Origin of the sequence: Aequorivita sediminis, from assembly GCF_032080575.2 — a bacterium.
GTDB lineage: Bacteria > Bacteroidota > Bacteroidia > Flavobacteriales > Flavobacteriaceae > Aequorivita > Aequorivita sediminis.
The window spans coordinates 633,675-691,345 of the sequence record NZ_JAVLSO020000001.1; the positions used below are offsets into that span (position 1 = coordinate 633,675).

Annotated in this window: 43 protein-coding genes (1 of these 43 only partly in view); 6 read left to right on the forward strand and 37 right to left on the reverse strand. The window is 35.6% G+C overall.

The genetic code is table 11. The annotated features are described in order from the left end of the window. The 7 genes from RT250_RS02920 to cyoE form a co-directional block, all read right to left on the reverse strand. On the reverse strand, positions 1–36 hold the 5' portion of the coding sequence (locus RT250_RS02920) for a DUF420 domain-containing protein (RefSeq protein ID WP_313111975.1). Its footprint begins 489 nt before the window's first position; the window shows 36 of its 525 coding nt (coding positions 1–36); the start codon lies at positions 34–36; its stop codon lies beyond the left edge, outside the window. Positions 37–39: 3 nt separating this feature from the next. After that, complete coding sequence (locus tag RT250_RS02925) at positions 40–663, reverse strand: SCO family protein (protein WP_313111977.1); 624 nt, start codon at positions 661–663, stop codon at positions 40–42. Between the two features lie 59 nt (positions 664–722). Beyond that, positions 723–1,367: a hypothetical protein gene (locus RT250_RS02930; RefSeq protein ID WP_313111978.1), complete on the reverse strand. Its 645-nt coding sequence runs from the start codon at positions 1,365–1,367 to the stop codon at positions 723–725. 150 nt (positions 1,368–1,517) lie between these two features. Further along, positions 1,518–1,901, reverse strand: a complete 384-nt coding sequence (locus RT250_RS02935; protein ID WP_139855555.1) for a cytochrome C oxidase subunit IV family protein — start codon at positions 1,899–1,901, stop codon at positions 1,518–1,520. Positions 1,902–1,919: 18 nt separating this feature from the next. Continuing rightward, positions 1,920–2,903 carry a cytochrome c oxidase subunit 3 gene (locus RT250_RS02940; protein ID WP_313111979.1) on the reverse strand — a complete coding sequence of 328 codons (984 nt, stop codon included), beginning with the start codon at positions 2,901–2,903 and terminating at the stop codon, positions 1,920–1,922. 46 nt (positions 2,904–2,949) lie between these two features. Further along, a complete protein-coding gene (locus RT250_RS02945; protein ID WP_313112176.1) occupies positions 2,950–3,531 on the reverse strand; it encodes a cytochrome c oxidase subunit 3 in 582 nt (193 codons plus the stop codon). A gap of 70 nt (positions 3,532–3,601) precedes the next feature. Next, positions 3,602–4,501: a heme o synthase gene (cyoE, locus tag RT250_RS02950; RefSeq protein ID WP_313111980.1), complete on the reverse strand. Its 900-nt coding sequence runs from the start codon at positions 4,499–4,501 to the stop codon at positions 3,602–3,604. Between the two features lie 118 nt (positions 4,502–4,619). On the opposite strand from cyoE, the gene RT250_RS02955 reads away from it, so the two are divergent. After that, a complete protein-coding gene (locus RT250_RS02955; RefSeq protein ID WP_313111981.1) occupies positions 4,620–5,603 on the forward strand; it encodes an MBL fold metallo-hydrolase in 984 nt (327 codons plus the stop codon). A 7-nt stretch (positions 5,604–5,610) separates the two neighbouring features. Here RT250_RS02955 and RT250_RS02960 read toward each other — a convergent pair whose 3' ends face one another. The 8 genes from RT250_RS02960 to RT250_RS02995 all read right to left on the reverse strand — a co-directional run bounded on the left by RT250_RS02960 (position 5,611) and on the right by RT250_RS02995 (position 20,648). Further along, positions 5,611–7,701, reverse strand: coding sequence for a gliding motility protein RemB (locus RT250_RS02960; RefSeq protein ID WP_313111983.1), 2,091 nt, complete (start codon positions 7,699–7,701; stop codon positions 5,611–5,613). Positions 7,702–7,806: 105 nt separating this feature from the next. Next, a complete protein-coding gene (locus RT250_RS02965) occupies positions 7,807–8,586 on the reverse strand; it encodes an energy transducer TonB (protein WP_313111984.1) in 780 nt (259 codons plus the stop codon). Positions 8,587–8,697: 111 nt separating this feature from the next. Further along, on the reverse strand, positions 8,698–9,420 hold the full coding sequence (locus RT250_RS02970; RefSeq protein ID WP_313111986.1) for an energy transducer TonB: 723 nt from the start codon (positions 9,418–9,420) through the stop codon (positions 8,698–8,700). Between the two features lie 66 nt (positions 9,421–9,486). Then, entirely contained in the window at positions 9,487–9,879 is a 393-nt protein-coding gene (locus tag RT250_RS02975) for a VanZ family protein (protein WP_313111987.1), read from the reverse strand. After that, the gene (gene gcvH / locus RT250_RS02980) at positions 9,869–10,249 is read right to left on the reverse strand and encodes a glycine cleavage system protein GcvH (protein WP_313111989.1); all 381 of its coding nucleotides are present in this window, start codon (positions 10,247–10,249) and stop codon (positions 9,869–9,871) included. Before gcvH ends, RT250_RS02975 begins: the two co-directional genes overlap by 11 nt. An 18-nt stretch (positions 10,250–10,267) precedes the next feature. After that, entirely contained in the window at positions 10,268–17,530 is a 7,263-nt protein-coding gene (gene sov, locus RT250_RS02985; protein ID WP_313111991.1) for a T9SS outer membrane translocon Sov/SprA, read from the reverse strand. A gap of 3 nt (positions 17,531–17,533) precedes the next feature. Continuing rightward, the gene (gene ruvA / locus RT250_RS02990) at positions 17,534–18,115 is read right to left on the reverse strand and encodes a Holliday junction branch migration protein RuvA (RefSeq protein WP_313111994.1); all 582 of its coding nucleotides are present in this window, start codon (positions 18,113–18,115) and stop codon (positions 17,534–17,536) included. 250 nt (positions 18,116–18,365) lie between these two features. Then, positions 18,366–20,648 (reverse strand): NADP-dependent malic enzyme, encoded by a 2,283-nt coding sequence (locus RT250_RS02995; protein ID WP_313111996.1) that lies wholly within the window; start codon positions 20,646–20,648, stop codon positions 18,366–18,368. A gap of 202 nt (positions 20,649–20,850) precedes the next feature. Between RT250_RS02995 and RT250_RS03000 the strand changes: the two genes are divergently transcribed. After that, complete coding sequence (locus tag RT250_RS03000) at positions 20,851–22,719, forward strand: hypothetical protein (protein WP_435373065.1); 1,869 nt, start codon at positions 20,851–20,853, stop codon at positions 22,717–22,719. Between the two features lie 34 nt (positions 22,720–22,753). On the opposite strand, the gene queG is transcribed toward RT250_RS03000, so the two are convergent. The 11 genes from queG to RT250_RS03055 form a co-directional block, all read right to left on the reverse strand. Further along, positions 22,754–23,677, reverse strand: coding sequence for a tRNA epoxyqueuosine(34) reductase QueG (gene queG / locus RT250_RS03005; RefSeq protein ID WP_313111999.1), 924 nt, complete (start codon positions 23,675–23,677; stop codon positions 22,754–22,756). Positions 23,678–23,683: 6 nt separating this feature from the next. Further along, a complete protein-coding gene (locus tag RT250_RS03010) occupies positions 23,684–25,015 on the reverse strand; it encodes a cytochrome P450 (RefSeq protein WP_313112000.1) in 1,332 nt (443 codons plus the stop codon). 8 nt (positions 25,016–25,023) lie between these two features. Next, the gene (gene ruvB, locus RT250_RS03015; RefSeq protein WP_139855568.1) at positions 25,024–26,046 is read right to left on the reverse strand and encodes a Holliday junction branch migration DNA helicase RuvB; all 1,023 of its coding nucleotides are present in this window, start codon (positions 26,044–26,046) and stop codon (positions 25,024–25,026) included. Positions 26,047–26,266: 220 nt separating this feature from the next. Beyond that, positions 26,267–28,096 carry a cytochrome c oxidase subunit I gene (locus tag RT250_RS03020; protein WP_313112003.1) on the reverse strand — a complete coding sequence of 610 codons (1,830 nt, stop codon included), beginning with the start codon at positions 28,094–28,096 and terminating at the stop codon, positions 26,267–26,269. Between the two features lie 29 nt (positions 28,097–28,125). Next, a complete protein-coding gene (locus RT250_RS03025; protein WP_313112005.1) occupies positions 28,126–29,187 on the reverse strand; it encodes a cytochrome c oxidase subunit II in 1,062 nt (353 codons plus the stop codon). Between the two features lie 29 nt (positions 29,188–29,216). Further along, positions 29,217–30,587 carry a quinol:cytochrome C oxidoreductase gene (locus RT250_RS03030; RefSeq protein ID WP_139855617.1) on the reverse strand — a complete coding sequence of 457 codons (1,371 nt, stop codon included), beginning with the start codon at positions 30,585–30,587 and terminating at the stop codon, positions 29,217–29,219. A 39-nt stretch (positions 30,588–30,626) separates the two neighbouring features. After that, complete coding sequence (locus RT250_RS03035; RefSeq protein WP_241836853.1) at positions 30,627–31,271, reverse strand: c-type cytochrome; 645 nt, start codon at positions 31,269–31,271, stop codon at positions 30,627–30,629. A 1-nt stretch (position 31,272) separates the two neighbouring features. Beyond that, positions 31,273–31,809, reverse strand: a complete 537-nt coding sequence (locus RT250_RS03040; protein ID WP_313112179.1) for a DUF3341 domain-containing protein — start codon at positions 31,807–31,809, stop codon at positions 31,273–31,275. A gap of 2 nt (positions 31,810–31,811) precedes the next feature. Beyond that, entirely contained in the window at positions 31,812–33,548 is a 1,737-nt protein-coding gene (locus tag RT250_RS03045) for a helix-hairpin-helix domain-containing protein (protein ID WP_313112007.1), read from the reverse strand. 36 nt (positions 33,549–33,584) lie between these two features. After that, a complete protein-coding gene (locus tag RT250_RS03050) occupies positions 33,585–36,650 on the reverse strand; it encodes a TAT-variant-translocated molybdopterin oxidoreductase (RefSeq protein WP_313112008.1) in 3,066 nt (1,021 codons plus the stop codon). A gap of 31 nt (positions 36,651–36,681) precedes the next feature. Further along, on the reverse strand, positions 36,682–38,001 hold the full coding sequence (locus RT250_RS03055; protein WP_313112010.1) for a c-type cytochrome: 1,320 nt from the start codon (positions 37,999–38,001) through the stop codon (positions 36,682–36,684). 224 nt (positions 38,002–38,225) lie between these two features. On the opposite strand from RT250_RS03055, the gene RT250_RS03060 reads away from it, so the two are divergent. Next, the gene (locus tag RT250_RS03060) at positions 38,226–38,621 is read left to right on the forward strand and encodes an SPOR domain-containing protein (protein ID WP_313112011.1); all 396 of its coding nucleotides are present in this window, start codon (positions 38,226–38,228) and stop codon (positions 38,619–38,621) included. 126 nt (positions 38,622–38,747) lie between these two features. Here the strand turns inward: RT250_RS03060 and RT250_RS13605 are convergent, their stop codons facing one another. After that, positions 38,748–38,879, reverse strand: a complete 132-nt coding sequence (locus RT250_RS13605) for a DUF5916 domain-containing protein (protein ID WP_353963212.1) — start codon at positions 38,877–38,879, stop codon at positions 38,748–38,750. Between the two features lie 554 nt (positions 38,880–39,433). Here RT250_RS13605 and RT250_RS03065 point away from each other — a divergent pair. Next, positions 39,434–40,210 carry a S8 family serine peptidase gene (locus RT250_RS03065; protein WP_313112012.1) on the forward strand — a complete coding sequence of 259 codons (777 nt, stop codon included), beginning with the start codon at positions 39,434–39,436 and terminating at the stop codon, positions 40,208–40,210. A 9-nt stretch (positions 40,211–40,219) separates the two neighbouring features. After that, positions 40,220–40,933, forward strand: coding sequence for a T9SS type A sorting domain-containing protein (locus RT250_RS03070; RefSeq protein WP_313112013.1), 714 nt, complete (start codon positions 40,220–40,222; stop codon positions 40,931–40,933). Between the two features lie 144 nt (positions 40,934–41,077). Here the strand turns inward: RT250_RS03070 and infB are convergent, their stop codons facing one another. The 3 genes from infB to rimP are packed head-to-tail and all read right to left on the reverse strand — an operon-like array spanning position 41,078 to position 45,700. Continuing rightward, on the reverse strand, positions 41,078–43,936 hold the full coding sequence (infB, locus tag RT250_RS03075; RefSeq protein WP_313112015.1) for a translation initiation factor IF-2: 2,859 nt from the start codon (positions 43,934–43,936) through the stop codon (positions 41,078–41,080). Between the two features lie 59 nt (positions 43,937–43,995). After that, positions 43,996–45,228 (reverse strand): transcription termination factor NusA, encoded by a 1,233-nt coding sequence (gene nusA / locus RT250_RS03080; RefSeq protein WP_313112017.1) that lies wholly within the window; start codon positions 45,226–45,228, stop codon positions 43,996–43,998. 10 nt (positions 45,229–45,238) lie between these two features. Next, positions 45,239–45,700 carry a ribosome assembly cofactor RimP gene (gene rimP / locus RT250_RS03085; protein ID WP_313112018.1) on the reverse strand — a complete coding sequence of 154 codons (462 nt, stop codon included), beginning with the start codon at positions 45,698–45,700 and terminating at the stop codon, positions 45,239–45,241. A 163-nt stretch (positions 45,701–45,863) separates the two neighbouring features. Here rimP and RT250_RS03090 point away from each other — a divergent pair, with 163 nt between their 5' ends. Continuing rightward, on the forward strand, positions 45,864–46,685 hold the full coding sequence (locus RT250_RS03090; protein ID WP_313112019.1) for a universal stress protein: 822 nt from the start codon (positions 45,864–45,866) through the stop codon (positions 46,683–46,685). 8 nt (positions 46,686–46,693) lie between these two features. Here RT250_RS03090 and flxY read toward each other — a convergent pair whose 3' ends face one another. The 7 genes from flxY to RT250_RS03125 form a co-directional block, all read right to left on the reverse strand. After that, positions 46,694–47,995 (reverse strand): flexirubin biosynthesis putative acyl-CoA ligase FlxY, encoded by a 1,302-nt coding sequence (gene flxY / locus RT250_RS03095; protein ID WP_313112021.1) that lies wholly within the window; start codon positions 47,993–47,995, stop codon positions 46,694–46,696. Between the two features lie 62 nt (positions 47,996–48,057). Beyond that, entirely contained in the window at positions 48,058–49,716 is a 1,659-nt protein-coding gene (locus RT250_RS03100) for a C45 family autoproteolytic acyltransferase/hydrolase (protein ID WP_313112023.1), read from the reverse strand. 2 nt (positions 49,717–49,718) lie between these two features. Further along, the gene (locus tag RT250_RS03105; RefSeq protein WP_313112025.1) at positions 49,719–50,606 is read right to left on the reverse strand and encodes a cupin-like domain-containing protein; all 888 of its coding nucleotides are present in this window, start codon (positions 50,604–50,606) and stop codon (positions 49,719–49,721) included. An 11-nt stretch (positions 50,607–50,617) separates the two neighbouring features. Beyond that, a complete protein-coding gene (locus tag RT250_RS03110; RefSeq protein WP_313112181.1) occupies positions 50,618–52,159 on the reverse strand; it encodes a phytoene desaturase family protein in 1,542 nt (513 codons plus the stop codon). Continuing rightward, on the reverse strand, positions 52,156–55,851 hold the full coding sequence (locus tag RT250_RS03115) for a 1-acyl-sn-glycerol-3-phosphate acyltransferase (protein ID WP_313112027.1): 3,696 nt from the start codon (positions 55,849–55,851) through the stop codon (positions 52,156–52,158). The genes RT250_RS03110 and RT250_RS03115 overlap by 4 nt, the downstream gene beginning before the upstream one ends. Next, positions 55,844–57,037 (reverse strand): DUF2062 domain-containing protein, encoded by a 1,194-nt coding sequence (locus RT250_RS03120; RefSeq protein ID WP_313112029.1) that lies wholly within the window; start codon positions 57,035–57,037, stop codon positions 55,844–55,846. Before RT250_RS03120 ends, RT250_RS03115 begins: the two co-directional genes overlap by 8 nt. A gap of 114 nt (positions 57,038–57,151) precedes the next feature. Continuing rightward, complete coding sequence (locus tag RT250_RS03125) at positions 57,152–57,643, reverse strand: hypothetical protein (RefSeq protein ID WP_313112031.1); 492 nt, start codon at positions 57,641–57,643, stop codon at positions 57,152–57,154. Positions 57,644–57,671 lie beyond the last annotated feature (28 nt).

Genomic DNA, 57,671 nt, shown 5'->3' on the forward strand with positions numbered 1-57,671 from the left:
AACGTTGTACTTATTATTCTTCACTGTATTATTCATAATTTACAATAGAGCTTTAATATCTTCTTTCAACATTTGGATTTGTTTATCCTCCAACCCATCGTAATAGATAATAGGATTATCGAACTCATCTATACGTGAACGTATATTTCCATCCTGATCTATTAAAGCAAAATAGCCAGAGTGCTCAAAGCCGCCATCTGCTTCTGAACCTTTACCTACATAAAGGTTAAATCCCTCGTTAGCTAGCTTAAACACCTCTTCTTTCTTACCTGTAAGCAAATGCCATTGTAATTTTGTTATTCCTTTGTTTTTAGCGTATTCTTTTAATACTTCGGGGGTATCATACTCTGGATCTATGGAGAAAGAAGCTATACCAACATTTGGGTTTCCAAAAAATTCATTTTGAATTTTTACCATATTCTCATTCATTATCGGGCAAATGCTTGGACAAGTTGTAAAGAAAAACTCTACAACATATACCTTCCCATCATAGTCTTTATTGGTAATAGTTTTTCCATTCTGATCTGTGAATTCAAAATTTGGAACGGGTCCTATAGTTGCGAGTTCTGGTTTGGATAAGGTCTCTACAATTTTTGGTACAGCCCAAATTCCAAAAATTAAAATTATAAATGAAATACCTATGTATGAATAACTCTTTTTCAAAATGAAGTTTTTATTTATTGAATTTTTTCTAATTTTTATTCCTTATTCTTTATTCAAATCTATATTTCTCTATTTGAATCGTACTTTTTCAAGGCTCTTCTATATTCTGCTAATAACACTTTTACATCATCACTCATCTTGTTATTAATTTCTGCAATAATACTAGAGTCGAATCCATACATAACACCAGCCTCATCATCTTCTTTACGGCCACGTAAGTTTCTTTCCTTATCAACTATAAAAACGAATGGGGTAGACAAATTTGAATCTAATGATAAATTAGACTGTAATGAATTAAACACATTATAAATGTTTTCTTTCGAACCGAAAGCAAAAAACCAGGAATCCAATGGTGCTATTTGTTCCAATTTCTCACTAACATTTTTAGCTTGATCTTCTGTTCCTTCCGGCAATAGAATCACAAATTGAAATTCGTTAAAGCTATGATTTTTGGTGTATATTTTATGGGCTAGGTTATATGCATAAGCTCTATGAACTTCCAAATCACTTCCAAAAAAGCCTAAAACTGTTATCCTGCCATCTAATTGCACAGGCTTACCTTCGAGAGTTTTAAATCCATTTAGTTCCTGAACAGATTCGGTTAAAATTGGCAATGGCTTGAAGTAATTAGTACTCATTGCAAAAAAAATGTAAACCGTAATTGGCAATATAAACAGTATGCCGAGGACCAAATATTTCTTCATTCTGAACAATTTATCACTCCTACAAGTGTCGCTGTAGATGAGACTACAAAAATACAGGGTAAAAGGAGGTAAAACAATGTTTTATTTGTTAATTTTTGAGCACAAAAAAACCCTCGAAACGAGGGCTTTAATTTATCTTAAATGGTTGAATTAAAAATTGAATTTAATAAAACCGTTTTTATATACTTCGTAGATATAATCTCCTTCAATTAAGATTAGGACGATTATATAGGCAATCAAAAATACTCCTGTCCAAACTACTGCTCTACGTAAGCCTACTGTTTCATCACGCATGTGCATGAAATCCCACGTAATGTAATAAGCTTTAACTATTGTAAGAATTATAAAGATCCAGTTAAGCAAATTCATTGCTAAAAACTTATTCCCAACTAAAGCCTCAGGGCGTAAAATACCAAGTGCAACTTCAATTATAGTAACTATAGAAAGTAAGATAAATACTCCCCATATTTTGGATACATTAGACTTGAACTTTAATGCTCCTCTAAATATTTCTAATTTGTGTTCGTGTGCCATTGTTAAACTTTAATAATTTTATACAAGATAAAAGAATGTAAATACAAATACCCATACTAAATCCACAAAGTGCCAGTATAGACCTACTTTTTCAACCATTTCATAATGCCCTCGACGCTCATAAGTACCGATTACAACATTGAAGAAAACAATTAGATTTAATAGTACTCCAATAGAAACGTGGAATCCGTGAAAACCTGTAATAAAGAAAAAGAAATCGGCAAAAAGTGGGTGCCCATATTCGTTGTGACGAAGATTCGCTCCTTCAACCACAAGATTACCATCATTAACTAATTTTGTAATAGATTCTTCTCTAGACAGAACAATATGCTGTCCATTTTCATCTTTATTTGGTAGTCTTATAAGTAGATTTTCATTAGCTAAAAATCCTTCTTTAACTTGTTCAAATGAAACTGAAGTTTTATATTCAGGTTCACTCTTGTACCATATACCGCTTTCATTTGTATGCTCTACTCTCGGATCTTTTTGAGCAGCAGCAAAATCGGCTAGCGCTACACGTTTTCCATCAGTATCCAAGAATTGAAGAATTTGACGTCCGTTAGTTTCAACAGCTCCATAATCACCTTTGATGAATGTTTTCCATTCCCAAGCCTGTGATCCTAAGAACACAAAACCACCAAGTAAGGTTAAGAACATGTACAGAATCACTTTTTTCTGTTGCATTTTCTGACCTGCATCTACAGCTAACACCATAGTTACAGAAGAGAATATCAGAATAAAAGTCATAAACGCCACATAGTACATTGGCGCTTCTACTCCGTGAAGAAAAGGAAAGTGGGTAAATACCTCATCGGCAATTGGCCATGCATCAATAAATTTGAAACGGGACATTCCATAAGAGGCTAAGAAACCTGCAAATGTCAATGAATCTGATAGTATAAAAAACCACATCATCATTTTGCCATAACTGGCCTTTAGCGGGTTATTTCCGCCTCCCCAGGTTTTTCCTTCAGTACCTGTTTTTACAACAGTTGCTTCCATAAAAAGAATTTGGTTTTTAAATAGGGTTCAAAAATACGTTTAATTTTTATTTAACGAAATATAAAAACAAAAAGAGGTAAATCCACACAACATCTATAAAGTGCCAAAACGTTGCAGCTAGCTCAACACCAAGGGTTTTCCCGTTTTGATATTTTAGTTTATAATGATTATAAATTACAATCAAAAGACTTACCAACCCTGCAAAAACGTGAGCTACGTGAAGCAATACCACTAAATAAATAAAAGAGGTGGTAATATTACTTGTTGGTCCTGTAAAATTATATCCACTTTCAATAATCTCAGAAAAGCCTACAAATTGAAAAACAATAAACAAAACCCCTAAAATTAGTGTTGAAACTAAAAGGATCATACCCACACTGTGTTTCTCGCTTTTAATAGCTTTAAGCGCTAAGTGAATAGTAATACTACTTACTAGAATCAACGCAAGACTTATGTAAAATGCTGGTGGAATGTCAAAATTTGAAATCCAATCTGGTCTTTCTTTACTAACTACATAAGCACTGGTAAGACCAGCAAAACTCATTGTTAAACTAATGATACCAAACCAAAGCATATTTTTTTTTGCTCTGTTTACCTTAATCTCGTCACTAACCTCTGTTAAACTCATCATATTTTTTATTAATACTGAAATCAGTATATGGCAATCATTTATTATAAAATGAAATTATTTTTTCTACTTACCTTAAAAACTTATCTGCAACAAATATTATCTGTAACAAAGTGATATAACTAACACTAGCTAACATAAGTTGTTTTGCAGCTTTTGCTGTTTTTTCTTTATAAAGTCGTATTGCGTAATACAATAGACCAATTCCTAAAATTCCTATAATTACACCAGATACTGTAGTTAAATAAAGTTTTCCAGTGATTCCAAAGGCCGGTATTAACGATGCAAAAACCGTCCATAAAGTATACAAGACAACCTGAGTTGCTGTTCCTTTATCGCGTTTTCCGTTTGGAAGCATAAAGAAGCCTCCTTTTTTATAGTCGTCGAATAAAAACCAACCAATAGCCCAAAAATGTGGAAACTGCCAAAAGAATTGAATCATAAATAATGTTCCCGGCTCTATACCAAATTCACCACTTGCTGCAACCCACCCTAGCATAAATGGGATTGCCCCTGGAAAAGCACCAACAAAAACGGACAAAGGTGTTTTAGTTTTTAAAGGCGTGTATAAACTTACATACATAAATATTGACACCGCCCCGAACATTGCTGTAATCGGATTTATAGTATATAATAAGCCTATGCCGGCAATAGTAAGCACGATTGCCAAGATAAAGGCGGACTGCACACTCATCTGTCCTGCTGGAAGTGGCCTACTTTTAGTACGATCCATTAACTTGTCTAAATCTCGCTCGATAATCTGGTTGTAAACGTTTGAAGCGCCAACCATACAATAACCACCTAAACACAAAAGAAATAGAATAAAAAAGTCTATAGAATCTGCACCTAAAAGATACCCCGCAACGGATGAAAAAACCACACTTACAGAAAGTCGCAGTTTGGTAATCTCAGTAAAATTCCTGATTACAGACTGAAAAGATGATTGGGAATGTGTAACAGACAAACTCATTTTTTTTAAGGCTGCGCAAAGATACGCTTCCTGTCATTTTTCCACAATTTATTCTTGATAAGAAATGCTTTATTTCAGCTTTTTTAGTAATTTGAACTAATTTTCAAATTAAAAATTTATGTTCTCAAAAATAATCTTAAGCGCAACCTTTTTATTTTCGGTATTTACAGCCTATTCTCAAAACGATATTGGCAAAGAAATAAACACTAAGATGCTGAAGGTGAGCAACAAAATATATATGCTTCAAGGTAAAGGAGGGAATATTGGTTTGAGTTTTGGTGATGACGGAATATTTATGATAGACGACCAATATGCTGAAGGTATAGAAGAGATTCAAAACGACATTAAAAAAATTAGCGACAAACCTGTTCGTTTTTTAATAAACACGCACTTTCACGGAGACCACACTGGTGGAAATGTTGCTATGGCGGAAACTGGAACAGTAATTTTCTCACACGAAAATGTGCGTACTCGACTACAAAACATCATGGATGCTGAAAAAAAGAAAACTCCAAAAGAGTCGCTACCAGTAGTAACATTTATAGACGACCTTACTTTTTATTTTAACGGCGAAAAAATATATGTATTTCATGTTCACAATGCACATACCGACGGCGATGCTATGGTATATTTCACCAAAAGCAATGTTCTACACGCTGGCGATGTTTTTTTCAATAAAAAATATCCTTATATAGACACCAATAACGGAGGAAGTATTAACGGATACATGTCTGCAATAAACAAGGCACTTCTTATTATAAATGAAGACACTAAAATAATCCCAGGGCATGGCGATATTGCGAGTTATTCCGATTTTAAAGATTTTCAAGAGATGCTAAGCATATCCTATAGAAAAGTAGCTAAACAATACCTTCTAGATAAAACCGAAGCAGAAGTATTAGCTGATACAAGTTTAACTCAAGTGTATGACGATAAAGGCTATGGCGATGGCTTTATTAATAGAGAGCGTTTTGTGAAAATGTTATATGCCGAATTTGCTAAAGAAAATGCTGGTTCTGAAAGCAACAATGAAAAAAACACTAAAGCTCGTGAAAAAATAGAGGAAATGAAGAAAAAGCAAGCTGCGAAAAGCAAAAACTAATTACCCCTTAAAAGTCGTAATACCAGTTAAATAAATCGGTACGGATTCCAAAATTCACCCAACTTGTTTGATTTTCATACACTGTTTCAGTATTAACTATCGGACTAAAGTCTCTGTAAATAAAACTACCGTAAATCTTTAAATTGGTTGCGGGATTTATAACATACCCTGCCTGTAATTCAGCGTGAAAAAAATCTGTTGTATTCCCTTGCCCCAATGTATTGCCGGTTTCTGAAATTCGATCGTCTTCTGTACCATAGATATTGCTTCCATAAAAAGAAGAATCCTCCTCAGTATTAAACTCGAATCCTCGTTTTGCAACTATAAATTTAGCATCGCCATATAGTCTCCCTTTTTGGTAACTCGCAATTGCAATAAGTTCGGAGAAATTTGCTCCTAAAGTATGCGCCAAAGATTGGTTGTTGTGTCCGTAATTAAGTATAACTGAATTATGCGAATACGTATAAGGGCGAACTCTGTTATATTCAGTTTGCAAGTAAAGGTTTTTTAAACCAAAAGCGTCGTAATATTTCAAACCAAGTTGATAGCCAGTTTTATTCTTATAACTACCATTGCCGCCAAACACATCACCACTCGAAAACTCATCTATGATAAACTGTCCATAAGCGTTTATACGATCGTTCACTTTGTATTTCGCACTTAAACCTATAAGTGCATTTCCACCTCGAGAACCTGTAGAGAATTCTATCGCACGGTAAAATATTATTGGGTTTAGGTAATTCACATCAAAGCCACGGTCGTTATCATTTTGCCAAACTACTGATTCGAATAGACCTATGTTTAAACGTTTGGTAATATTATAGCTTAAATAGTGATTAGCGATATATTTTGTTCTAAAAGACCCACTTTCGGTAACCTCTGGACGTACATCGCGAAGCGACATCCAAGTATTGGTATATTTCAATTTCCAAAATGTAGTATTTATCTTAAAGAACGGATACGGACTTGAATTGTCACTTGTAAGCAAGGAACGATATCCATCTCCTAAAAAAGTTTTTCCGTGGCCTAATTGAACATTAAAATACTTGGAGGGTGTGTAAGAAATATGTCCAGTTGCAATAGGGTAATCATAAGAATCTGTTTTAAAACCTTTTGCTATTCCACGACCAGGAATAATTGCCGGATTTCCTCCCGCCGGACGTATTGACTCTGCATATCTATTGAAGTAGTCTGCAAAACGACCTTGACTTTCATAAATCACCCCGAAGAATCCCAGCTTTTTACCAATTGCTCCTTGAGTATAAACCAAACGAGTATTATTATACGTATCAATATCGGCGTCAAAATCTTTCCCTGCTTGTAAATCAACTCCCACATCTAATGTAATCCAATAATCTTTACCTTTAATTGTAATTAAGTGTTCATCCCAAAACTTACGACCAAACCAAGACTTTTTGTTTTTAGACAATAGTTTATTAGCGGCCTCAAAATCGTAATATTTATTTACTTCACTGTAGATGTATGGTTTTTGGGCTGTATGGCTGTTTAATCCAACACGATTTATGGCAGCATCGAATAAACTATAATTATGATGAGAAAGCGGAATATTTATATTGCTTTTATACTCTTCATTATTATAGGGAAGGTTTTTTATATCGTCATATTCATTTACCAAATCACTTCTTGAATCTTTTTCCTCAATAGCTTTAGCAGTAATTATATTTTCTCCAGGTGCAATTAGCGGTATAGCGATTGGTAGTGTAAATTGCACATAGGTTGGCGCTCCATTATATGTTGCTGGACTAACTTCAGGAAGCATTTCAAAAACACGACGTGCTTCATCCTTTAACTCTTCAGAAATCCCATCTATATACAAAACCTTAAACTTACCTTCCTTAGTAACTTCAAAAAGCACATTTACATTGCCCTTATAATTTTCCTGCACTACTTTATCAGGTATTTCAAAATTGTTAAAAATAAAGGATTGTAGTGTAGTCTTAAAGCAACTTTCTAAAGCATTAATTTCAGTTTGTGCACATTCTTCAAAAACTGGATATCTCTCATAATTTGCTAAGGTAACTTGAGCAAAGGACACTATTGAAAAACAAAATGTAATAAGAAAAATAACCTGCTTCATAAGAGTTCATATATTTTAAACCGAAAGATACATTTTTTTTATAATGGGAGGAATAAAAAAAGGCTCTCAATAGAAATGAGAGCCTTATAAATACTACACTAATGATTAATTGATTTTAAACACTATAGGTACAGTGTACAAAACATCCACAAATTTATCGCCCTGCTTACCAGGTTTCATCATTGGCAAATTAGCAATAACTCGTTGCGCTTCGTTTTTCAATTTTACATTATGTGAATTGGCTTTTACGTCGGTGATAATCCCCTTTGAATCAATTTTGAAGTTCACATAAATTCTATGTGTTTCATTTTTATTCAAATCTTCTAAAAGCTCTTTTCTAAAATTTTTATTGATGAAAGAATTGATTTTAGAAGACATACAATCTACCTTTTCAGCATTTGAACTCAACACTTCACAACCCGGAAAAACGGGTACAAATTCAACATTTAAAATATTCTTGGGACCTTCAGCTACCGGTTCTGAAGAGGTGCTTACTGATGTTTTAGGCTTTTCAATAACTGGGAGATCAGTTTCAGCTATTGTAGTTTCAACTTCTGTTGAAGTATCCGGCTTAACCTCAAAAGATGTTGTCTTTACAACTTTTTTAATTGGAACTCGCTTTTCTTTAACTTTTTCAACTGGAGCTTCAGGCTTTGGAATATCTACATCAATCACATAATCAATAATAGGAGGTTCATTTAAGCCATCAAAAGTATCAGGCTCAACTACAGAGGCAGTAGTTTTAAAATTGGTTTGCATCACTATGAAAACGATTAGCAAACTTGCAATTACACCTATTTGGAAAAACAAACTTGAATTCCACTTGATGCTTATAGCGCGCTTATCATCTCTTCTGTTTTGAGTACTTTTTGCGGTTGTTTTCATAATAATGGTATTTTAAGGTTACACTATTATGAAATACAACTGTTATGCCAAAAAGAAAAAGCCTCGTATTTGCTAGTGCAAACCGAGGCTTTTTATATTATGTAATTTCAATTATTGAATATCGAAAACAATAGGTAGTGAGTATAATACCCCAACTGGTTTCCCACGTTGTTTACCCGGAGTCATATCAGGTAGAGATCTTACAACACTCACTGCTTCTTTTTCCAATCTTGGATGCGGAGCACGAGCACGTACATCAATTATCTTCCCACTTTTGTCAATTTTAAACTGAACTGCGATACGCTGTCTTCCTTCCAAACCTAAATCTGAAGCTAGATTAGTATCGAATTTCTTGTTGATAAAGGCGCTAATTTTAGAAGACATACACTTTTTCTTAGCGTCATTTCCTCTTTCGTTTTCACACCCAGGATAAACCGGTACATTTTCGATAACTGCGAAAGGTACATCAGCAATTTCCTCTTCTACTACCTCTTCCACAATCTCCTTAACCTCAACAATTTTTTCATCTTGTTTCACTTCAGTCGATTCGATTACAGTTTCTTCCTCTTCCACTTCGTCTTCCATAACTTCAATAACTTCTGGAGCTGGCGGCGGCGGTGGTGGTGGTGGTGGCGGTGTCAATTGTTGGGTAATTGGAATTTCCTCTTCCAATTCATCACCTACATCAAGCTGACCGTAGTCTAAGTCTGATTTATCATAGGTTTTCCATTCTATTGCTTGCCACGCAAGAAATAACATCGCTATCATTCCAATTTGGAAAAAAAGTGTGCTTCTGCGGCCTACATCAACTTTTGGGTTTTTTTTTGTTTCCATTATAGTGGGTTTAACTTGGTGCTAAAATATATAAATTATCGTTCAATTTAAAACTTATTATAAATTTTAAGAATGAAACTTTTCCTTAAACATCTTAAACACTAAAATTCCTAATAAAGCACCTAGTAAATCTGCTAAAAAGTCGAAGACATCGCCAGATCGTGTAACAGGTGATAGTTCTTGAAACACCTCAATTATTATGCCATAAACCATAATAATCACAAGTAAAATTGTGATAGTTACGGCACTTAGATTATGTTTTTCATGTTTATAAAAATACCATTGCCAAAGATAAATAAGGATAAAAAATATAATTCCGTGAACCCATTTATCAATATGCGGGATATATATTTCTGATACTTTTTCATTCGGCACAAGCAAGTAAGTAGGTAGAAAAAATAGTGCTGTTACTGTACAGCTATAAACTACAGCTACAAACAATAAAATTTTACGCTCCAATTACTTCCTTGTAAGCATCAGCACCTAGCAAGTTTTCAATCTCTGAAGCGTCACTAAATTTCATTTTAATCATCCATCCTTCGCCATAAGGATCTGTATTTACCATCTCTGGCTCGCTTTCAAGGTTTTCATTAAACTCAACAATCTCACCAGATAATGGTAAGAACAAGTCTGATACCGTTTTAACCGCCTCTACAGACCCGAAGATTTCATCTTTATCAAGTGTTTCACCTACGGTTTCGATGTCTACATAAACGATATCACCAAGCTCACTTTGAGCGAAATCTGTAACGCCTATGGTTGCAATATCTCCTTCAATTTTAACCCATTCGTGGTCTTTAGTGTACTTTAATTCTGATGGTAAATTCATAGTAATTATTTTTTAAAATTAGTTTCCAAAGTTATAGCGCAGGGTAAAGCCACTGCGGATAGTTGTTTGAGGGAATGCAGTTGAGATTGCATACTTCGAGAAAGTATGATCGTAATAGAATAAAGCCGTTAGGTTTTTACTCAAGGCATAATCCATGGTCAACTGAGCGCCATACATAGTTTGTCCTGCTGTGGTTTGACTATTCTCAATATCTAAATATCTTATTATTGTAACATTATCTCTTCTTGTAAGGTCTATCTTAAAGTTAAGATCACTACTCATAACCGATTTCTTACCTCCAAAATTAGTTGCAATGCGCAAATCTTTAATTCGGTAACCTAGTCCTACGGTATATTCATTTCCTCTAATTTCTGTAAGCAGATTGTTGGCAAAACTTAGTGCAAGCGCTCGGTCTTTACGTACTTCTGCTAAAATTTTAACCGAATTCTTCATCTCAAAATCCATTCTTATTAACGGAGAGAACTGTTCGGTTAAGTTAACATTAGTTAATAAAGTTTTCACTTTAAAATTACCCGATTGATCTACGGCTTCAGGATCTGCTTGATTGTAATCTAAATTAGATTGGAATTGGTTCACAGTATACCCAGCTCTATATCCATGAGCCAGTGAAAAACGCTTGAAATTTTTCTTGAACCAAGGCAACCTCATTAATCCAGTATATTTAATATCCCAGTTTGGAAGTGGGACATCTCTAAAGATACCCGTACTTTCTTTATCTGCTTTATTTCCTTTATAAGCTGCAAGGAATGCTGGTAATAATACATCCTGACTATTTCTTCCGAAACCTACTGGGAAACCATCTTCAGTTCTAGGAATTGGTGCTCCTTGATAATGGTCTTCAGCAAGTCTATTGGCAATAATTAAACGATTGTTTCTAAAATCTTCAAACGCAGCCGAATTGGTTTCATCACTCGTAGAAAATGCTGTTTTAATCAACATTGTTGAAATATTGAAGTTACCAAATGTATTAGGCGTTAAAGAGTTATAAAGCCCATTTTCAACAATGTAATTTTCAGAATAGTTTTCAGAATACACTCTACTACCATTTACATCAATCGTTAAATCATTGAATGGTGTTAGGTTGGCTTGAATATCTAATTGACGGCTAGTAGTTTCAGTATACTGCTCGTTAAATTCAGGATACAGTGTTAACCAACCTTTACGAGCTGCCAATTCGCGAATTTCATTCTGACTACCAAATACAAATCCTGTAGTTGGTTTTAAAGTTCCAATAAATCCAACTGAAGGTGTATATCCTGGTAAGTAAATACCATTGTTTTCTTTATAGCTAAGTTGAATTTTCTTTAATGAAGTTGCAAGTCCAATTAAAGTATTTACAGCTTTATCTCCAGTATTTAAACCTCCTTCACCAGCTCCTGCTGCACCTATACCCATTACATTAGGATTTTCAGTCGCAGCTAAACCTAGTCGGCCAGACTTTTCATCTTTATTGCTCTTGCCATCTAACCCAGTTCTACCCTCTCTTTCACCAGCTCTTCCTGTTTTAATATCTCCTTCACCAGGTTCAGTTCTTCGCTGTTTACTTTTCTTTATTTTAGTTAAACCAATATATCTGTAAAAACCAGTCATATCAACACTCGAATTGATTTGATGTGTGCTTGCATTCTGAATAGAATTCCCTAAATCATAGTTATTAGTTGAACCATCAGATAGCATTACAGGTATATTATTAAATAAGTTACTGCTAGCTTGCCACTGATAATCTCCAGTATATGAATAAGTCGCTCTTATAAATTTCAAGAACGGAAACTTACTAAACGGCAAGTCGTAATTCACTTGAAGTGACTGGAAGTGTTGATTAGGATTTCCTACATCGAAGAAACCATCCCACACTCCTACATTGTTATTGACGTTACCCTCATCATCAAGATAATTGTTTACAATCATATTGTTTGTTGACGTGAAGTTGAATCGCAATGACTTAGTCAAATTATGATTAATAGTGTACTGCCAATCAAATAAGAAGTTACGCTGATACAATGTAGGCAATCCAATATTCCCCTCGATAAAGTTAATATCTCTAAATTTTTGCTCGTTATACTGACGCGTAATATTTGAACCAACTGAAATATTAGTCGGCAAATAGTTAAAGTTTAAGTCCTTTAAGAACTGCCAATATTTTCCTCTAAAAATTGAGTCGTTCTTTTTAAATGGCTCTATTGGTTTAGCTTCAAAATTGTAATTGTACGTTGCACCTACTCTTACATTTTGTTCAACAGCGTCTTCAACTTCAAAATCGTGGTGATCTGTTTGATTGTAAGAGAATGATCCTGTAAAATTTTCTATGTCGTAAACTTTAGGCTTAGATTCACCAGTACGTTCTTTACGAACACCTATAAAATTAACACTTTGACGTTTTGTATAATCTACTGCTTGCTCCTTAATTCTATCGTGTTCAGCATCACTTACTGCATTATCCAATCTTGTTTGAAGTTCGATATCTTGGAATTCAGGGTCGTATTGTGGTGTAATAAGCTCTTCCGATCTTCCATAGTTAAATGGCAATTGCACACCCCACTTTTTAGGTAATAACTGACCTAAATTCACATTGGTAACAACATCGTACTGTTGCACATCTTCTTTACTACGCTGGTTTGGACCTTGTTCTAATGAACCGAAACCAACGGTACTTCGTCTACCTGAAGCACTTACTGTTGCGAAGTCGGCAATATTAGCGTCAAGCGCAACTACTGCAGCCCAACCTCCTTGATTTTCTAATTCTGAAAGGCGTAATTCATTAAACCACACTTCTCCACTAATATCATTGGTTGTACTGTTTTTAACACCCAACATTATAGTACGAACATTTCCAAAACTTGGATTTCCTTTAATTCCAATGGTCAATTCATTTTCACCTCCAGATAAATCTCCACCTAGTTCAGACTCTGTATAATAAACTACTTCCGTGGCGTTTGCTGGAGTAAGGGTTTTTACTTGTTGTAGCAATTCCAATGGTAAATTTAATCGGTTTGCCAAGGGCCAGATGTCTTCGGCATTTCTCGCGCCAAAACTTGTTGGATTCAATGGTATTTGAACCTCGTAGTAGTTATCGGTTAAATCATTCCCCAATCTAATGAACGCCAATAAATCGCCATTAGTTAGTTCGGTTTCATTTTGGAGCGACTCCGCGTGAATAAACATTTCAAGATTTTTATATTGGCGCATATCAACATCAAAATTCTTGTAAACTGCGCGACCGTCATTCGGTTCTAATCCACCAACACGTAGTGAAAGCGATTGTTCGTTTTGACGAATGATATCGTTGTTATTGTTTAATTGCTCACGCTCTAGTCCTGGTGGTAATCTATACGGAATTGGTTCGCGGTTTTCGTTTTCTTCAATACTTACTGTAGTTACTTCAAAAAGCGTGTTGTCCAAAATTGGATCTTCCATAGTAACATCATCCAACGTTTTATCGAATCGCTTGTAATCTCCGCGCACTAACTCTAAAGTACCAAATCTTAAAACTGTGTTTTCTGCGAATTGAGACATAAACATTCTCATAAATCGGATAGAACGGAAATCTGTAATTCCGTTAATAGCTTGATCCGGCTCACTGATTGGAATTTTAAATTGAACCCAACGCACTGGAATCACACTATTGTTTTCAGTAGTAACTTCTAATTCTTTTACATCAGAAACATAGTTGTTGTTATCTCTATTCATCCCAGGGAACATAGGAACGTTATATTCGAAATAACTATTTACCGTGTTCATTGTATTATCTCTGTTGATGTCTTCAACATCAGGCTGCGCTGTACTACCTCTATTAGTATCTGTTACTTCTACTGGAGAGTTACCCTGAGTACCATTGTATCTCAAATACCTATCTAAGATATTTCCTTCTGCTTGGAGGAAGTATTGATAATCATCGTTTGCTGGATCTGCTAAGCCGGAAAATTGCGGAAATTCTGCGGCTTCTTCGGCATTGTTTAATCCATCTAATCCTATATCTTGATTAATTCGCTCCTGTCCCTCGGTATTGAAGGTGTAAACTAAAGATTGATTTGAAGGTACTTTACCCCAAGCTGTTGAAGTAGTATTTCCGGTTGAACCATCTTTAGGAAGTCCATTTTCATATTGTTTTCTTCCATCTTTAAGAATATCTTCCGAAATATTTCCAAGGTTAAAGTTTAGCATCCCACCTGGGTTGGTATTGTTTTCCTCATAAATAAAAGGATCCATTACCCAGAATTGAATATACTCTACATTTGAGCGCTCAAAATCTGTGGTTGTAAGTGGCCTCATTATACCTCCAAAATTATCTTCTGGATTAGGAAGTTCATTTGTTCCGTCTGCCGCTGGGTTGTAATTATACTCTCCACGACGAGAAGGATAGTAAGCTAAATCTAAGGTGAAAAGCGCTTGTGTTTGTCCCTGTATAATATCTTGATTTGGGAATATTTCATCTCTAAACACCCTTCTTGAGAATGGAGAAGAAAGGTCTTCATCATTAATTCCGTTTGGACGTTGTGTACTATAAAAAATAGGATCAATGGTATACCACGCTAACTTAGCACGCTTGAAGTTATAAGACAAATCATTATTAATAACTTCTCCTCCAAATCCTACCGGAGTACTCGCTAAGAACCAGCTTGAAGGACTACTAATATCGTTTGCTGTTTGTGAAGACTCAAAATCATCTACATAAACAGTTGTTTTCCCACCAAAGTCAGAAACTTTTGGAGCTCCTGGGCTCAAGTAAGCAAATTCACCTCGTAACGAAACGTTTGACTCAACATCGGTATCGATGTTTGGTAGGTGATTAACCATTCTTGTTAAGAAAGGTACTTCGGTAGAATAAGTTGCATTTATACCATATACCGTGTTGTTGATAGGTTCTACACCATACGATGATTTTTGAGTTAGCGGACGCTCATTTAAGTTTAAATACGTAGCCCCAATCATAAATTTATCACTGAATTTATGCTCGACATTTAAACCTGTAAAACGCTTACTTTGTTGACCAAAAAGGGAATTGTTTTCAGTGCTAATAGAAATTGGCGTTTTGCTGTTTAATAAACTTGGGTCTATAATTTTAACTCTACCTAATTGATAGTTTACTGTATAATCTACACCTTCAACCAAAGTACGACCTCCTGCGGTAACAGTAACGGAACCTTGGGGAATGTTAAATGCCCCAATAGGAATACCATCTGCCCCCGTAGATTTATAACTACCTTTTAGTTGGAATTTATTTTTCTCACTTTCTAATTGTTCGGCTCTCGTTTTTGTAGAAGTATATAGCGATCTAAAAACGTATTTATGCTGGTTTGCGTTATACGTTTCGGGAATATCGTAGCTGGCAGGAGGAACTCCTGTAGTTGGCGTTTGGTTTAATTCATCGAATAAGTGCTTACCGAAAGGCTCTACAGTAGGGAATATAATTCGACCATTTTGTGAATCTACGGTTATTCCATCTAAGAAATCAAAGAAACCATCCCCACCATTTTGAGGATCGTTGTTAAAGTTAAGTCGATCTAAATTAAATACTCTAAGAAGAATTTCATCTTTTACATCTTCAGGAAGTTGCGCATAAGGATGACCTGGCGATGCTTGCGCTTCAGTAATAAAGTTTAAAGGAGAAGGATCTGTATAGAAAATATTCAATTTAAAATCTTCCTTTTCAAGTTGGTAAGCTCCAATTGGATAGATGTTTTTCATCATCAAGTCCCAAATCGGTTCGGTTACGCTAGTAATATTACTCTTTAGAAGCTTTACTACTAAGTTTTGCGCCATTCCAACTTCATTGGTACCTCCCGGAGGATTGCTGCCTCCTAATTCTCTTGGTCCTCCATTCGCTTCAACCCCGTCGCTTGAAAACTCTCCAACTTGGTAAACCTTTCCATTTGCAGTAAATTGATAAGAAACCGCAAGAACTTCATCGTTTGATAAACTTTGATTTAACGAGATATATCCTAATTCAGCGTTTAATTTGTATTCGCTCTGATCTAGTCTTCTCGCATTCTCAAGCGTAGCATAATCGATACCTTCACTTACTTGAACTCCAGAAAAACCTTGCCCTACAGTAGCAACATCTCGAATAGCAGGAGTTAGTAAAGAAGATGCTCCACCATTTATTCCAAATGGGTTAAAATCGTTATTCGCATTGTCTGGATATGCATTTCGTCCTACATTAATAAATCCTCCTGGAGGAGCGTTTAATCCAATATTTAAAGGATCGGATTCCCCAATATCCTGAATTGCAACAATATTTCTTACATTTTCAGTACGAGAGGTACGGTTTGTAACCCATACTTCCATACGTGTTACTTGTACATTACTATTTACAAATGGATATTGTGCCAATGCACGGTCGTAGTTATCTCTAAAATAATGTGCTAAGAAGAAGTGTCGGTTTTCGTCGTAATCTAGTGCGTATAATTCAAAATCGGTGACTGTAGCTCCACCTTCTGCAGTTACAGTTCGCGATTCAGATTTTTGTTCGGAAAACACTCCGGTTATAGTTGTTTTACCAAATTGTAGTTGTGTCTTTACACCAAAAAGACTCTGTGCTCCTTGAATTAAAGAACTATTCAGCGGCATACTAACATTACCAACTTCAATTTTTTGAATAATATCGTCTTCCGTTGGAGTATATTCAAGTTTTATTTGGTTTTGGAAGTCGAAAGTACTTTGCGTATCGTAGTTCGCATTTACCTGAAGTCTTGTTCCAACTTTCGCTAAAAGGCTTAAGCTGATTCGCTGGTCAAAATCGAAAGAAAAATTTGTGCGATTTCTCGGTGAAAAAGATGGGTTATCTTGCTTTGTATACAAAACTCCAAGATCCATTTCAACAGAACCTTGAGGAATTACTTCAATTGAGGTACCTCCAAATACAGTTTCAAAGAAGTTTGAATTCACATAAAACGTTGGAAGCAAGTTTTTCTGCTCTTCTTCAGAACCTTCTTTTCGTCCATCAGCAGCGTCGATTTTCTGCTTGAAGTACGATTTCATTTGCTCCTTTTGAATTAAATCTTGATATTCTTTAGGCGTAAGAATAGTTGGATAATTTATATTAAAACCACCTAGAGTTTGCGAATAAATATACCTATCGGTAATTGGGTCGTATGTGTATAAATCCTGGATGCTGGTTGGGTTGGGAAGTATCATATTCCCCATTTCATTACCAACTGCGGTTGAATCTTGTGCTAGCGAAGAGTTGCTAACCAAAATGATACTTAATACTGCTAAAAGCTTGAAAAAGCTACCCTTGTAAACGTAATTTTTTGCCTTCAAATTTTATAAATTTTTTAAAGCTTGTTTAATAATCAATTCTACCGAAGCTTGTGGTGTTTCCTTAATAATAGCATCCACAATCTTTTCAGCCTTTTTGCGAATAAAACCTAGTGTCTCCAAAGCAGATAACGCTTCATTTTTATTCGTATTGCTTGTACCGGCAGAATTTCCTGACAAACCGTACACTTTTAAAATTTTATCTTTTAAATCCAACACTACTCGCTGAGCTGTCTTGGCTCCAATTCCTTTAACCGACTGTATAACTGCAATATCATTCTGCGCAATAGCATCAATTACTTGATCTGGGGATAATGACGAAAGCATAGATCTAGCAGTACTTGCTCCTACTCCTGAAACGCTAATTAACAATCTAAATATTTCTCGTTCTGCAACACTAGTAAAGCCATAAAGAATATGGGCATCTTCACGTACCTGCAAGTGAGTGAAAAGCTTTATATTTTCACTTGCGGGAATTTCGGAGAATGTATGCAAAGATATATTGATGAAATACCCTACACCATTGCAGTCTATCACTACGTCAGTAGGGTTTTTTTCAACTAATCTGCCCTGTATATGGGTTATCATATGTTAATAAAAACTAAAGGGTTCAAATATAGTATAATTATTTGCAACTGCCATTGGGGATTTTTGGAAATATAAATAACATATCAAGCTTAAAAACAAGGTAATTTGAATTATAAAATATCAACAATATCTAACTATTTTGTAGCTTTTATATACTTGCAAATAAAAAAGCATTGCTCTAAATCTAGGCAATGCTTTTTAATGTGTATAAACTATCCTGCAGAATTACAAAAAAAATATCGAAATCTAATTATAATTTACCTCGCTTCTCCTTCTGTTGCGCATCTACAACGGCAACGGCACTCATGTTTACAATTTCGTCTACACTAGCTTTCATCTGTAAAATATGCACCGGTTTACGCATTCCCAACATTATTGGCCCGATAGACTCGACACCATTAAGCTCTTTTAAAAGCTTATAATTACTATTTGCAGAATCTAAGTTTGGAAAAATTAGTGCATTTACCTTTTTCCCAGCCAATTTTGAAAATGGAAACTTTTTCTTTAATAGTTCTGCGTTCAAGGCAAAATCTGTCTGTAGTTCTCCATCCAAAATCATATCTGGATTAGTCTTGTGGATGATATCAACCGCTTCTCTAACTTTAGTTGCGTGAGGATCCTTTGAAGAACCAAAGTTTGCATACGAAATCATGGCTATTACAGGCTCCATACCGAACATTTTGATGGTGTAATTAGTCATACGTGCAATTTGCGCTAGCTCTTTTGCTGTAGGGTCAATATTTAAAGAGGTGTCCGATATAAATATTGGACCGCGTTTTGTGATCATTAAATTGGTTGTAGCAACCTTATTTACGCCATCAAATTTTCCTATAGTTTCAAAAACAGGTTTTACCACAAGTGGGTAAGAACGAGAAAACCCTGAAATCATCGCATCTACATCCCCTTCACTAACCATCATACCTGCAAAGTAATTACGCTCTGTCATTAACTTTTGAGCATCGTATAACGTAACACCTGTTCGCCTTCTTTTCATCCAGAATTTTTCAGCGTATTCATTAAATTTTTCAGGTTTTATGTCACTCTTAGGATCAATAATTTCTATATCGGCATCAAACTCCAATTGCTCCATATAGTCTTTAATAACATCTTTTCTTCCTAATAAAACTGGAATACCGATACCTTCTTCATATACAATTTGAGCCGCTTTTAATACGTCTAGATGATCTGCTTCAGTGTATACAATACGCTTAGGTTTTAGCTTAGCTCTATTGATTAATAAACGTATGGTTTTATTGTCGCTACCCATACGCTCGTATAGCTCATCTTGATACTTCTGCCAATCGGTAATTTCGTGTGTTGCCACTCCGCTTTCCATAGCAGCTTTTGCAACTGCAGGAGGAACAGCAGTTATTAACCTAGGGTCGAATGGTTTTGGGATTATATATTCTCTACCAAATGTGAGCCTCGTTTCACCATAAGCAATATTAACCTGCTCAGGCACTGGTTCTTTTGCAAGATCTGCTAGTGCTTTAACAGCTGCCATTTTCATAGCTTCGTTTATTTTGGTTGCCCGTACATCTAGCGCACCTCTAAAAATAAACGGGAAACCAAGAACATTGTTTACCTGATTAGGATGATCACTACGGCCAGTAGCCATTATTATATCTTTTCTAGTTTTTACAGCTAAATCATATTCAATTTCTGGGTCAGGATTAGCCATAGCAAATACAATAGGATTTGCTTTCATGCTCAACAGCATTTCTGGGGTTACAATATCCTTTACCGAAAGCCCCACAAACACATCTGCATCGTTCATAGCTTCCTCCAAGGTGTCTATTTTTCGATGAGAAGCAAATTCTGCTTTTTCGTCCGAAAGGTTTTCGCGATCTTCCCTAATTACACCCTTACTATCCAACATTACGATATTTTCAGCTTTTGCTCCGCATGATTTGTAAAGTCGCGTACAAGAAACCGCAGCAGCTCCTGCACCACTAATTACGATAACAGCATCTTCAATTTTCTTATCGGCTAATTCTAAAGCATTAAGTAATGCTGCTGCCGATATTATTGCTGTACCATGTTGGTCATCATGCATTACAGGAATGTTCAATTCTTCTTTCAATCTTCTTTCAATTTCGAAAGCTTCAGGCGCTTTTATATCTTCAAGATTTATTCCTCCAAAGGTTGGCGCTATATTTTTTACTGTAGCGATAAAGGCTTCAATATCTTCTGTGTCAATCTCAATATCAAATACATCGATGTCCGCAAAAATCTTAAACAGCAAACCTTTACCTTCCATTACAGGCTTTGACGCTTCAGGACCTATATTGCCCAATCCTAACACCGCAGTTCCATTAGAGATAACTGCTACTAAATTTCCTTTATTGGTGTATTTATATGCGTTTTTTAAATCTTTTTCTATTTCAAGACATGGTTCTGCAACGCCTGGCGAATATGCCAAGGAAAGATCACGTTGTGTAGAATAACTTTTAGTTGGAACTACCTGAATTTTACCAGGTTTTGGTTTTGCATGGTATAATAATGCTTCTCTACGTTTGCTTTGTTTGCTCATATTTCTTTACAACATTTATTTATATAAATCACCAATCAATAAATCTAGCGATAATACTCCAAAGGTACGAGTTTTGAAATAATCCGCAGTATGAATAGCTTTTTGGTTGTTATTAGTAATATTTAGAAATGTTTAAAATTTTAAAGCATAGAAAATGCTTAGCTTTCAATATTTTTGAAAAATTTTAATCCCAAAGGTGAAATTGAAAAAGCTTTTATTGCTAATAGCATTATTTTATACATCCTCCCAACTTTTTGCTCAAAACAAACAGACGGAAAAGGATAGCACTGGGATTTATCAAGAAATAGAGTCGTATTCTAAAAAGAGCAAGTTTACAAAAATGGTTCATCGCTGGCTGTTTAGATCTACTGCTAACAAATCTAAAGTTAAACCCACTTATAAAAAGAACCCTAAATATAAAAAGCACGAAGGGAAAATAATTCGAAAAATAATAATTAACACCAAGGATCCCTTTGGGTATTCTATGACTGATAGCACTGAAACTGCAAACAGTTGGCTAGAGAAAACTGGAAACAATCTTCATATTAAATCTAAACCTTTAGCTATTCATAATTTCTTGCTTCTAAAAGAAAACAAACCTTTAGACACTTTAATGCTTTTAGAAAGTGAACGTTTGCTTCGTTCACAAAATTACATTCGTGAGGTTAAGATTGAAACCCAAGAAATCTCTAATTCCAAAGACTCGATTGATGTAATTGTTACTGCCCTTGATTCATGGAGTTTAACACCTAAGGTTCAGCTTTCTGGGTCACAAACAAAATTCAAACTAAAAGAGCGGAACATTCTGGGTACAGGGCATCAGTTAAGATTAGAATTTTTAAAGAGATTGGATGATGGAAGCGACGCCTACAAAGCAAGTTATAGCGTTCCAAACTTCTTGAACACTTTTATAAGTGCAGATGGAAGGTATTCTATTGATTACGAAGGTTATTTTGAAAAAACTCTAGCACTCGACCGCATATTTTACTCACCATTAACCCGTTGGGCTGGTGGAGTATTTTTACAAGAACGATTTTTAGGTAGAGAATTAAAAAACGACACCGCAGGCTACGCAGTAAAAAACTTGAAATTTATTGCCCAAGATTACTGGGGTGGACATTCATTTCGGTTGTTTGAAGGTAACTCCGAAAGAGAGCGAACAACAAACCTTATTTTAAGTATGCGTGCCCTACTAGTAGATTATAAAGATATCCCTCCTATTGAATACGATAGCATCCGCTTCTTTTCCGATGAAAAATTTTATCTAGCAAGTATTGGAGTAGCCTCTAGACAATTCGTAAAAGACAATTATATCTTTAAAGATGGAATTACCGAAGATGTTCCGGTAGGCTTAGTCTATTCTATTACTGGGGGAATTCAGAATAAAAACAATAAAAACAGACCTTATCTTGGAGCGAAAATAGCCTATGGCAATTATTTTAAGTTTGGTTTTTTAGGCACCAATTTTGAACTTGGAACATTCTTTAATGATGCACATACTCAGCAAACTGTATTCAATTTTGAGGCCACCTATTTTTCGCCCCTACTACAACTTGGTGACAAATGGAAAATGAGACAGTTTGTGAAACCTCAATTTGTAATAGGAATGAATCGTCTAGAATCGGAAGTGGATAGGCTAAGCCTTAACGAGCGAGGTAATTTTAACGGTGCATACGGTAACCTTTATTCCAATTATAGAAATGGAGCCATTCACGGCTTCGATGCCTCAATTGTAGGAACTCAAAAATATGTTCTTGCCTCGCAAACACAATTTTACTCACCCTGGGAGCTCTTAGGTTTTAGATTTAATCCATTCGTGAATGTTACCCTAGGAATGCTTGCAGAAAGTAATAGAAGTTGGAAACGCAACCCTATCTACTCATCCTTTGGACTAGGGTTTATAATTAGAAATGACTATTTAGTTTTTAGTTCTTTTCAATTATCATTTGCTTATTATCCTCAAATACCTGGACAAGGAAACAACATCTTTAAATCTAATGCTTTTGAAAGTGAAGACTTTGGCTTCCAAAACTTCCAAATTGGGAAACCTAGAACTGTTATCTACAATTAGCCTACAACTCAACTTCTTTCTCCTGAAGAAGAAATCAATCTTTTAAAAATTGAATGTTTCTTGTGAGTCCAGTGTACTTTGTTCGTTTTACTGCACTCTTTTTAAATATTTTACGAAAAACGTCTTCAGTGATTTCCTCCCAATCTTTTTTCGTCATAGAAAGTAATTCCGGATGGGGATTAAAAAGTGGTTCGTTATGTGGTTTACTAAAACGATTCCAAGGGCAAACATCTTGACAAATGTCACAGCCAAACATCCAATCTTCAAATTTTCCTTTTTCTGAAATAGGAATTTCATTTTTCAATTCGATAGTAAAATAAGAAATACACTTGCTGCCATCTACAACTCTATCTGCTACTATAGCATTTGTAGGACAAGCATCAATACAAGCGGTACAACTGCCACAATGGTCTGTAACAGGATTATCGTATTCCAAATCGAGATCGACGATTAATTCGGCTATAAAATAAAATGAACCAGATTGTTTCGTAAGCAAATTACTGTGTTTTCCTATCCACCCTAATCCACTTTTTGCAGCCCAAGCTTTATCTAATACTGGAGCAGAATCGACGAAAGCTCTTCCATTCACTTCACCAATTTCTGCCGATATAAAGTGCATCAATTCTTTGAGTTTATCTTTTATCACAAAATGATAGTCTGTGCCGTAGGCATATTTTGAAATCTTATATGAGTCAGGGTTTTGAGTTTGAGATGGGTAGTAATTCAGCAATAAAGAAATCACACTTTTAGAACCAGGCACTAAAACAGTAGGGTCTAGTCTTTTATCGAAATGGTTTTCCATATATCCCATTTCGCCATTCATATTATTTTTAAGCCATTTCTCTAACCGAGGCGCTTCTTTTTCAAGAAAAGCTGCTTTGCTTATACCACATGAAAGGAACCCCAAGCGTTTTGCTTCGGATTTTATTAACTGTGAATATTTTGCTGCATTCCCCATCAAATCTTATCTGAGATTAAACTCCAAAATTGCATTTTTGGGTTTTAAGGTTATTAGTGGTTTAATTTCTATAGGTGAATTCTTTTCAGAAATCTTATAGGTTTTTACAATTTCTGCAATCGCTAGTATCATTTCATACATTGCAAAGTTATTACCAATACACATTCTTGGACCAGCACCAAAAGGAAAATAGTGACCCGAATACTCTTTAGCGTTCACATCGGAAAACCGTTCTGGTTTAAATTTCTTTGGCTCATCCCAGTTTTTAGGGTCGGTATGAATCTCTAACAATGAAAATAATAAACTTGAATTTTTCGGAATAAACATCCCTTCAAAAGTATCGTCTTCAATATTCACTCTATCTATAAAATATGCCGGAGGGTAAAGACGAAGTGATTCTTCAATTACATTTTTAGTATATGAGCAATTTTTTATGAACTCCATCAAGCCTGTCGAATTTTCGGATGCCACAGTTATTTCGGAATATAGCTTATCCTGAACTCGAGGGTTTCGAGCTAGTAATTCACAAGTAAATGTAAGTGCATTAGAAGTTGTTTCGTGACCTGCAGTAAACAATATTAAAATTTCATCTATCAACTGTTTATCGTCCATTCCACTTCCATCATCGTACCTAGCGTCTAAAAGCATGTCTAGTAAGTCATCTTCACGAATTCCCGATTGTCTCCTTTCATTAACAAGTTTTTTTAAAATGTTTCTCGCTTCTTTAGTTTCCGCAAGGTGTTTAGAAAGTTCACCGCTTATCTTAAACCACCAGCCCAAATACGGCTGACGCAATTCCTTTACTAGCATTTGTTGAGCAGATTCGGTAATATGTTGAAGTCTTTTTATTTCTCGACTGTCAACCGCACTACTAAAAAGAGATTTTACTACCGTTTGAAATGCAAGGTCGTTAAAAATAGGAAAGATATCTTTGGCTTTAGCTGTTTCAATCTTAGAAAGTTCAATCTCAATTGCACTTTGTATGGCTCCGAGTAAATTAACTAACTGTTTTTTATGAAAGGCAGGTTGGATTAACTTACGTTGTTTTTGCCAAAGTTCTCCTTCTGAAGTAAGCAATCCATTACCCACATACTTAACAAGGTCCCGAGTTTGTATAGGGGATTTTTTAAAATTCTTATGATTTTTCTGAAGCGCATATTGCGCCAAGCCAGCATCACGAGAAAAAATTACTGAATTACCAAACCCGAGCTTCAACCGAAATGTGTCCCCCTTATTTTCAAAATTACTATGATGAAATGGCAGAGGGTTTTTTAAAATCTGAGTGGAGTGAATCAGAAATCGGAAGGCAGAAACCGATGGGATTTTCGTTACTTCCATAGCACAAATTAAAACAATTCACTTTGAGTTGAACCTCTATTCTTGCCAAGATGCTTATAAGCCGCCTCAGTAACTTCCCTTCCCCTTGGAGTTCTCATAATAAACCCTTGTTGAATTAAGAAAGGTTCGTATACTTCTTCTATAGTTTCAGGACTTTCGGAAACAGCGGTTGCAATAGTAGTAATTCCAACAGGTCCGCCTTTAAACTTTTCGATTATTGTAGAAAGAATTTTATTGTCCATTTCATCTAAACCAAAGGCATCTACATTCAAGGCGTTTAACCCAAACCTTGCTATTTCAATATCAATTTTTCCATTTCCTTTTATCTGAGCAAAATCTCTAATTCTACGTAAAAGAGCATTTGCAATACGAGGTGTACCACGGCTGCGTCCTGCTATTTCTATAGCAGCTTCCATAGCGATAGGCACATTTAAAATACTTGCACTACGCTGTATTATTGTAGTTAACAATTCGGTAGAATAGTATTGGAGCCTTGAAGAAATTCCAAAACGTGCACGCATAGGCGCTGTAAGTAAACCTGAACGGGTTGTTGCACCTACTAGCGTAAAGGGATTTAAATTAATTTGAACCGAGCGCGCATTAGGCCCAGATTCAATCATTATATCAATCTTATAGTCCTCCATTGCTGAATAAAGATATTCTTCAACAATGGGGCTTAAACGATGTATCTCGTCAATAAAAAGTACATCCCGTTCATCCAAATTGGTGAGTAATCCAGCAAGGTCACCCGGTTTGTCTAATACAGGACCAGAAGTTACTCTAATATTAACGTCGAGCTCATTTGCAAGAATGTGTGCTAATGTTGTTTTACCTAATCCTGGAGGCCCGTGAAATAGCGTATGATCTAAAGCTTCACCTCTTTGATTTGCAGCTTGCACAAAGATTTGAAGATTTTCCAGTGCTTGATCTTGTCCTGTAAAGTCTTCAAAGCTTAATGGACGTAGTTGTTTCTCAATATCCAATTCCTGTGGGGATAAATTTTCGCCGGTGGGATCAAGGTTTTCATTCATAAAACAAATATAAGGAATCGGCAGATAGGAAGTGTAATTGTAATAACTGTAGAAATAAGAAAAAGCAGAAAAAACAACAAGCCGTGCTAAAAAGCACGGCTTGTCAAATAACTTGTAGTCTCCTCACTTCCTACTCATTATTATCTATTCAAAGATAACATGGTTTAAACTACTAGGAAATACGTGTTACTACTAATATTTTGCGTTAAACAGAGATTAATTAGTGTTCTAATTCATCCTCATTGTCCTGTAATGGTACGTTTTGAGGAACATAATCTTGACCAGCAATTACGTAATCTGTTTCGTCTTTATTAAGTTTACTATAATCGTAAGCCCAACGGTACACATGTGGTATTGGACCAGCCCAGTTTCCATGGATGTGTTTTTGTTCGGCTGTCCATTCTAATGTTGTAGAATTCCAAGGGTTTTTTGGACCTATCTTTCCGTAGAACATAGAGTGGAAGAAGTTGTAAAGGAATACTACTTGTACTGCAATCGTCATAATTGCAAATAGCGTCATAACAACATTAATATCATGTAAGTCATCAAAATATGGGAAACTTGTGTTGTTGTAGTATCTACGGGGTAGACCTGCTAAACCAACAAAGTGCATTGGGAAGAAAATCCCGTAAGCTCCAATTGCTGTTACCCAGAAGTGGATGTATCCTAATTTTTTATTCATCATACGTCCTTCAAACATTTTAGGGAACCAGTGGTAAACCCCAGCAAGAAGTCCATAAAGCGCTGAAATACCCATCACTAAGTGGAAGTGAGCTACAACGAAATAAGTATCGTGAACGTTAATATCTAATGCACTATCTCCAACGATAATACCAGTAAGACCACCTGTAATGAAAGTAGAAACAAAACCGATACTCCATAGCATAGCTACGTTCATCTGTAAGTTACCTTTCCATAAAGTTGTAATCCAGTTAAATGCTTTTACAGCAGATGGAATTGCAATAAGTAATGTGGTAAAAGTAAACACAGAACCTAAGAATGGATTCATCCCTGAAACGAACATATGGTGACCCCATACAATTGTTGAAAGGAATGCAATTGCAAGGATAGACGCAACCATGGCACGGTAACCGAAAATTGGCTTACGAGCATTTGTAGCCATAATTTCAGATACAATACCCATTGCAGGTAGAATTACAATATATACTTCAGGGTGTCCAAGGAACCAGAATAAGTGTTCAAACAACACTGGTGAACCTCCTTGGTGATGCAATACTTCACCCGCAATATAAATATCTGATAAGAAGAAAGAAGTACCAAAGCTTCTATCCATGATAAGCATTAAAGCAGCTGAAAATAATACTGGGAAGGCAACTATACCAATAATAGCAGTTACAAAGAATGCCCAAATTGTTAAAGGAAGACGCGTCATGGACATTCCTTTAGTACGCATATTTAATGTTGTAACGATATAGTTAAGCGAACCTAACAATGACGATGCAATAAATATTGCAATAGAAATCAACCATAATGTCATACCTGCTCCAGAACCTGGAATAGATTGAGGCAAAGCACTAAGTGGAGGATAAATTGTCCAACCTGCTGATGCCGGCCCTGCTTCAACAAATAATGAGAAAACCATTATAGCACTAGAAATAAAGAACAACCAATAAGAAACCATGTTTAGGAATCCTGAGGCCATATCTCTTGCACCAATTTGTAAAGGAATTAATAGGTTACTAAAAGTACCACTCAATCCAGCCGTAAGTACGAAGAATACCATGATAGTACCGTGAATCGTAACTAATGCAAGGTAAACACTAGGATCCATAACTCCATCTGGAGCCCATTTCCCTAGTAACATTTCAAAAATCGTAAAACTTTGGTCTGGCCATGCTAGTTGTATTCTAAACAATAATGACATTAGAATACCAATAGTCCCCATAAACAAACCTGTAATTAGGTATTGCTTAGAGATCATTTTATGATCTTGGCTAAAGATATATTTAGTTACAAATGTTTCTTTATGATGATGCCCATGATCTTCGTGATGATCTTCTATTGCGTGAGCCTGTGCGTGTGCTGACATATCTTTTTAAGCTAAATTTTCTATTAATATTATTTGCTAAGTTGTTCTGCCAAGGTAGGCTGTTCTGCCAACCAAGCATTATATTCTTCTTCAGATTCAACTACAATCTTCATTTGCATATTATAGTGGCTAATACCACAAATCTTATTACAAAGAATCATATAATCAAATTCATAAGGGTCTAGAGGTTCTTCACCAGCAGCTTGAAGCTCTTTACTCTTCTCGGCTCTAATTTCATTAATGTTTTGAACCTTGTTTATAATATGATCTTCTTGACGCATTTCCTCAGTTGTAACTGTAGGGGTAAATGCAAATTGAGTAATCATACCAGGAACACAGTTCATTTGCGCTCTAAAGTGTGGCATGTAAGCAGAGTGTAATACATCCTGAGAACGTATCTTGAATAATACTTTTCTACCGACTGGTAAGTGAACTTCAGTTACAACTTTATCGTCTTGACCGTTAGGGTCAGCAGGATCCACACCTAAAAGGTTTACACCTTCTATTAAACGAACGTTAGCCTCACCTAGGGTGTTATCATTACCACCGTAACGCGCTTTCCAGTTAAACTGTTGAGCATATAGTTCTATAACCAGTGGATCATCATCCTTATCAACATTCATGATATCTGTCCAAGTGAAAAGACCATAAATAATAAGACCGGCAAGAACAATTACAGGAATAATAGTCCAGATAAATTCTAATTTATCGTTATCGGCATAGAAAGTTGCTCTTTTCGTTTTGTTACCTCTGTAAACAAATGCAAAGTAGTGTAACAACCATTGAGTTAGAATACCAGCCGCAAAAATAACAATCATTGAAATCAACATTAAGTTGTCAATTTGCTCACCGTGTTCTGATGCAGACTTTGGTAACAAGGTATCATACCATAACCAAAATGAAACAATAGTTAAGATATAGATAAAGGCTAAAAATGCTAACATTAAATAACCTTGGTGGTTATTGTCTTCATCCGAGGCAATATCAGAATGAGTTGTCGATTTAATCTGAGCCAATCGAAATATCCTGCTTATTTGCCAAACAGAGATTCCAAAAAGGAGAATTACTAAAATTACTAAAAATGCGGTCATCTTTAAATTTCTTCTTTTAAACTAAATGATTAAAAATGGTAGTTTTCACTTTCTTTAATAAATGGGTCGTTCTTAGGTCTAAGAGATACTTTTCCAAGTCCATTTCCAACAACCAAAATGAAAAGCCCTGCAAAGAATAACAATGCAGCTATTTCAGGTATTCCAAAGCCCCAGTTGTGTCCAACTGTTGATGGCATAACTAATAGGAAGACATCTATATAGTGACCTACCAAGATGAATACTGCTGCTATAACAACAAACCATGGAACTTTTTTGAAATCGCTATTCATTAACACAAGCATTGGGAATACAAAATTAAGTATTAGCATTCCAAAAAACAATCCTTGATATTCCTGAATTCGTATAATAAAGTAAGTTACCTCTTCTGGAATATTTGAGTACCAGATTAGCATAAACTGGCTAAACCATAGGTAAGTCCAGAAAATACTAAAAGCAAACATATACTTAGCTAAGTCGTGTAAGTGTCTATCACTTACAAAAGACAATAGCCCTTTGCTCTTTAAGTGAATTGTTACTAAAGCAATCACAGTGATTGAAGAAACAAACATAGTTGCGAATACATACCATGCAAACAATGTACTATACCAGTGTGGAGTCATCGACATAAACCAATCCCAAGCCATTGTAGCTTCAGTTAATAAGAAGAAGATAAGGAAGAATACTGATGCCTTAAAGTTCTTTCTATAGTGATCGAAGTTATTTGCTTCAGCTTGTGCTAAAGAGTTTTTTCTTGAGTAGTAACGGTAAATATTCCATCCTAAAAGATAGATTGCAGCACGGATAACAAAGAATGGGAAGTTAAGGTATCCCGACTTTCCTTGTAAAATTTTATCCTCTGCTACTAAATCAGCATTTTGCCAAGGATAGAAATGTTCTCCTGCAAAAATTACAAGAACAAAAACAATAATTGACCCTGGTAATAAATAAGATGTTATTCCTTCCATTACTCTATATAGTACTGGAGACCATCCTGCTTGAGATGCAAATTGAATTGCGTAAAACACAAGTACACCTAAAGCAATCATCATAAAGAAGAATGCAGCTACGAATGTAGCAGACCAAGGTCTTGTTTGTAATTGGTGTAGTACGTGTTCTTCATGTGATGAAGCTCCGTGACCTTCAGCACTTAAATCGGTTGCGTGCTCCATTGCAGCTCCTGAGTACCCTTCTTCACCTCTTGCAATATCAATGAAGTTAGCAGTATCTTCTTTATGATCTACTGCATGGTTTTCGCCATGGTGAGCCTCTTGTTCTGCTAAAATCTTTTTAACATCATCAATGGTCTTGGGAGTAGTCATAAACCCAAAGATTATTCCTGCAAGCCCTAGGACCATTAGAACAATAGAAAACAGTTTTAATTTACTTGGTAGCGTATACATATCTTTAGCCATTCTCTTTAATAAATCATTAATTACGTTCTACTTTTGAGTAGAGTTGTCATCTGTAACTGAGGTAAGAGACTCCGTTAATTCTTTTTCAGCTTGCACTGTTTCAAGAACACCAGGTTCACCTTTTAAGGATGCTTTTAAGTCCATTACATGCATTGCTATTTGCCAACGTTCTTTTTCAGTTGTTTGCGAAGCATATGAACCCATTGCATTCAATCCATAAGTCTGTACGTGATAAATTCCTCCTGGTACAATTGTACGTCCTGCATCAGCAAAACTTGGAATACCTAAAAACTTTTCACGAGTTGCTAAGATTCCTTTTCCATCTCCTTTATCACCATGGCAAACTGCACAATATATATTGAATAAGTCTGCTCCAACTTTTAAGTTTTCTTCAGTAACCTTATAAGGATTATCAAGTTCAGCTTTAGCTAAATTTAAACCTTCTGTACTGTTTTCATATTCATAAGGAACAAAACCACGAGGAACAGTATTTTCTACTGGCATCATTGCTGATTGTTGCCCTGGGAAAATTTCATACTCTCCATAGGTTTCGTAACCTACCGACTCATACATATTCGGGAAGTACTGATAATTTGGCTTTTTGTCATTAAAACAAGAAGTCAAAACTACAGAGGCACAAATTGCGATTGCTATGTTTTTTAATGTTTTCATACTAGTGGTCCTGCTCATTTTCAATTAAACTAATCTCTGATGCACCTGTGTCATACAAGAATTTAGAAAGCGTTTCAACATCGTGATTGTCTACATCTACTTCCATTAAGAAATGGGCATCAGTAGTACGTGGATCTGGATTTTCTGCTTTTCTAAAAGGCCAAAGCTTACTTCTCATATAAAATGTAATTACCATTAAGTGACCAGCGAAAAATACAGTCAACTCAAACATAATTGGAATGAAAGTAGGCATGTTTTGGTAGAAAGTAAAACTTGGTTTTCCACCAATATTTTGAGGCCAATCTTGAATCATCATATAATTCATCATCAGCACAGCAACTGTTAAACCAAATAATCCATAAAGGAAAGAGGTGATTGCAAGTCGCGTTGGAGCTAGACCTAATGCATGGTCTAATCCGTGTACTGGAAAAGGAGTAAATATTTCAGAAATATGGTATTTTGCCGCACGGGTTTGATTTACAGCCTGCAATAACAGGTCGTCATCCGTGTAAATAGCGTGTATTTTCTTCGCAGCCATAATTATTTGTTGTTTTTTAGGATTAGCGCCTGTCCAGCCCAATCATCACGTTTGGCTCTTCCAGGGAATTCACTAACAATCTCATCTAATAAGTCGTATTCACGGTCAGTCATTCTACTTACCTGATCAAAAGTAAAGATACCAATCTGATGCAGCTTTTGCTCCATTACCGGTCCTACACCATTTATCAGCTTCAAGTCATCTTGTTCTTCTACATCAGGATTAAAAGTTCCTATTGTTGAAAGTAATGAGTCTACTTTTGCTTTATCAGACACAACATTTTGTGAAGCTACAGGCTTTTCAACTACCGGTCCACCATCAAGTGCCCTTACGTGACTAACATCATTCCCGTGTTTCGCACGTAAATTCTTGAATTTTTCACCTGAAGATTTCAATATTGTTTTCACCTCTGCTTGTGCAATTACAGGGAAGGTACGAGCATATAGAAGGAATAAAACAAAGAAGAAACCAATAGTTCCTACGAACGTTCCTATATCAACAAATGTTGGTTGAAACATTGTCCATGAAGAGGTCAACCTATCTTTTGTAATGTTTACAACGATAATGTTGAAACGCTCAAACCACATTCCGATGTTAATCACTAATGCAACAATAAATGTCCAAATAATATTTCTTCTCAATTTCTTAACCCATAAGGTCATTGGAACAACAAAGTTACAGATAATCAATGCCCAGAATGCCCACCAGTAAGGTCCTGTTGCAGCACCGTATGAAAGGTAAGTGTAATCCTCATAAGGAACACCAGAATACCACATCACAAAATACTCAGTAGCATAAGCAACTGTTACAATACCTCCCGTTAGTAGAATTACTTTGTTCATATATTCAATATGAACTATTGTAATATAGTTTTCTAGGTTAGAAACTTTTCTCATTATTATAAGAAGCGTTTGTACCATTGCGAATCCTGAGAAAATCGCACCTGCCACGAAATATGGAGGGTAAATAGTACTATGCCATCCAGGAACTACAGAAGTTGCGAAGTCAAAAGATACAATGGTGTGTACAGAAAGTACAAGTGGAGTCGCTAAACCTGCTAACACAAGTGAAACTTCCTCAAAACGTTGCCAGTCCTTTACACGCCCACTCCATCCAAAACTCAGGATTCCGTAAATCTTTTTCTGGAAAGGGCTTTTAGTCTTATCACGAATCATTGCGAAGTCAGGAAGTAATCCTGTCCACCAGAACACTAGTGATATAGATAAATAGGTAGAAATCGCGAATACGTCCCAAAGAAGAGGTGAGTTAAAGTTAACCCATAGTGATCCAAATTGGTTAGGTATTGGAAGTACCCAATAGGCTAACCATGGACGACCCATGTGAATAATTGGGAACAAACCTGCTTGAACAACGGCGAAAATTGTCATTGCTTCCGCAGAACGGTTTACAGCCATTCTCCATTTTTGACGGAAAAGTAAAAGTACTGCCGAAATAAGTGTTCCTGCGTGACCAATACCTACCCACCAAACGAAGTTAGTAATATCCCAAGCCCATCCAACGGTCTTGTTCAAACCCCAAACTCCAATTCCAGTAGAAACTGTATAAATAATACAACCTAATCCCCATAAAAATGCAATAAGGGCTATGGTAAAAACAATCCACCAAGATTTATTTGCTTCTCCTAGTACAGGAGCTGCTACATCTGCACTGATGTCTTGATAGGACTTTTCGCCCAGAACCAGTGGTTCTCTTATAGGTGCTTCGTAGTGTGACGACATATTTAATTATTAAATAATTGGTTCTTGATTAAATTATTATGCTTCAGAAGTGTTTTTAACTATCATTTGATAGAAAACGTTTGGTTTAGTACCAACATTTTCAAGTAGATAGTACATTCTGTCATCTTTTTTCTTCTTAAGTATTTCTGATTCTTCATCATTTACATCTCCAAATACCATAGCTCCAGTTTCACAAGCATTTGAACATGCTGTTGCAAATTCACCATCTCTTACTGGCCTACCCTCACGCTTAGCGTCTAGTATAGTTTTCTGAGTCATTTGGATACATAAAGAACATTTTTCCATTACTCCACGAGAACGAACTACCACATCTGGGTTAAGTACCATTCTACCAAGGTCGTTATTCATGTTGTAATCAAACTCATCATTTTCACTGTATAAGAACCAGTTGAAACGACGAACTTTATAAGGACAGTTGTTAGCGCAGTAACGAGTACCTACACAACGGTTATAGGCCATATGGTTTTGCCCCTGACGCCCGTGAGATGTTGCCGCAACCGGACAAACAGTTTCACAAGGTGCGTGGTTACAGTGCTGACACATTACAGGCTGGAATGCTACTTCAAGGTTTTCATAGTTTGGCACCTCTACGGCTTCATAACTATCAAAAGCAGGAAGGTTTTCATACATCTCAGCTTCTTCCTTAAAGGTTTCCCCTGCAGAGTAATATCTATCGATACGCAACCAGTGCATATCACGGAATTTTCTAACTTCAGTTTTACCAACTACTGGAACGTTATTTTCAGCGTGACAAGCGATAACACAAGCCCCACATCCCGTACAAGCATTTAAATCTATAGATAAGTTAAAATGAGTACCGATAGTAGTATCGAATGGACTCCAGATATCCGCTTTTTCATCGCGAATTGAAATCGGAGCGTGATCGTAATCTACAACTGGAACAGCATTCCACTCGCTTACATCTTTAGTATTAAAAATTTCTAAAGTAGTATCTTTTATAATATCGTTACTACGTCCAGCCATTGTGCTTTGCAACTGTACGCAAGCAAACTCGTGCATTCCGCTAGCTTTTTCAATATTCACCTTCTGGACATCAGAAAAGTTCTGGTAAAGTGGGTAGGCATTAATACCTGTCTGCATTTCTTCTTGGATAGCAGCCGTTTTACCATAACCTAAAGCTAGACCAACAGATCCTTTAGCTTGTCCAGGTTGAATAATAACAGGAACGTTTTCAAGAACAACACCACCTACCGATACGTTTACATAACTACCGTTTAAGGCACCATTTGCAACGTTCTTATTAACAAGCCCTAAATCTTTAGCGTCTGCAGCTGAAACCGTAAGGTAGTTATCCCAAGATGCTCTTGTAATTGGATCTGGGAACTCTTGTAACCAAGGGTTGTTTGCCTGTTGACCATCACCAATACCTGTTGATGTGTACAATGTCAACTCGTAACCCCCTTCTTGAGACAAAGCTGCAAGCGCACCATGAGATGTGCTTTCCTGCATTAAACCTGAACCTTCAGTAGCTGGTTTAACTTCTTCCATTTTCATTTCTACATTACTAGAAACAAAACCATCGTGAAGCGCTTCATTCCAAGAACCTCCAGACAAAATAGAACTTGTCCAAACTTCTTTAACGTAATCGTAATATTTTTTAGAATTACCTGTCCACTGCAATAGGCTATCTTGGAATTGACGCGTATTAAATAATGGACGGATAGTTGGCTGCGTAAGGCTATAAGTACCTTTCTTAATTTGAGCATCACCCCAAGACTCTAGGTAGTGAGGAGTTGCAGCAACTAATTGTGCCAATGACGCCGTTTCATCTAGTTTCATACTAAATGCAAGACTCATTTCAAGCTTTTGATAAGCTTCAGCAAATTCTTTGTTATTAGGTAGTGAATAAACTGGGTTTACACCTACTGTAATTAATCCTTTTATACTTCCAGAAATAACGCCGTTAACAACACTCATCACTTCGCTAGTACTTCCTTGTCTAACAAGCAATGGTTTATTAACATCCGCCGCCTCACTATTAGCATTAAAATCTAAAGCTAAGGTTTGTGAAGCTACATCTGGTAAACCTGTAACTAATAATGCTTTTCCTCCAGCTTTCTGAAGTTGCGCTTTTGCTTTATTTACTGCATCAGCAATATTTTCTGGTAGGCCAGAAGTACTTCCGCCAGTTAAAGCCTTAAGTATTTGTAATTGTTGAGATGGAGTTGCAGCAACACGTTTATCAGCTTTAGCACCAGTCAATGTAAAGTTAGCCTCAAACTGGATATGTCGAGACATTTTTCCATTTTTAGGGACTCTTCCTTGAGCATATCCTTTGCTATAGCTTCCACCTTGCCAATCTCCTAAGAAATCTGCACCAACAGAAACAATAACTTCAGCTTTTGAAAAATCGTAATCTGGTAATGCGCGAGTTCCGTATTTATTTTGGAAAGCATCTAATGCAGCTGAACTAGACACGGTGTCATAAACAACGTGACGAACATTAGGATACTTAGAAGTAAATTCAGAAATCAACTTAGATGTAGATGGACTCGCGAATGTTTGAGTAAGAAGAACTATATCTTTCCCAGACATTTCGTTCATCTTCTGCGCAATAGCAGTATCAAACTCCGGCCACGACACTTCAGATCCACCAACCATAGGACCAGTTAATCTGTTTTTATCGTATAATGATAAAACCGATGCGTGAACACGAGCATTTACGCTTCCTCCATTTTTAGCTAAATCGTTCTTCTCAATTTTGATAGGACGACCTTCGCGTGTTTTTACCAATATATTGGCAAAATCGAAACCATCCGCCATTGTAGAAGCATAATAATTTGCTACACCCGGAACAATTTCATCTGGCTGAACAACATAAGGGATAGATTTCACTACAGGTCCTTCACAAGCCGCTAAAGTTGCAGCTGCTGTAGAAAAACCTACATATTTTAAGAAATCACGACGCGTGGTAGAAGAAGCAGATAAAGCTTCTTTGTTTCCAAGAAATTCGTCCGTAGGTATTTCAGTTACAAACTCATTGTCTTGTAGCGCCTTCACAATAGTGCTGTCTTCATTCAGCTCTTCAACACTTTTCCAGTATTTCTTGTTTGATGCCATATTGCTATTTGTAATTATCCTTTTTTATTTATTAATAGTGACACTTGCCACACTCCAATCCACCCATTTCGGCGATTGTCAATTTTTCTACACCGTACTTCTTAGAAAGCTCTTCGTGTATCTTAGCGTAGTACTCATTAGACTCTAAGTTAACATTGGTCTCTCTGTGACAATCAATACACCATCCCATAGTAAGTGGTGCAAACTGCTCCATAATCTCCATATTCTCAACTTCACCGTGACACTTCTGACAATCAACTCCAGCTACTGTTACGTGTTGTGAGTGGTTGAAATATGCGAAATCAGGCAGATTGTGAATACGAACCCATTTTACAGGCTTTGTTTCGCCAGTATATGCTTGTTGCTCTGGATCCCATCCAACAGCGTCATATAACTTAGCGATTTCACCATCGTAAAATTCTTTTGAGTACTCTTCAGTAGCAGTATCTTCTGCAACTTCAGAAATATTTTTATGACAGTTCATACAAACGTTTAACGAAGGTATCCCTGCAGTTTTACTCTTTCTTGCTGAACTATGACAGAAATTACAATCTATCTGATTGTCTCCTGCGTGAATTTTATGCGAATAGTGAATTGGCTGAACCGGAGCATACCCTTGATCAACTCCTACTTGCATTAAGTATCCATAAGCGAAGTAGCTTCCAAATAGTAGAAAAAAGATTGAAGTAACCAATACCAAGAATTGATTCTCAGCAAAAGCCTTCCAGATTGGAGTACGCTTTTCTTTTTCTTCATAAACCACCCCATTAGCTTCAGCAATTCTCTTTAAGGTAGTAGATACCATATAAAGAAGAATAACCAACAACAAGAACACAAGAACTAGTGCACCTAACACTAAAGCATTAGAAACACCATCACCCCCTCCTGTAGAAGCAGCACCCCCAGCAGGAACTTCTGCAACGACAGGCGCAGCTTTTGGCTGACTTGTATACGCAAGGATGTTATCGATATCCTCATCAGAAAGTCCTGGGAAAGCCGTCATGACAGCTTTGTTATTTTCTTCAAATAATCTCACTGCTGTTGCATCACCTGAAGCAATAAGAGCCGAACTATTTCGAATCCAGCTGTACAACCAATCACGGTCAAACTTATCGGCCACACCTCTTAAGGCAGGACCAACTGCTTTTTTGTCCATCTTGTGACAGGCAGCACAGTTTGCCTTAAATAATGATTCACCCGCAGCAACATCACCTCCAGCATCAGCCGGCGCTTCCTCAGAAGCAGCTTCCGCTTCATCTTGAGAATACGAGGTAGTTGAAAAAGTTAGTGTAAGCACTAACAATAGAAGTGGCAATTTTGATCGTAGATGTATAAAATTCACCTTTTTCATACTAATGGTTAAATTATTGACGATAGTTTGGCACAGAATTAGTTAGGTTAAGTTTTAACAGAATTACTCTTTCCGTACCGCAAATAAAGGAGCAAAAATACATTATTAAGTCGATTTTGGAAATGCAAACAAAGTGTTAACCATTAATTTATATTAGTTCTAAATAATAAATTTGCGCTTCACTCAGTTATTAAGTTTTACATTTGCATTAAAGATATAATTATATGAAATCATCAACTTATCACAAGATTTTTATAGCCAGCATTTTACTGATTTTAATATCAGCTAGTAGCTATTCACAGAGCGCAACGCTTCAGGTAAATCAGGATCCAAAAATCACACAATTGTTAGATTTGAAAAAGAGTCTTGAAAAAGACAATAAGCTAACAGATGGCTACACCATACAGCTTTATTACGGTGAATTGGATAAAGCCAACCAAATACTACGAAAATACAAGGGTAGTTTTAGCAATTGGCCTGCTTCTATTGAATACGAAACCCCGAACTACAAAGTATGGGCTGGAAGTTTTGATACCCGTATAGAAGCGGAAAGAGCTTTGCTTAAAATACAACAAAGCTTTAGTTCTGCTTTTATCTTAAAGCCAGAAAGAAGAAAGTAACTTTACATTTCCAATTACTCCAGTCTAGAAAACGAAATTTTTTCCATTTTTCTAGACTTCTCAATTTCCATCGATTTATTTTTAAACCAATTTATCATGCAGTAATAGCCGAAAATACTAGCTTACTCATAATGAAATATTATTAAGTTGGGGTTCGTTAAATAGGTTTTTGAAGTTACGGTGAAAGCTAATCCTAGCATCGTTTACACAACCTTTCATAGCATTTGGATAAAACAATATAAGTTGGTTACCTGGAATAAACTACCAAGAAAAACCCAGGCCATTTATATCATAATCTTTTGTTAGGAAACATACTTGGTCATTATATCTATGCTCGCAATTTATTTTACCCCAACCAACAGTATCTTCCTCCTTAAATTTAGTCATTGCCTCCATTGCACAACTTCCTTCTAGGTAAGTAAATAAATTAATTGTTTTTGCATCAGTAGTTTATAGGACACCAATATCTTCCCGCGGAATAGTCTCGGTAGTTTGTAATCTAGTCAAGACGCCAATAACAAAAATCGAAATATATAGACCTTTTTGAGCGACAGTTTCATTCGGATGGTTGGTTTACTAATAGACTTTTAAATAATGCAATTGCCAAACTATTATTTAAGAAATAGTTAAAGTATACAAATCTGAAAAAAGGGAAAATCCCCCAACATAATACAGGGAATAACCTATTTTAATTTTGAAGATTTTTGCATAATTTTAAGAAATTAATTATAATCCTCAAATTATGAAATTAAAACCGTACAACCGCACAATCGCACAACCTTAAATTATTATATTTTATTGTTGTTGTATTAATGTTTTCAAATACTTATATAATTGGACAAAACACCAAAGATTATTTTTTAAAAATCAAACAAGGTCATGATTTAGGAGTAATTCAGAAAACACTTAATAATGATTCTACATTAACGCTTTCCATTAATAATAGCAGCTTTGCTAATCTAATAAATCAGAAACCCTCATATAAATTCGAAAAACCATTTCTCAACTTAAATAGTCCTTTCTTAGATTTGGTATATCTAATGACTATTAATGATAATGTCTCAATTAATGACATATTGAATAGGACTGAAGTTGATTATCTTGAATTAATTGAAGATGATATTCAATTAGCTGATGAACCTATGCCCTTTGCCATAGTGCCAAATGATTATACAGACACTCTTTTTGGTGGTAAAAACACCTCTCTAGATTTAATAAAGGCTCCTTTGGCTTGGACTATTTCAACAGGAGAAAATGTATTGATTGGTGTCGCTGATACAAAAGTAGATTTGAACCATTTTGACATACCTGTTATTCAAGAAATAAATCAACCTATCACCAACACAGATAAACATGGTACTGGAGTTGTTGGGATGATTGCGGCTAAAACAAACAATGGTTTAGGCATAGCAAGTTTGGCTCATAACGCATCAATTGTTTCAGCTCCGAGATTAGGAGATCAAGCAGTATATGCTTTACCACAAATCCCAGGTGTTAAAATTATAAATTGTAGTTGGCAATCAACTTGCACTTACAATATAGCATTGGTTTGCGATGGCCAAATACAAGATTCCAAAAACCTTTTATAACAATAGATCATGAAAAAGACATTTTTATTAATTATTATGTGTGCTATATGTTCAACCAACTTTGCTCAAGATATAAGATTGTTTGAAAATCAATGGTTCTTATATTCTCTAGAGATTGAGGGAGTAAATCACCCCGTTCCGCAAAATAACGAAGTAGGTGATGTAGAGTTGAACGTTATGGAACTATTATTTACAACAGAGTTTTGTGATTTTCTTATTCAAGGAGACGAGATAACTATTTCCAACAACGAGATAATAATACCAAATTTTATTATTACCGGCTTAATTACTTGTGAAATTCAAGAAAACATTGATTATATTGATTTATATTTCTTCCAATTCTTCAACGTTGAATTTGAAAATAGAATTTTTGAGTATGCCATTGACACAGACGGTAGTGGATTTGCACTAACCCTCACTAACCAAGAAGGATACAAAGCATATTATGGCAGTGTACCTCTAGGAGTTTCTAAGTTTAAAACCGCAGGGTTAACGATATATCCGAATCCCACTAATGAATTGTTAGTGATAAAGGCTTCAAATGGAATAGGCAAATTTAAAATCCAAATTTATTCAACGGAAGGAAAACTTCTAAAATCACAAAATTTACATTTTAATGGTCAATCATCAATAAACGTCTCAAACCTTTCCAGCGGTATCTATTTTTTAAATATTGAAGATGAAGAAGGGAATACTGAAACAAAAAAGTTCTTTAAAAGATAAACTGTTACTTATACCTACAAGGAGATTGCTTAGTGCCTCGCAATTACACCTTGCAGGATATTTAGGATTTGAAATAGTTTAAACAAAAAAACGCTCCGGAAAGTTAATTTTCGGAGCGTTTTAAATATTTATAGAAACTAGTTGTTACTTCAACTTCTTTTTCACTGCTACTTCTTGGAAAGCTTCAATAATATCGTTTTCTCTAATATCGTTGTAGTTTTTAATTTGAATACCACAGTCGTACCCTTTAGATACTTCTTTCACATCGTCTTTGAAACGCTTTAAAGAAGCTAATTCACCTGTGAAAACCACAACACCTTCACGAATCAATCGAATACCCGAGTTTCTAAAGATTTTACCTGTAAGCACCATACAACCTGCAATGGTTCCAACTTTCGATATTTTGAATGTTTCACGAATTTCGGCTGTACCAGTAATCTCTTCTTTCATCTCTGGAGATAGCATTCCTTCCATCGCATCCTTTACGTCGCCAATTGCATCGTAAATGATAGAGTATGTACGGATATCTATTTCCTCCTTATCAGCTATCTGACGCGCATTACCCATTGGACGCACGTTAAATCCAATTATAATTGCATCGGAAGCAGAAGCTAACAACACATCGCTTTCGGTAATTGGCCCAACAGCTTTATGGATTATATTAACCTGAATTTCTTCAGTAGATAGTTTTTGGAATGAATCTGTCAATGCTTCCACAGAACCATCAACATCACCCTTAAGAATAATATTAAGTTCTTTAAAGTCTCCAAGAGCAATACGTCTACCAATTTCATCAAGTGTAATATGACGTTGTGTTCTTACCGACTGCTCACGTTGTAATTGGGTACGTTTAGTGGCGATAGATTTTGCTTCACGTTCATCTTCAAACACATTAAACTTATCACCCGCTTGAGGCGCTCCATCTAAACCTAGTACGGATACTGGAGTTGACGGACCTGCTTCCTGAACATTTTTACCACGTTCATCTTGCATAGCCTTAACTTTACCACTATGCTGACCAGCTAGTAAGTAGTCTCCTACCTTTAATGTACCTCCTTGCACTAGAACCGTTGAAACATAACCACGACCTTTGTCAAGGAATGCCTCTACTACAGTACCATCTGCTTGGCGGTTCGGGTTTGCCTTAAGCTCTAATAACTCAGCTTCAAGCAGTACTTTTTCTAGTAATTCTTTAACACCAACTCCTGTTTTAGCAGAAATATCGTGTGATTGTATTTTTCCACCCCAATCTTCAACCAATAGGTTCATTTGAGCTAGTCGTTCTTTAATCCTTTCTGGATTAGCAGTAGGCTTATCTATTTTGTTTATCGCGAAAACTATTGGCACACCCGCAGCTTGTGCGTGGCTTATTGCCTCCTTAGTTTGTGGCATAATATCATCATCTGCCGCTACAACAATAATTGCAATATCAGTTACTTGAGCACCACGGGCACGCATCGCTGTAAACGCTTCGTGACCAGGGGTATCAAGGAAAGCCAGTTTTTGACCTCCATCAAGCTCTACGGCGTACGCACCAATATGCTGCGTAATACCTCCAGACTCACCTGCAATTACATTTTCCTTACGTATGTTATCTAGCAGTGACGTCTTCCCGTGATCAACGTGACCCATTACTGTTACAATTGGAGCTCTTGGAGATAAATCTTCAGGAGCATCTATGTTGCGCTCTATAGACTCTTCAATATCTGCAGTTACAAATTCAACGTCGTATCCAAATTCATCGGCAACAATACTTAATGTTTCTGCATCTAGACGTTGGTTCATCGTAACCATCATACCCAAACTCATACAAGCTGAGATAATTTTGGTAACAGGAACATCCATCATAGTTGCCATTTCACTAGCAGTTACAAACTCAGTAACCTTAAGAAGCTTACTTTCAGCTTCTTGTTGCGCCATTTCATCCTCAGTTTTCTGACGGTGGAAATCTCGTTTTTCACGACGGTACTTAGCACCCTTCCCTTTAGAAGACTTCCCTTGAAGTTTTTCTAAAGTTTCGCGCACTTGTTTTTGTACTTCTTCTTCGCTAGGCTCTTCTTTAGGAGTATTAGGACGTGGCTTTCTGCCTTTTCCACGATTATCTCTAAAGTTTCCACCTCCAGAAGTTTTAGGAGCTTCCTTACTTATACGACGACGCTTACCTTTTTTGTCTTTGTTAGCGTCTGTCTTAGAATCTTTTTTCTTTTCAGGTTTTTTAAACTGAGAAAGATCAATTTTTTGACCTGTAAAGTTTGGACCTTCTAGTTTGCGGTATTTTGTAGTTACCGTATCCGAATCTTTTTTTGAAGACTCCTCTTTGGCTTCTTCTTTAGATTCGACCTGAGGCTCAACTTTCGGTTCTTCTTTAGTTTCTTTTTTAGAAACAGGAGATTCAGCAGGCTTTTCTACTTCTTCTTTCTTAGCAGGAGGAGTTGGTTTCGTTTTTGGCTTTTCTTCTACAACATTTTCTTTCTCAGCCTTTTCTTCTACCTCAGGTTTTTCCTCAACTTTTGGTTTTTCGGCTTTAGGTTTTTCTGCAACAACTTCAACTTCAGGCTTTTCTTGTTTTTCAACCTTCTTTTCTTCTTTAGCAGGCTCCACCTCAACTGGCTTTTCCGCAGCTTTAGGCTCTTCTTTTTTAGGTTTCCCCGTAGAAAGATCAATCTTACCTATTTGCTTAGGACCCTCAAGTTTAGCACCAGCTTTGATTACTCGAGAAGCTTCTTCTTTCTTTTGCTTTTCTTCAAGCTCACGCTCACGCGCTAATCGAAGCTCTTCTTTCTCCTTGCGCTTTTCCTCACCAATTTCCTTGGATTCTACTTTTTTACTTTTGTCGGTTTCAAACTCTTCAAAAAGAACTTCGTATTCATCGCCCGTTATTTTAGTGTTTGGACTTGCGACCACATCGAAACCTTTTGTGCTCAAAAATTCCACGGCACGATCCAACGAGATATTAAATTCACGTAATACCTGACTTAGTCTTTTTTTCTTTACTCCAGCCATAAATGCTTTTTCCTGTTTTTCTTTTTAAAAAATTTGTATAAAAGTAGTCAAAGTTTCAACTACTCTTCAAATTCTTCTTTTAATATATTAATTACATCAAGAATAGTTTCTTCTTCCAAATCGGTTCGTTTAACCAAATCCTTGATATCGTGCTCTAGTACACTCTTAGCTGTGTCTAGACCTATTTTATGGAATTCTTCGATGATCCAGCCTTCTATTTCATCTGAGAATTCACGCAACTCTACGTCTTCTTCTGCACCTTCACGAAGTACATCTATTTCGTAACCTGTTAATTGACCTGCAAGGCGAATATTATGCCCTCCACGACCAATTGCTTTACTCACTTCTTCAGGACGAAGAATTACTTCAGCTCGCTTAGTATCTTCATTTATTTTAATTGAAGTTACTTTTGCTGGGCTTAATGCACGAGTAATATAAAGGTTAATATTACTTGTATAATTTATAACATCGATATTTTCGTTTCCAAGTTCACGAACAATACCGTGAATCCTTGAACCTTTCATACCAACACAAGCTCCTACAGGGTCAATACGATCATCGTATGAATCTACAGCAACTTTTGCTTTTTCACCAGGAATACGAACTACTTTTTTAACAGTAATTAATCCGTCAAATACTTCCGGAATTTCTTGTTCGAATAATTTTTCAAGGAAAATAGGGTTTGCACGCGACATAATAATTGTCGGTTTATTTCCTTTTAAATCAACACTTTCAATAATTCCACGTACGTTATCCCCTTTTCTAAAAAAGTCTGAAGGAATTTGTTTATCCTTTGGAAGAATAACTTCATTCCCTTCATCGTCCAACAATATAACGGCACGGTGACGAATGTGATGAACCTCAGCAGTGTAAATTTCTCCTTCAAGATCTTTAAATTGCTTATAGATGATAGTATTATCGTGCTCGTGAATTTTTGAAATAAGGTTTTGACGCAATGCTAAAATAGAACGGCGCCCTAGGTCGATTAACTTTACTTCTTCCGAAACATCCTCTCCAATCTCAAAATCCGGCTCAATTTTTTGTGCTTCGCTTAAAGAAATCTCCTCGTTTGGATCCTCTACCTCTCCATCTGCAACCACAACACGGTTTCTCCAAATCTCCAAATCCCCTTTATCAGGGTTTACAATTATATCAAAGTTATCGTCACTTCCATATTTCTTTTTCAGTGCATTTCTGAAAACGTCTTCAAGTATCGCCATAAGCGTTACTCTATCTATTTGCTTATCATCTTTAAACTCTGAAAAAGAATCGATTAGTGCTAAGTTTTCCATATCAATTCTATTAAAATGTTATCATCACTTTTGCTTCCATAATATCTTCATAAGGCAGTGTTGCCTCTTTTTGAACGGTAACTTTCCCCTTCCCAACTGGTTTAGGCTCTCGCACAGACCACTTCAAGGTACAATTTTCTTCGTTCGCAGCGATTAATTCGCCTTCAATTTTTTCTTCGTTTTTAGTTTTAACTTTAAGCATTCTACCTAAGTTCTTTTTATACTGCCTAGGTAATGTTAAAGGTTCTGAAACACCCGATGACATTACTTCTAATGAAAAATCATATTCCTCACGGTCCAAATTATGTTCAATTTGTCGGCTAACAGCTATACAATCTTCAACCGTAACGCCTTTATCGCCGTCAAGAATGACCCGTATCTGGTTATCTTCAGTAATATTTAGGTCGATCAAAAACAGAGATTGGTTTTCTGCTAAAGCAGTTTCTAGTAGTTGTGCTACTTTTTCTCGCATCGTTTTTTTAGCTATAAAAAGAGGGGACTTTTAGTCCCCTCAGATATTTTCGTATCAAAATCGGTGCAAATATACTATAATTTTTTAATATTATAAAAATCAAGGCCAACCGATTTATTTTTGTAAATTATCATCGCTAAAAAATTTAATCTCAAATCTATTTATGAAACGTATTTTAGTTCCCACAGATTTTTCCGAACAAGCTGAAAACGCGCTTAAAGTAGCTATAAAATTAGCTAAAAAACACAATAGTGAAGTTTATGTGTTGCACTCTTTAGAAATTCCAATGCAATACGCAACTGCTAAGGATTCTGGCAGCCTTCCTGAATCGTTGTACTTTATAAAACTTACTGAAAAACGCTTTAACGACTTAAGAAACAGCAACTTTCTTGAGGGAATTACAATAAACGAGACCATTGGTCACAACGAAATTTTTGAGGATATCAATGAAGCTTGTAAGAATTACGACATAGACCTTATCGTTATGGGGTCTAATGGCGCAAGTGGATTTAAAGAAATGTTTGTAGGAAGTAATACCGAAAAAGTAGTTCGTACTTCCGAGGTTCCTGTTTTAGTGATTAAAAATAATCATTCGGAATTTAATGTGGAAGATTTTGTTTTCGCAACTGATTTTTCTGAAAATTCTCGCGGCACACTAATTAAAGCTTATGATTTCGCTAAAAAAATTGACGCAAAATTACATTTACTATTCGTGAACACGCCTGCAGGTTTTAAAACTTCTGGGCAAGCCCAGAAATTAATGGAGGAATTTGTAGATGGTATTGCGATTGAAAATTATTCTCTAAATATCTATAACGACACTTCTGTAGAAAAAGGAATACTAAACTTCGCAAAATTTATAAATGGTGAATTAATCGGTATGGCCACTCATGGACGCAAAGGTATTTCACACTTTTTTAATGGAAGTATTAGTGAGGATATGGTAAACCATGCTAATATGCCAGTAATCACATTTAAGAAATAAAAAAAATTCTACTTATTTTTCTGAAGCCTGTGATCTATCAAGTCCACAGGCTTTCTACTTAATGGTGGAAACCTAAGTGCTTGAATCTCTTGTGATGAGGCAAATTCTAATTTAGGGGCTACTCGTAATTTTGCTCTAAAATGATCCTTGATATCTAAAAGAAGTTCTTCGGAAATTTTATCGGAAGAAATCTTTATTAAGATTTCATCGGTACCTAATTCATTGTGGAACACTTCAATTACGTAGCCATCAACTTCTGAAAAGTTATTTAAAATATTATACATCGCCGGCGGATACAAAGTAGTTCCCTTGTATTTAATCATTTGTTTTTTACGCCCAACAACTGGCCCTAAGCGCATAGTATTACGTCCACACTTGCACTTTTCCTCATTTGCTTGAACCATATCACCAGTTTTAAAACGCAATAATGGCATCGCTTCAACTCCCAAGGTGGTAATTGTAAGTTCGCCCACTTCACCATTTTTTACGGGGGTATTATTTTTATCTAAAATTTCAGCAATAATTAATTCTGGATGGTGATGACCGCCAACGTGGTATTCACATTCATTAAAAGCTGTGCTCATTTCGGTAGAAGCGTATGTAGAAAACAACTCAATATCCCAATCCTTTTTAATTTTTTTTGACAATATATTCAAAGAAAAATCTTGATTGCGAATAGGTTCACCAATGCATATAGCTGCTTTAACACCTGTATTTTTTAAATCTATATTTTGCTGTTTGGCGTATTCTATAAGTTTTAAAAGAAACGAAGGCACTGTAATTAAGTAAGTAGGATTAAATTTTAAAATTGAATCCCATTGTAGTTCAGGAATCCCAGAACCCACCCGAATGATGCCAGAGCCCAACTTTCTAGCTCCCAAAAAATACGCTAATCCTGCCATAAAACGGCGGTCCATCGTGGTCATTAATTGTAAAGTATCTTCCTTTCCAACTCCGCAACAAGCAAAAGATATAGCTTCATTATACGCCAGTCTTTCCAAATCTTTATCTGTTAAAGCAAAAGTTACAGGGTCACCCAATGTACCTGAAGTTGTCACGTAATCGATGATTTCAGATCTTGAAACACAGATAAAATCTTCATTATTCTGCTGAAGATGATCTTTAGTAGTTACAGGAATTTTATAAAGGTCTTCTAGCTTCGTTATTTCCGAAATGTCAATATGGTTTTCTCTAAAAAAGCGCTTGTAAAATGGAGATTTCTCATTTAGATATTCTAGTGTGTCTTTAAGTTTCTCCTCTTGAAAAACTTTTATTTCTTCTTTGGATGCTTTTTCTATTACTGGAATCATTTACTGTTCTTTTTTGAAGCAAGACTTTAAGGCTTACTAAACACCACGCCTTTTTAATTCTGTTAGTTTAATTTCCGAAGATATTTTTCAATTGTTTGTCTATCGGTAACTGTTGTTATTTCTTTAGTCAACGCTTTTTCAAAAGCAATTTTTGCGGCGGCGTCATATTTTTTTCCAAAGTAATACTTTCCTGTTAAATAATAGGCTTTCCAATACTCTGGGTTTTTTTGTTGTAAGGCTGAAATGATTTCCAGCGAAAGTGTTTCTTTTTCCGAAATAGCTTTTTCAACTTTCCGCTCTAAAACTCGGTAGTCTTGGTAGTCTTTAAATTCTTTTGAATGTATAAATTTATCTTCAGGAATATTCCCATTCCCGTTTGAAACTGAAGTAATTACAGGGTTGTCCTCCCTATTCATAAAAATCTCATCTAAATCGTATTCCACAAATTCACCCAATTGATAGGGGTTTGATGAAACCCATACTTTTTTACTTTCAGGTTTAAAAACTATCCCATGATGGGCTAAAAGTTGGTTCAATGCTTTTTCATTTCCATAACCTATTTCTTTGTTCTCTAATCCCTTTTTATTTCGAAGAATGGAAACCGCATCTTTAATATCAATTTGTTCATTTTCTGAAATCAGTTCTTGCATCCTTTCAAAACGGTACATAGAATGACTCTCTTCTATCCATTTTATATTGCGTTCGTCACTATGATATTCTTCACTTTGAAAGTGATTACTACATATAAGTTTATTGGTGTTTTCTACTTCATAAACACCAAAATTATCCGGTGAAACTTCAATAATAACCGCTTTTTTATCCTTAGCACTGCCGATAAAAATGGCTTCAGATACAAATACTTCACGCTTTTTTGCAATGGCAACTGCCTCGTCTATAGTAGATGCATATTGAAGAATTTCGCGTGTTACTATAGATATTGGTGTTTTAGCAAGTAATGGAATTTTCGATTTTCCAGCATTTATAGTAACCGTTAGACCTTGGTCGTTCATTCCAGACACTACGCCAATCATTCCACCCCAAGTTACCGACATAAAATTGTGCCCTTTTGAAGGATTTACAAAAGAGATTATTTTTTCCTTTGCAAAGTCATCTCCAGCATAAAAATCGAAATTTCTTCCAATTAGCAGGTCATTATCGACTGTTTTATCTCCCCAAACAGCGAACGATGAACAACCAACCAGCATTAAGTCTTGCATTGCATGGCCTATATCGTGAGCCCCGTGCAAGTATAATATTCGCAAATAAGGCTCGCCAATTTCACTGAAATTCGATGATGAATATTGTGAAAGACCATAAATTTCGGTTTTATATTCCTCAGGAATATGTTGATACATTTTGCGATTGTACCAAGCCAAAAATTTACGAAGTAAGAATTGTTGAAACTTTGAAGGGATTATATCCTCCACCATATTAAAGATATAAGCCTCCTGACTTTGAAGTTGTTGCTGTGTAAGGCTTCCAGTTATTTCTCCAATTTGTAGGGGATTACCTTCTACATATAGTTCCCACAAACCTTGTTTGTTTTTTAAGAAGAAGTTATTTCCAGCGATAAAAGTAGAATCGTTGATTTTAATTTTTTTAGGAATTGAAGAATTGTAGCCACTCACATCAGGTCTATTGTTAATAGATTTTGACACTCCACACGAATTAAAAAGAAATATTAATAGCGCAAATGCAAGTAACTTTTCGGAAGTCTTCATCCTTATAAATTTTGATTATTCAGCTTGGCTACCCTATTATTTGTTTTCTTATAGGTACGGTTTTCTTTATAATCAATCCACTTCTGCCCAAATGATTTACGCATTATATTTTCGAAATGTCGCATAAAGAATACGTTGTAAAGCATATTCCCAAAACGCCCTAAATGCCTTGGAAAAGCTCGAAGTGTCATAGAAAAACCTCCATTTAGATATTTTATATAGTGCCAGTATCCGCTTGGCATATACAGCGCATCACCGTGTTCCATTGTCGCGTGAATTCCTTCAACATATTTTAACGCAGGATATTCTTCAAAATCGGGATTATCTAAATCGATGGTTTCTAAGTTGTGTACTGCAAATGGAATTTTATATAAATATTTCGTTTGCTGGGGAGAGAAAAGCAAAACACTCTTAGTCCCCTGAAAATGGAAATGCACTAAATCTGCTAAGTCCATGTCGTAATGTGGTAAAACCTTAGACCCTTCACCTCCAAAGAATAGTACTGGAAGACGTTTAAAAAATTTTAAACCAATATTGGGGTATTCAAAATCTTTTAGAAGTTCTGGCAACTTCACCTTAAGATCGTAGAAGAAAATTCGTAAATCGGTAGGCTTGGATTGTATAAGATCGATATAGTCAGACATTTTCATTTCAGTAGCAGGCTCGGCCGAGTTCTGCTTCCCTTTTGTAGGCTCGTTGTTATAAAGTGGAACCACCTGATCTCCAGCGTGTTTTTGAATATAGTCTAAGTTCCACATTTTAAATGCCTTCCAATCTTTTGTGAGCCCTTCGATTAAAACAGGCTTTTGAGGTTTGTAATATTTCTCAATAAACTCTTCCTTAGAAATATTCCGAACCCTTTCAATAGGTTTTGATTTGATTTGTGACATCTCTAAACTCTTTAAGTTATCCTTTCCGTATCCGAAGCTTCTAAAATTTTATTTAAAAGATATTCCCCTCCTAAAATTTCTGAACAAGTTACTACTCCACTAATTGTAACGCCTAAAATCCCGTGCATATTTAAACTTTGCCCAGTAAAATAAAGATTGTTGATTTTAGTACGTGGCGACACAAAAGATTTTAATGGACTATTAGCATCTTTAACATAGCCATACATCGACCCTTTACTACACCCAATATAATCACGGTAGGATAAAGGGGTTGAAGCGTAAACTGCTTCTATACAATCTCTTATATTGGGAAATTTTTTCTCTAACTCTTGAATAACTACCTCAGCCTTTTGCTCCTTAAACGCTTCATAAGTTTGTCCTCTCTCATTTTTATCGGCGGCTGTGTTAAAGGTATTTATCCAAGGTTCCATTTCTTCAAAACGCATATAAGTCATGACCGTTAAATTATCCCCATACTCATCTTCGTCTTTCTTAATTCCCATAGAAACCATATACACTTCAGGCCAACTTTCTTCAGTATACTTATGCGCATCCCAAATAGCGTTATAGTCTTTAAAATGATAGTAATTATGGTTTAAATATTTAAAACTATTAGGTTTTAATACTAAATAAAGACTAAAAGCAGCAATTGTACTTTCAATATTTTCAATACGCTTGGTGTAGGATTTCCTAAAATGATTTTCATCAATCATCTGCAGGGTCATCTTAGGGTCTATATTAGAAATAAATATATCGCCTTTTATTGTTTTCCCATTTGCAATTTCGACCGCTGAAACCTGTCCATCCTCAGTTACAAATTTTGTTACTTCATGGCGTTTATATGCCTTTCCTCCATTTTCACGTAGCCTAGCGAGTAATGCTTTGGTTATTTGGCTTCCGCCATTCAAACATCGATAAGAGCTTTCTATATAAGAGTTTACTGACAAAGCGTGCATATACAATGGAGTGCGATCCCCCTCCCCAGCATATAGCAAATTACTACCTCCTAAAACAGCTCGAAGTTTTTTATTATCTGTAATAGAATCTATAAAATCTTTAATTTTCACTTCAAAAAGTGAAGTGTTTTCATAATATGGTTTTCCGAGTTTAAGCCTATATAGCGGAAAGAAATCACAGGTTTCCTTCATTTTCTTACAATAGGCATCAATTGCCTGTTCTTCTTCAGGAAATTCTTCGAGCAGCGTTTTTTTAAATCTTTCGTAACCTTGTGCGTACTTGTATTCCTTCGGGTCATTGTCAAAAGAAATTCTATCAAAGCCATCCTCATCCATTTTTTTTAGTAAAATGTCATCAAGAATACCTAAATACTTAAAGTACCTATTCAGATTTTGACCTTCCGAAAGTCCTCCTATATAGTGAACCCCTGTATCAAATATGGTTTTATTACGTGAAAAGGTTTGTAGATTCCCGCCAAATTGTTGGTTCTTTTCGAGCACACAAACACTATAGCCTTCTTTGGCTAGTATAATTGCCGATACCAGCCCTCCAAGACCGCTACCAATAATTACTACATCGTATTTTTCAGTCGTTATGCTGTGGTTCTCGATAGCTTAAAAATTTTAATATTCGTATTTTGATGTATATTTTGATAGTCTAATGTAATAATATTTTCTTTCTCAACAAGGGATGCATCTTTCAGAAAGACAATGGTTTTCACCGAAATTTGCGGTAAAATGTCTCTTACCTCAGCAAGGTGTTTTTCTGAAGAGATTATTAGCATTTCTATATCTGCGTTCAACACAGCTGAGATAGACGATTTAAAATAAACCTTACCGTATTTATTAGTTATATAACTATTTTGAAGTATTACTCTCTTATCGGAATCTTCGATATAGCTGAAAATTTTTCTATCAGGCCCATCGAGATTTAAAAGAAAGTCGAGTTGCCCAATATCATCCGAAATATGTGCAATATTCCCACGCTTTTCAAGGTGTCTTAGGGTTTCGAAATACGGTGTAGCATTTTCTTTTAAATCCTTCTTTACAGCCTTATAAATTGAATCTCCCTTATATCGGTATTCTTCTAAAACAATATTGTGAAAGTATTTTACACCTTCAATTTCATTTCTAATTTTTAAAAACTCATCTCTAAAATACGCGCCTATTTGTTTTGCTTGTTGCCTATGACTTTCTCCGTACAAAGTTTCTTCTGCTTTTATACGTGGTAAGATCTTAACAGTAATGCTACCGTCTTTTATAATAAAGCTTCCCTTAGGGTTTACTTCGCTATTTCCGTGAATTAAAACCGGTAGAATATCCAAATTGAATTGGTTCGCCAAATAAAAAGCACCTTTGTGAAAACGTTTAATCTTATTGGAATCACTTCTAGTACCTTCTGGAAAAGCCATCAACGAATACCCTTCTTCAATTTTCTTTTTTAAAGGTTCTAAGCTATTTTCAATTCCACTTGATACCGGGTAAAAATCTGCTTTTTGCACTGCTTTCCCAAATATTGGCGAATTATAAACCCAATCGTTGACCAAAAAACAAATCTTAGGATTCAACATCCCCACCGCCAAAATATCTAGGAAGGAAGTGTGATTGGCTATAATAATAGCAGGTTTTGAAAAATCCTCACCCGATTTATTAATTATAGTTTTCCTCACAAAGGGATTGGTGTATAATACCGATCTAAAGAATTTCGATATTACTTTATGAAACCATCCCATGGAAGTTTTCTTACTAATTGGTAAAATTGGCATTAAGGTCACACTGTAGATTGAAAGCAATATTCCTCCTAATCCGAAATAACTAAACGATAATACCGAATGCACAAACATTCTAGGAGTTATAGGGCGTTTTTTTGAACTGCCTATAAAAAGCTTAAATAATAACGGTTGCACTGTAAAGGCTGTAAACATTGCTGAAAATATTCCGATAATCGAAACTATAGATATGGAGTACAATGCCGGATGTTTAGCAAAAATAAGAACGCCAACCCCAAGAATCGTGGTTAAAACCGACAGTACTATTGATGTTTTATTGGTAACCATTACTTTTTCACCTGTGGCAAGTTCTTTTAACAGGCCTTTAGTCATAAAAATGCTGTAATCGATTCCCAATCCAAAAATAAAAGTGGAAATTATAATATTAAAAATATTGAATTGAATATTTAGCAATCCCATTACCCCTAAGGTTAGAAACCAGGTTAGAAAAATTGGGGTAGCGGTAACTAAAGTGAGGGAGAAACTTCGGAAGAACAAAAATAATATTAACAAAACCGCTAGTAAGCAATACCCAATTAAACTATTGAAATCGTTTTTAAGGTTTCCTAAGAAGGTTTCATTCATTTCCTGTCTATCAATAACATAGGTATTCGGGATTTTCTTAAACTTATTTTTAATGTCAGAAACATCTACATTCTCCAATTTAACTAGCGTAGTAATTGTTGTAAACCCAGCTTCTGTAGTGATATAATCTTCAAGAATAATAGATGGAATTTGCTGATAATCCTCAGGTTTTAAAGTGTTGAAGTCTTTATTCAGAAAATCGTAAAATTTACTAAAAGTCGAAGGTTTAAAACCAAGTTCTTCGCCGCTGTCAATAAGATTGTTTGCCGTACTATCCTTTCGAGATTTACTCCAAAACTGTTGCCAAACAGCTATTTTATTTCTTTGGTCACGCTGTGAATGTACTAAGGCTCCAATAGAACTAAAACTGCTTATTTTATCATCTTCTTTAAGCAACTCTAAAGTAGCGTGTATAGAGTCGTTTAGCTGAAGCGTACTTTCCACAGATTTCCCATAAGTCGCTAAGTAGACCGATTTTGAGGAGATATCTGTCAACTCATCCAAATGTTGCATTGCCGTTTTTAACGCCTCAGGCTCATAATTCAGTTTTGAAATATCTTTATTAAACTCAACCTTATTAAAGGTAAATAGACATACCGCTAAAACCGCTCCTAAACCTATTAACAACCATTTATTTCTATGGTAAGGATAATCGGCGATTTTATCCAACACATTAACTTGTTGCTTTTGCGAAAGTGGATTTTTGTAAACTAATGGAATAAATAAAAGTGCAAAAACCGAAGCACCTAAAACACTAACTGCCGCAAACATTCCTAAATCCTGTAAGGCTTGAGAATCTAAAAATAACAAGCATAAAAATGCTAACGCAGTTGTTAAACTGCTCATCAATATTGGTTCTGCTACATCTTTATATAAACTTTCTACCGTTTCATTATTGCGAATATGAGTGAGTATATGAAGTGAATAATCCAATGTTACCCCCAGCAAAACTGAGCCTATCCCTAATGAAATAGCAGAGATATTGTCTCGAACTAAATATAATAGTGCAACAGCTAAAAGTCCACCGAAAAGCGTCGGCACAAACAAAATTATGGGAACATATATCTTTCGGTAAAAGAATATGAAAACCAGAATCAGTAACGAAAACGCGATACCTACGGTAAATTGTATATCACTTTTAATTTGCTGGGCATTAGCCACTGCAATTAACGCAGCTCCAAAATACTCACTTTTTACTTTTTCTGAATACTTGAGATTTAAAGATTTTTGTAGCGCATATAGTTGTTTGGCAAACTTGCTGTTCTCTGATGTCTCACTACTAGCATATTGCGGAGTAATAAAAAGAAGAAGATTTTTTTCATCCTTACTTACTAAAAACCCATCTTTTAATACAAATTCGTCGGTGACACCAAGCTGTCTAAGTTTTTTTAAGGCGATTAGTGAAAGCCCTAAAGGGTCTTTGAGAATAATATCTTTGGTTACTATTCCAGATGGGGAAATAAGTGTTTTGTAATTTGTTGCTGTTATAGCCGAAACACTGTCTTTTTCAAGTTTGTTGGCAATGGTTATGTAGTCATCTTTATCAAGAAATAATGGCAAATTATCGTACACAAAATTTACAGTACGAAGTAAATCATCATCGTTTACTTTTCCTCTAATGTTTTTGATGTATTGAGATGAGTGAGTTTGTAAGCTATCGATAAATTCTGAAGCGTAATCGGTAAGTTCTTCTACGGCTACATCATCATTTTTCTGAAGGGTGACAATAATTTTATCAGTAAAATTTACTGACTTTAATACTTTCTCAAGATTTTTAGACTCTCCTTCTACAGGTATTAATTTAGAAATATCTTCTTCAAATTGAATTTTGGTAACAAGGAATACCAACCCTGAGAGCAACAATAAGAAGATAATTGCGCTTTGGGACTTATTATTTTGGAGAAATTGATATGCCTTAAAAAACCATTTACCCATTCTTAAATATCTTTTTACGCTCAAATAACGTTAAGACTAAATATCCTGCAAGTCCGCAGAAAATTGCTGCAGAAATTGAAAGAGCCAAACTGCCAACAATATAAGATTTTAAATATTTCACTAGCTCTAAACTAGGATCTATTTCATTAAATGAAAGAACAAAGTTTTCACCTAGAAGCCAACTCCCAAGTTTTAAACTGAAATATAGGATAAACGGTATAAATGGAGGCAAACTCACATTAGAAAAAGCAAATGCAATAACCTTATTTAGCTTTAAAAGAATGGCCAAAAATATAACCGATACAGTATGAAAACCCCAAATTGGAGACAAGCCTATAAACACTCCTAAAGCGATTGAAAAAGCTTTCTTTTCAGCAGAATCATCGCTTTGAAGTAAGTCTTCCATCAAGAACCTTTTAAGTCCTTTTTTTTTTAATTTCCTAAAGAGATCTCGTGGTTTAATATATAGGAAGGTAACAAGTACAAGCCAAGTGTTTAAGATACTTATTCGTGTGAAATCTTTAAACGGACGAAAATGCGTAACTCTGTTTTCCAACTCATAGTGAATTTGAATTGGAATGTTTTTCACTTCTATCCCACTCCAGGCAGATTTGACTATAGCTTCAATTTCAAATTCAAACTTATTGGTGTAAAAGTTTAAATCTTTCATCGCGTGAATCGGATATAATCTAAAGCCAGACTGGGTATCTTTTAAGCGAATTCCCGTTTCTACCCAAAACCAAAAATTTGAAAACTTGTTTCCAAAACTACTTTTCTTTGGTACTCCCGTTTGCCCCATATTTCGTGCGCCGATAAGGAGTAACTTTTTGTTTTCTGACGTTTCTAAAGCTTCTGTAAAAACTGGAATATCTTCTGGAAAATGTTGCCCATCACTATCAATGGTAATAGCGTAATGATAACCCAAACTTTCAGCGTGTTTAAAACCCTGTCGCAGTGCATTCCCCTTTCCTTTATTTTCTGCAAGGCTAATTAATTCCAATTGCGGAAACTGTAGCAATATTTCTGAAGTTGAATCTGTGGATCCATCATTCACCACAATTACATTTTCAGTGTAAACCAAAACACCTTCAATTACCTGTCGCAAAGTCTTGTGATTATTATAAGTAGGAATAATCACACAACATTTCAGGGAATTAAGTTTTTCTGAATGTAGTTTTTGGCTCATTATGAAGTTTTATTCTAAGTGTCCTCTGTGTCTTTGCGGTGTATAAATACCACTGAGGAATAGAGCACGCAACAAATATAAGTTATTGCAGTTTAAGTAACGGTTTTGCTTAAGCTATTTCAACCCTACCTTTTCAGTTTCATTATAACTATTAGAGTTTAAAACAAAATCTTTTACAATGGTTTTTAAAGTATTAGAGGATAGAGTTCCGAAATTTTTTAAAATAAAATCTTTATCCGTCTCAATATTTTTGTGATACCCTAAGAATTTTGGCGAATTTTCCTGAACTGATAAACGGATATATCTAATTTCGGTATTCTGTGAATCTAACTCTATAGCAGATTCAAGCAAAGAAACCCCTTCTTTAAAAAAGTCTTTCTTATCGCGCTTATTTTTAGAAAATTTGGCTTTTAATGTCAATATTGCTCCTTTGTAGGCAAGCAATACAGAATTGCTGGATGTACCTGTTTTTGCAAGTTCGCCATACAATTTCTCAGTTATTTCAGTGCTCTCAACTGCTTTTGGGTATTGCGCACGAATTTCTCCTAAATCTTGGGCGTTTCCAATAAAGGAAATGAAAAAAAATAATATAAAAATACTTTTCATAGTTGTAAGTTTTAAATCTAACAGGTTT

Bases quoted from the DNA above. Each gene is read 5' to 3' on its own strand.
- RT250_RS03070 (WP_313112013.1), top strand. From the start codon at position 40,220: ATGAAAAAGACATTTTTATTAATTATTATGTGTGCTATATGTTCAACC.
- RT250_RS02970 (WP_313111986.1), bottom strand. From the start codon at position 9,420: ATGGAAACAAAAAAAAACCCAAAAGTTGATGTAGGCCGCAGAAGCACA.
- RT250_RS03090 (WP_313112019.1), top strand. From the start codon at position 45,864: ATGAAACGTATTTTAGTTCCCACAGATTTTTCCGAACAAGCTGAAAAC.
- infB (WP_313112015.1), bottom strand. From the start codon at position 43,936: ATGGCTGGAGTAAAGAAAAAAAGACTAAGTCAGGTATTACGTGAATTT.
- RT250_RS03040 (WP_313112179.1), bottom strand. From the start codon at position 31,809: ATGGCTGCGAAGAAAATACACGCTATTTACACGGATGACGACCTGTTA.
- RT250_RS02930 (WP_313111978.1), bottom strand. From the start codon at position 1,367: ATGAAGAAATATTTGGTCCTCGGCATACTGTTTATATTGCCAATTACG.
- RT250_RS03050 (WP_313112008.1), bottom strand. From the start codon at position 36,650: ATGGCATCAAACAAGAAATACTGGAAAAGTGTTGAAGAGCTGAATGAA.
- RT250_RS03125 (WP_313112031.1), bottom strand. From the start codon at position 57,643: ATGAAAAGTATTTTTATATTATTTTTTTTCATTTCCTTTATTGGAAAC.
- RT250_RS03105 (WP_313112025.1), bottom strand. From the start codon at position 50,606: ATGTCACAAATCAAATCAAAACCTATTGAAAGGGTTCGGAATATTTCT.
- RT250_RS02940 (WP_313111979.1), bottom strand. From the start codon at position 2,903: ATGGAAGCAACTGTTGTAAAAACAGGTACTGAAGGAAAAACCTGGGGA.
- RT250_RS03035 (WP_241836853.1), bottom strand. From the start codon at position 31,271: ATGAAAACATTAAAAAACATAGCAATCGCAATTTGTGCCTCTGTAGTT.
- ruvA (WP_313111994.1), bottom strand. From the start codon at position 18,115: ATGATAACCCATATACAGGGCAGATTAGTTGAAAAAAACCCTACTGAC.
- RT250_RS03010 (WP_313112000.1), bottom strand. From the start codon at position 25,015: ATGGAAGTAACGAAAATCCCATCGGTTTCTGCCTTCCGATTTCTGATT.
- RT250_RS03045 (WP_313112007.1), bottom strand. From the start codon at position 33,548: ATGTCGTCACACTACGAAGCACCTATAAGAGAACCACTGGTTCTGGGC.
- RT250_RS02960 (WP_313111983.1), bottom strand. From the start codon at position 7,701: ATGAAGCAGGTTATTTTTCTTATTACATTTTGTTTTTCAATAGTGTCC.
- gcvH (WP_313111989.1), bottom strand. From the start codon at position 10,249: ATGAATTTACCATCAGAATTAAAGTACACTAAAGACCACGAATGGGTT.
- RT250_RS03060 (WP_313112011.1), top strand. From the start codon at position 38,226: ATGAAATCATCAACTTATCACAAGATTTTTATAGCCAGCATTTTACTG.
- cyoE (WP_313111980.1), bottom strand. From the start codon at position 4,501: ATGAGTTTGTCTGTTACACATTCCCAATCATCTTTTCAGTCTGTAATC.
- RT250_RS03115 (WP_313112027.1), bottom strand. From the start codon at position 55,851: ATGGGTAAATGGTTTTTTAAGGCATATCAATTTCTCCAAAATAATAAG.
- rimP (WP_313112018.1), bottom strand. From the start codon at position 45,700: ATGCGAGAAAAAGTAGCACAACTACTAGAAACTGCTTTAGCAGAAAAC.
- RT250_RS03055 (WP_313112010.1), bottom strand. From the start codon at position 38,001: ATGAAAAAGGTGAATTTTATACATCTACGATCAAAATTGCCACTTCTA.
- RT250_RS03065 (WP_313112012.1), top strand. From the start codon at position 39,434: ATGTTTTCAAATACTTATATAATTGGACAAAACACCAAAGATTATTTT.
- RT250_RS03100 (WP_313112023.1), bottom strand. From the start codon at position 49,716: ATGAAGACTTCCGAAAAGTTACTTGCATTTGCGCTATTAATATTTCTT.
- RT250_RS03025 (WP_313112005.1), bottom strand. From the start codon at position 29,187: ATGACCGCATTTTTAGTAATTTTAGTAATTCTCCTTTTTGGAATCTCT.
- ruvB (WP_139855568.1), bottom strand. From the start codon at position 26,046: ATGAATGAAAACCTTGATCCCACCGGCGAAAATTTATCCCCACAGGAA.
- RT250_RS02935 (WP_139855555.1), bottom strand. From the start codon at position 1,901: ATGGCACACGAACACAAATTAGAAATATTTAGAGGAGCATTAAAGTTC.
- nusA (WP_313112017.1), bottom strand. From the start codon at position 45,228: ATGGAAAACTTAGCACTAATCGATTCTTTTTCAGAGTTTAAAGATGAT.
- RT250_RS03120 (WP_313112029.1), bottom strand. From the start codon at position 57,037: ATGAGCCAAAAACTACATTCAGAAAAACTTAATTCCCTGAAATGTTGT.
- RT250_RS02995 (WP_313111996.1), bottom strand. From the start codon at position 20,648: ATGAGCAAACAAAGCAAACGTAGAGAAGCATTATTATACCATGCAAAA.
- RT250_RS02965 (WP_313111984.1), bottom strand. From the start codon at position 8,586: ATGAAAACAACCGCAAAAAGTACTCAAAACAGAAGAGATGATAAGCGC.
- queG (WP_313111999.1), bottom strand. From the start codon at position 23,677: ATGGGGAATGCAGCAAAATATTCACAGTTAATAAAATCCGAAGCAAAA.
- RT250_RS03030 (WP_139855617.1), bottom strand. From the start codon at position 30,587: ATGTATACGCTACCAAGTAAATTAAAACTGTTTTCTATTGTTCTAATG.
- RT250_RS02955 (WP_313111981.1), top strand. From the start codon at position 4,620: ATGTTCTCAAAAATAATCTTAAGCGCAACCTTTTTATTTTCGGTATTT.
- flxY (WP_313112021.1), bottom strand. From the start codon at position 47,995: ATGATTCCAGTAATAGAAAAAGCATCCAAAGAAGAAATAAAAGTTTTT.
- RT250_RS03020 (WP_313112003.1), bottom strand. From the start codon at position 28,096: ATGTCAGCACACGCACAGGCTCACGCAATAGAAGATCATCACGAAGAT.
- RT250_RS02945 (WP_313112176.1), bottom strand. From the start codon at position 3,531: ATGAGTTTAACAGAGGTTAGTGACGAGATTAAGGTAAACAGAGCAAAA.